This window comes from Chryseobacterium sp. CFS15 (assembly GCF_031118795.1).
Classification (GTDB): Bacteria; Bacteroidota; Bacteroidia; order Flavobacteriales; family Weeksellaceae; genus Chryseobacterium; species Chryseobacterium indoltheticum.
The window spans coordinates 115,343-173,013 of record NZ_JAVHYL010000003.1 but is presented as its reverse complement, the minus strand read 5'-3'; the positions used below and the strand labels follow the sequence as shown (position 1 = coordinate 173,013).

Here is a 57,671-nt window from a genome sequence, read left to right as displayed (position 1 = left end):
TCTGGAGTGAGAAAAATGCGTGGCGCAGTAGAAGACATCAAAACTGAGATCATGAAAGAAACAGATAATCCTGTTTCTGAGATAAAACGTGAGATCGAGAAAGTGAAAGATGCTGCAAAAGATTTTAATCCGATGAAGAATATCGAAGAAAATATTTTAAACGAACAATCTCCCGCAACGGAATTACCAAAAGTAAAACCTGCGGATGACGAAACTTACGAAGGACCGGTAAGCCGTTAAAATATGGAAGAAATTATTCAGGAAGATAAAAATCTTTTCCTTTATCTAAACAATTTGGGCGATACCCCATTTGATCAGTTTTGGATGATGATTTCTGCAACCTGGATCTGGGTTCCGCTGTATGTAATACTTTGTTATCTTCTCTACAAAAATTTCAAATTAAAATCTCTGCTTTATATTCTCCTTTTCATAGCAATTGGAGTCACTGTTTCAGATCAGGTTTCAGGGATTTTCAAATATGGCGTTGCCAGATTAAGACCTTGTCATGATCCTTCGATTCAAAATGCGATGCGCATTGTAAAATGTGGCGGACAGTATGGTTTTTACTCTGCACATGCTTCAAATACTTTCTTTTTAGCAAGCTATTTAAGTTTTTTATTGAAAGATAAAATTAAATGGTTTCCTTATGCTATATTTATCTGGGCTGCAGTAGTAGCTTACAGCCGTATATATTTAGGAGTACATTTCCCAATAGATATTTTGGTGGGGGCGTTTGTTGGAACTTTATTGGGAGGGCTTTTTGCTATGCTCGCAAAAAAAGTGATAAACAAACAAACTATAAAACCATGAAAAAACATTTACTCATTCTCACCTTACTCGTAACGTCTTTTAGTTTTTTGTCTGCTCAGGATAAAAAAATAGCTGAAGAATGTTTTAAAAAAGCCGATTACAAATGTGCTGAAGAGCAATATTCAAAGTTGGTGCTTTCAGAGCATATTCAGAAATATCAATCAGAATATTACGTTAATTTAGGAACAGCACAGAGAAGATTAGGTAAAACGACTTTGGCTTTTAAATCCTATGAATCTGCTTTAAAATCAAATCCTAAATCTATAGCTGTTTATGAAAATCTGGCTTCTTTGCACAATCAGAAAGGAAACCGCAACAAAGCTTTAGAATATGCCAATACAGGAATAATGCTCGAACCTGAAAACGCTGAAATTTATTTAATTCGATCCAAGATTTACAATAATTTAGGCAAAAAAGATCTGGCGATGGAAGATTTAAAACACATTCTCACTTTTGCTCCGGATAATATTTTTGCAAGAATAGGTTTGGCAAATCTTAAAAAAAATAACGGAGATCTTGAAGGTGCTTTAAAAGAATACAACCAATTACTCACTGAGAAGCCAGAGTCTTTATTGTATAACGGAAGAGCCGATATCTATCTGAAAATGAAAAAATCAAAAGAAGCTTTGGCAGACATCAATAAAGCGATTTCTATCGATCCTACATTTTCCCAGTCTTACGTCACAAAAGCAATAATTTTATTCGATTCAGCAAAAGATAAAGAAGCGTGTTCCAATTTAGATAAAGCTGTTGCTTTAGGCCATGAAAAAGGTTTATTAACAGAGTTTGAAGGAAAGTGTAAAAAATAATAGACCTATTAAAAGCATTTTTGAATAAATATAACTTTTTATTTCTTAGCTGAATGAAATGCCTTTGCGAACTTATAAACGCTTACAATTAAAAAAAACTTTGTGAGCTTTGCCTTAAAAATTAAGATTCAATTAAATTAAAAAAATTCATGTTAAATATTGTTCTTGTAGAACCTGAAATCCCAAATAATACCGGCAATATCGGTAGATTGTGCGTAGGAACTGAAAGCAGATTGCATCTGATACATCCGTTTGGATTTTTGATTGATGATAAAAACCTGAAACGTTCCGGTTTAGATTATTGGGTGCATCTTGATGTAACAGAATACGAAAATGTTGATGAATGGATAAAAAATATTCCCGATCTGTCTCGTGTTTTTCTGATGAGTTCACACGCTGTGAAATCTTATCTGGAAACCGATTTTCAGGATGGCGACTGGCTGGTTTTCGGAAAAGAAAGTGTAGGCCTGAGCAAAGATGTTTTAGACCGTTTTGAAAATCATTTGACCATTCCGATGTCTAAATTGATTCGAAGTTTTAATATCGCAAATTCTGTTGCATTTGTAGTAGGAGAGGCGAAACGGCAGATTACCTTAAAAAAATAGTTTTAAAAGTATTTTCTTTTTAAAATTTGTTACGAAAGAGCGATCTGATAATAATATTGAGTTGTAAGAAAGCTCTCATTTGTTTTTAAAAAAAGTAATGAACTTTGAATTTAATTAAAAGTCTTTTGTATATTTGAAAAATATCACTTAATAAAGATTTATTTAAATTATGAAAACACTTTCCAGACTTGTTTTATCAACAGCTTTTGTAATGGCTTTAGCAATTTCAAATACTGCTTTTGCTCAGGAAACTAAAAACGAACTTGCCATCCATACCAATTCATTATTAGGAAATACAGTTAAAAGGCATGAAGCTTCTCCTGAATTAAAAGCAACTACTTTGATTTTAATTGACAAAAATGAAAGCTCACTTGAGGACCTCAAAGAACTTAAAGGAGAACATGTAAAAGGCGTAAAAGTACTTTTAGATGATTCTGTAAAGAAAAAATTCAGACAAAAAGGGATCAAAGAAATTATTTCAGTTACTACAAAATAGTTAATCGTTGTGATAAGGTTTGCCCTGTAAAATCTGATCAGCTCTGTAAAGCTGTTCTACAATAAAAAGCCGGATCATCTGGTGTGTAAATGTCATTTTAGATAATGACATTTTTTCGTTGGCTCTGCTGTAGATTTCGTCAGAAAAACCATAGGCTCCGCCAATCAGGATATGAACTTTTTTCACAGAAGAATTCATCCACGAATCTATTTTCTGTGAAAATTCACGGCTTGTGAACTGTTTTCCTTTTTCGTCCAGAAGAATAACAAGATCATTTTTATCAATTTGATTTAAAAATAATTTGGATTCTTCTTTTTTGAGAAGATCGGAAGAAAGATTTTTGGCATTTTTCACATCTGGGATTTCTATAATCTCAAAATTCCAATGTTTTGGGAGCCGGGTAAGGTAATAACTGATCAAAGATGTAATTTCTTTGTCATCTGTTTTCCCAATACAAACTAAACTGATTCGCATTTCTTATATTTGCTGAGCACAAATATACTTTATGGCTATAAAAATTCCTAAATTTATCGTAAGATTTCAAGAGTTTCTAGACGACATCCATCTTCCTGTACTCGGAATATCGCTTTGGCAGATGTTTCAGATCTATATTTCGGGAATTTTCAAAGGTAATATAGGGCGAAAAGCTGCCAGTATTTCATGGAGTTTTACGTTAAGTTTATTTCCTTTTTTACTTTTCTTGCTTTCGGTAATCCCGTATATGCCGCATTATGATAAGCTTCAGTTCTACATTTTTGAAGTTTTGATGCATAATATTTTCCCATCCAATATTGAAGGCGATGTCCGAGGTTATATTGAAGACAGCATTATTCCCAATATGAAGGGAATTAGTAATTTAACGATTCTTATTGCGCTTGTTTTTGCGACGAACGGTACTTTTTCTTTGATTAACGGGTTTAATGAAAATTCAGAAGAAAAACTGACAGATGTAAAAGAATTTATTCTTTCTTTTTTTATCACAATAGGCTTTGTAAGTATTATCTTTTTATCACTTTTTGGCGTGTATTATGTGGAAGTTGTACTCAAACTCTTTACGCCGTCTTATGACGTCTCCTGGCTTGAGAGAAACTTATCAAAGATCATCGGTTTTGTGTCATTTCCTATATTTTACTTTATACTTCTGGCGATGTTTTATTGGTTGGGAACAGTAAAGATTATCAGATTCAGACAGGCGGTTCCGGGAGCAATTCTTACCACTGTTCTGTTTGTTGTGACAACGTATTTCTTTGCTCTTTATGTTAAGAATATTGCCCGGTACAACGTACTTTACGGTTCCATCGGAAGTATGATATTACTGATGGTTTGGGTGAATGTAAATGTTTATTTACTCCTTTTCGGTAATGAGCTGAATATGGCATTAAGAAAATTAAGAATAGAAAAGTTGCTTTCAGACGAGATCAAAAGAGAAACAAAAAATTATCATTCTGAAAATTCTGAGCCCAATCTTGAAAGTGATGACGAACACAAAAGACCTTATAATGATAAAAAAGAAAACTAGAATGAAAAAAAATATTGCAAAAGTGTTGATGATTGTATCTCTTGTAACTTTACAGTCGTGTACAGATATAGTTGATCAGATTTATGAAAATAAACAGGAGCAAAATACTTTCTCACCTTATCAGGGCAAGTATACCGGAACGTACACAGGAAATGCGAGCGGAGATTTAATTATTAATGTAAGTGAAAAAGGAACTATTGAAATAACAAGAATTACCCTTACCTCAAGCGAAACTTATATTACTGGTTTTATAAATGCATCTTTTAATACCACTAACAGAGCACCGTCGGGTTTTATGCTGATCGGGAATCTCAATTCGCAGTTGGGAACCTGGGAAATGGGTAATCTAAAAGGAAATTGGAGTGTTAAAAAGAACTAATTCTTCTTGTACTTCTTGGCTTTCTTTTTCTTCTTTTCTTTGAACTTAAATTTAAGATCACATATCCGGAAATTGCTGCAATAAATGAAGCAATCAAAATAGCAAATTTGGCTTCATCCTGAAAATCTACTTCATGTTTAAAGGATAATAATGCGATAAATATCGACATCGTGAATCCAATTCCTGCTAAAAGGCCGACGCCGAGCATTTGGCTCCATGACGAACGCTGCGGAAGTGCGCTGATTTTTAGCTTTACTGCAATCAGTGAAAAAAGATTAATTCCTATTAATTTTCCTAAAACAAGTCCACCAATTATTCCTAATCCTAAACTGTTGAATAACCCGTCAACCATACCGCTGTTAAACGTAATATTAGTATTGGTCAATGCAAAAATAGGCATGATGATAAAGCTTACCGGAAAGTGCAGGGTATGCTCGAGTTTCTCCAAAGGTGATATTTTTATTTTAGAGACATTAGTCGGGATACTTAAAGCAAGTAAAACGCCTGCAATCGTAGCATGAATTCCCGAATGATGTAGGAAATACCATAAAAATATGCCTGGAATAATATAGAAAATCAGTTTTGTAACCTTTAAAAAATTTAAGATAAATAAAACAGCGACGATCCCTACAGATAGCAAAAGGTAGATCCAATGTATTTGTTCTGTATAAAAGATGGCAATTACTAAAATGGCACCCAAGTCATCAACAATCGCTAATGCTGTAAGAAAAATCTTTAGTGAAGCCGGAACCTTCTTCCCCAACATCGAAATAATTGCCAAAGAAAAAGCAATATCCGTCGCCATCGGAATTCCCCATCCGTTGCTATACTCTGTCCCGGAATTGAAGATGCTGTAAATAACCGCAGGAACTACCATTCCGCCAACCGCAGCAAAAATAGGAAGTGAGGCATTTTTAAAAGATGAAAGCTCGCCTTCTACAAGTTCTCTTTTAATTTCTAATCCTACCAAAAGAAAAAAAACAGCCATCAAGCCATCATTAATCCAGATACTTAATGGATATTTCAGATCTACATTTTCAAAACCTAACTGATAATCTAGAATTTGTTGGAACCCGGTTCCTAATGATGAGTTTGCGATGATTAATGCAAAAAAAACACAGAATATCAGTAAAACTCCTGATGATTGATTGCTTTGAAAAAATTTGTTAAAGTATTGGTTCAGCTTCATTTTCTATTTTTAAATACGTCTAATTCTTGAGATTCCGTCGATTGCTTTTAATTTTTTAAATGTTTCTTCAAGCTGACCTTTATGTTTTACTTCTAAATTGATATTTCCTGTAAAAATACCATTATTAGATTCAATAGACATACTTTTCATATCCATTCCCATTGCACCGCTTATTACGGTGGTAATATCGTTGATCATTCCCATTCTGTCGAGGCCTTCGATCTCAATTTTAATACGGTTTTTGAAGCTTTCTTCATTTACCCATTTTGCAGGAATTACTCTGTAGTCGTACTGTGCACGGAGATTAATCGCATTCGGACAATTGTCACTGTGAACTTTTATTCCGTCTGAGATCGTAATGAAACCGAAGATTTTATCTCCCGGAATTACTGTACAGCACTTAGCGTAGCTGTAATTCAGTTTTTCTTCATCTTTCCCGAAAACGATCATATCGAGATTGATTTCTTTCGGCTCTTCGTAATGCTGGTTTTTATTTGAGCTTCTTTTAAACCTTGAAAACAAATTATTGAAAACATTTTTACTTTCAATATATTTTCTTAAGCTGCTCGCATCAAGTTCATTTGTCTGGAATTTTAAGAACAGTTCCTGAGAAGTCTTTAGGTTGAAAAACTTCTGAAGCTTGTTGATTTCCTCATCATTAAAATTAATTTTTGCATGACGAAGTTTTCTCTGCAGAATTTCTTTTCCTTCTTGTACGAATGAGTTTTTCTCAGAATTAAGGAAACTTTTTATTTTCGATTTAGCTTTTGATGTTACTACAAACTCAAGCCAGTCAAACTTCGGTTTTTGATTTTGAGATGAAAGAATATCTACCTGATCACCGTTTTGAAGAACATACGAAATAGGAACCAACTTTCCATTTATTTTTGCGCCTAAACATTTCATTCCCAAATCCGAATGTACCGAAAAAGCAAAATCTAAAGCGGTAGCATTGGTCGGAAGAATTTTAATTTCACCTTTTGGAGTAAATACAAAGACTTCTTTAGAATATAAATTAAGTTTGATGTTATCTAAAAGCTCAGAAGTTGTAAGATTCTGCTGCTGTTCGAGTACATCACGTATTTCGGTAACCCACTTTTCAAAATTTCTGTCATCATTGCTTTGTTTGTAACCTTCTTTGTATTTGTAATGGGCAGCAACACCTTTTTCGGCAATATCATCCATTCTTTCGGAACGGATCTGTACTTCAATCCACTTTTTATCGGGTCCAAGAACGGTTAAATGTAAACTTTCATAGCCTGTAGATCTTGGCTGAGTAATCCAGTCACGCATTCTGGAGGGATTACTGTGATAGACATCTGTTACGATAGAATATATTTTCCAGGCAAGGAATTTTTCATTCTTAGCATCAGATTTATAAATAATTCTGATGGCGTAATTGTCGAAAACTTCTTCAAAAGAAACGCCTTGTTTAAGCATTTTCCTGTAAATGGAAGAGATGGCTTTTGCTCGGCCTTTTATACTTACATTTAGACCTTCATCCTTTAATCTCTCAGAAACTTCCTTTGTAAACTCATCGATATAGCGAATTCGGCTTTCTTTTGCCAATTCCAATTTTTCGGTAATTTCATTGAAAATATCAGGATTATTATACTTTAACGACAAATCTTCAAGTTCAGATTTAATGTTGTATAATCCCAATCTGTGAGCCATTGGGGCATAGATATAGACCGTTTCGGAAGCAATTTTTTTCTGCTTATCGGGCGCCATGCTTTCCAGCGTTCTCATATTGTGTAGCCGGTCTGCAATTTTTATAAGAATTACACGGAAATCTTCAGAAAGGGTCAACAGTAATTTTCTGTAGTTTTCAGACTGTACAGAAATATTCTGATGATTCATGATCGAAATCTTCGTCAGCCCGTTAACGACTCCCGCAATTCTTTCGCCGAAAATCTTCTTCAGATCTTCATAAGTGTATTCGGAATCTTCTATAACGTCATGTAAAAGCGCACAGGCAATTGATGAGGCCCCTAAACCAATTTCTGTAGCAACAATTTTGGCAACAGCAATAGGATGATAAATGTAGGGCTCACCAGATTTTCTTCTTTGGTCTTTGTGTGCATCAAGAGCAATATCAAAAGCCTTTCGGATGAGTTTGTTATTCTCTTCATCCAAAGTTCTATATGTGTTAGAAATCAGGTCTTTATACCTCGCTGAGATTTCTTTATTTTCTTGTTCCAAGTCGTAACTCATCTGTGTAAAAGGCTTTATTTAGACGAAAATACGAAAAATATTATGATTAGTCAATGTATAAAACCAAAAATCCGCAGAAATAAATTCCACGGATTGGGTTATAAGTTTTTAGTTTAAATTTTAAGCTTTCACTTCAGAATTCATTCCGTCATGCTGTACTTTTATTCTTACATCGGGACTGCTGTGAATTTCTGCTTTGCTTCGTGCATCAATCAATCTTTTAAGATGAGTATATGATGCCTGATCAATGCTCATATTTTCAAATAAATAGATTTTGTGTGCGTGATTTTCATTAAAGATTTGCCTCACTTTGTCGGTTAGATCTTTATTTTTTATTTCGACACTCGCCAAGTATTGGGAGTTATGATGATCATCACTAAGGTACACAATGTACTCAGAATCTAAGAATCCTAAATCCTCAACTTCTAGCTCGAGTTTTTTGTAATCGCTCTGTGTCCCAAATAATCCTGCTAAGATGCTTGACATAGTAATATTGTTTAGTATTGGTTATCTAAAGATAGCAATATTTTTGGTATTGTTAGTGAAAATATAATAAAATTTACTATTTTTTATTTTATCTATAATATTTTAATATAAATTAATAAATTATCTATTTTAATGATGGTTGTTGCTTCAGTGTTTATTTCATTATTATACAACAAAAAACTCTGTAGTAATTACAGAGTTTAATACGTTTATAAATTTTTAATCTAAATTCTTTCATTTTTAATCTCTTCAACAATTTCAGGGTTTAATAGAGTAGAAGTATCTCCGAAATTACTGAAATCTCCTTCTGCAATTTTTCTTAAAATTCTACGCATAATTTTACCCGAACGTGTTTTTGGAAGCCCTGAAACAAACTGAATTTTATCCAGTTTTGCAATCGGACCGATTTGATCAGAAATTAATTGATTGATTTCTTTGACCAGATTTTCCTGCTTTCTGTCTGATCCTGAATCTTTTAAAATCACAAAACCGTATAAAGCACTTCCTTTGATGTCGTGTGGGAAACCAACAATCGCAGATTCTGCCACCGCTGGATGCTCGTTGATGCTGTCTTCAATCGGTGCAGTCCCTAAATTATGTCCGGAAACAATCACCACATCATCTACACGACCCGTAATTCTGTAATATCCTACTTCATCCCTCAAAGCGCCGTCACCAGTGAAATATTTTCCAGGAAAAGCTGAGAAATAGGTCTCTTTGTATCTTTGATGATCACCCCAGATTGTTCTCGCAATTCCCGGCCATGGAAAACGAATGCATAGATTTCCTGTCACCTGATTTCCCGTAATCTCATTGCGTTTATCATCCATCAAAACAGGTTGAATTCCCGGTAATGGAAGTGTTGCATAAGTTGGTTTTGTTGGCGTAACGAACGGGATAGGAGAGATCATGATTCCTCCGGTTTCAGTTTGCCACCAAGTATCGACAATCGGACATTTTTTTCTTCCGACATGATCGTTAAACCAATGCCAGGCTTCGTCATTAATAGGCTCTCCAACAGATCCAATTACCCGTAATGAGCTTAAATCATGTTTGTCAACCCATTCTGTGCTTTCTTTTGCTAAAGAACGAATGGCAGTGGGAGCGGTGTAAAACTGAGTTACTTTATGTTTTTCAATCACATCCCAGAATCTATCCGGCTCGGGATACGTTGGAACTCCTTCAAAAATAACGGTTGTAGCGCCGTTTAGTAGCGGTCCGTAAAGAATATAAGAGTGACCGGTAATCCAGCCAATATCTGCAGTACACCAGTAAATATCATTTTCCTGATAATTAAAAACATTTTTGAAGGTGTACGCCGAATATACCATGTAACCGGCAGAAGTGTGAAGCATCCCTTTCGGTTTTCCTGTAGAGCCTGAAGTATACAAAATAAATAAAGGATCTTCTGCATCCATAATTACCGTGACGAAATCTGCAGAGGATTTTTCATACAAATCTTCCATCCAGAAATCTCTGCCTTCTTTCATTTTAATTTCGTTGTGAGTACGCTTTACAACTAAAGTTTTCTCTACAGTCGGGCATTTTTCTAAAGCTTCATCAATAATTGATTTTAAATCTAAAACTTTGCTTCCTCTGTAGCTTCCGTCTGAAGTAATCAACATTTTTGCGCCACAGTCATTCACTCTCGAAACCACTGCAGATGCCGAAAATCCTGCAAAAATTACAGAATGAACTGCTCCTAATTTTGCGCAGGCCAACATCGTCACTGCCAGTTCAGGAATCATTGGAAGGTAAATGCAAACTCTGTCTCCCTTTTCAATGCCCATTTCACGCAGAATATTCGCGGTTTTATTGACTTTTGTATACAAGTCGTTGTAAGAAATATGTTGCGCCTCTTCTTTTGGATCATTCGGCTCCCAAATGATAGCAGTTTTTTCTCCCCTTACCGATAAATGTCTGTCGAGGCAATTTTTGGTGATATTTAATTTAGCATCTTTAAACCATGTGATTTTTGCCTCATTCATATCATATTTTACCACTTTGCTCCATCTTTGGTACCATACAAAATTTTGGTCAGCTACTTTATCCCAGAATTTTTTCGGATTTTTTATAGACTTTTTGTACTCTTCAAAATAATGCGGTAAATCTTCTATCACGTAATTTCTCATACTTTTTATTTTTAGAAATTATTTATTTAATTTTTTTGTTTGAATTTATATTTTTTGTTTTACGAAAGGTTCGCAAAGATTTTGTTTTAAAAAAAAATTTCGTTCTCAATGCGTTTTGCTCAGCAATGGTCGATTTAAGAAATTATAATTTCAGTTCCATAATAGGTAGAAATCTGTCTTTAATTGATGTTTCAATTTCTCCGATTTTTACAAACCCGAAACTTTCATAAAATTTCTGTGCATTCGGATCGGCGTCCAGAATTATTCTTTGGGCTTCACTTTTTTTTATTTTTAAAATGAAATCATTCATTAATAATTTACCATAACCTTTTCCTATATTTTCAGGTGACACAAACAGATTATCTAATCTCACGCTATTTTTTTCAATTTCAAAATAAGAATAATAAGCAACGATTGATTGGTTGATAATTAATTTATACACTTCATTATTTTGAATATATTCCTCAGTGATGGTTAGCAAATCTGACCACTTTCTCATCTGTTCATCAGAATATCCCCAATATGCCTTCGACTTTTTTGTAATATCAGTTAAAACTCTGTAGTCATGGGTATTTGCTTTAATAATTTCTATCATCACATTTCATTTTGATTACCTCTATATTGCTGAATTTTATCTTTCAATTCATCAATAATCTTTTCATCATCAATCGTCGACGGAATCTGAAATTCTTTTCCATCAATAATCGTTCTGATCAATTTTCTTAAAATTTTCCCGGATCTTGTTTTAGGAAGTCTTTTTACGACCATCACGCTTTTCAAAAAAGCAACAGCGCCTATTTTTTCTCTCACTTTCAGAATGATTTCCTTTTCAATATTTTCTTCTGAAATTTCTGAGCCGTTTTTTAAAACCACCGTTGCGAAAGGAACTTGTCCACGCAGATCATCATCAATTCCTACAACGGCGCATTCGGCAACATCGGGATGGGAAGAAACAATTTCCTCCATTTCGGAAGTGGAAAGTCGATGCCCTGCCACATTGATGACATCATCTACACGTCCTGTGATGAAAATATAACCGTCTTCATCTTTTATAGCACCGTCTCCCGAAAAATAATAACCTTTATATTGTGATAAATAGCTTTTTTCAAAACGTTCATAATCGTTCCAAACTCCTAAAAGAGCACCTGGAGGAAGTGGGAGTTTGATGACTAAATAACCTTCTTTATGCTCATCCAGTTCATAACCGTTTTCATCAAAAATTTTAATATCATATCCGGGAATTGGTTTTCCGGCAGCTGCTCTTTTAATTTTATGATCATCATTAAAAGTCATTAAACCCAACATCGGCCAGCCAGATTCAGTTTGCCACCAATGATCGATTGCGGGAACTCCGATATGTTTTTCGAACCAGTCTAAAGTGGCAACGTCGCATCTTTCTCCAGCCAGAAACTGTTTTTTGAAATGGCTTAAATCATACTTTTTAACTAATTCGCCGTTCGGATCTTCTTTTTTAATAGCTCTAAGTGCGGTTGGAGCTGTAAACATCGCAGAAACTTTATATTCTGAAATAATCCTCCAAAAAGTTCCCGCATCGGGAGTCATAATTGGTTTTCCTTCAAAAATAATTGTTGTGTTTCTATTAATTAAAGGTCCGTAAACACTGTAACTGTGACCAACTGCCCAACCAAAATCGGAAGCTGCCCAAAAAGCTTCTCCCGGTTCAATTCCATAAATATATTTCATTGAAAACTTCAAAGCGGTTGCGTAACCTCCGGTGTCTCTTGTAATTCCTTTTGGCTTTCCGGTTGTTCCTGAAGTGTATAATAAATACAAAGGATGATTGGATTCTACAGAAACACAATCTGAAGGTTCTGATACTGAAACCAATTCTTCATAATCGATAATTCCTTCGAACATTTCATCTGTATTGTCGACTAATTTTCTGTTGAAAACGATGATGTTTTCGACTTTATCCTGTGCCAATTCAATCGCTTTTTCTACTAAAGGTAAATAAGGAATTCTTTTGGCAATTTCAATTCCGGCGGTTGCGGTAATTAAGGCTTTTGGTTTACAATCATCAATTCTTACAACCAATTCGTGCGGCGCAAAACCTCCAAAAACAACATTGTGAATCACTCCGATTCTCGCACAGGCCAACATTGCAAAAAGTGTCTGCGGAATCATTGGCATGTAAATTACCGCTGTATCGCCTTTTTTTAAACCTAAAGAGATCAATCCACCCGCCAATTTCGAAATTTCTTCTTTAGCCTGATTGAAAGTATATTTTTTCTTTTGATTGGTCACCGGAGAATCATAAATAATCGCAATTTCTTCTCCGAAACCGTCTTCAATATGCTTATCAATACAGAGGTAAGACATGTTGAGTTTTCCATCTGCAAACCATTGAGTGTAGTTGTTTTCGTCTTTAGAAATAATTTGATTCGGAAACTCAAACCATGAAATTTCCTGCGCCTGTTCTTTCCAAAACTGCTCTTTATTTTCTATGCTTTGTCTAAAAAGTCTATCAATATCCATATTAATTTTTGTGTTTTAGATTATTGCTTCATCTGTCATTGCGAGAAGCGAAGCGACGAAGCAATCTCTTAATCATCTTAACTTCTTAACTCAATCTCGACGGTTTAAATTTAATTTAGATTCGTCCACTCAATTTCATTTCATTCAGAATGACAATTTTGCGTAATTTTTTGGTCTTTCATCTTTGTTCTTTCATCTAAAATCTATTCAAACATTTCCTCAATCTGCTGAATCAATTTTTTAATAGAATAAGGTTTTGTCACGTACGCATCAGCTCCCATTTCAATTCCTTTTTCTATATCTTTAGGATTGTTTTTTGCACTTAGAAAAAGAACTTTTGTATTGTTTAAAGCTTTATTTTTTTTAATTTCTTCTAAAGTGCTGTAGCCGTCAAGATTCGGCATCATGATATCCAATAAAATAACGTCAGGAACAAGTGTTTTCAAAAATTCTAAAACCTCAGTTCCGTCTCTGGCGATAAATACTTCGTAACCAATTTTGCGGAAACTGTATTCCAAAGACATTAATATTTTGTGTTCGTCATCTGCAATTAATATTTTCTTCATTTTTGTACTTCGTTAAGGTTCAACTTCATTGTTTTTTATATTTTTTGAGAACCCGAAGGGTTCAATCTTAATAGCCGTAGGTGAAAACCTATGGAATACAGATCGTAATTCGTATTAAACCAACCGATAAGGGTTGAATAAATTTATGTTCATTCGAATGATTCGATTCCATGGTCTAATAAAGCATTTTAAACTCATCTTCAAACGTTTCTGTTTTATGATGTTCCTTTTGATTTTTTATATAGTTTATAATTCTTTCCTTATCTCTTATTGAGCTGGTAAATGCTCCGTAACCTTCCTGCCATCCCGCAAATGCTGGAAACAAGCCTGATTCTTTCATCCATAAGTTTGTCGCAACTTTGATATCTCTTACCAAATTACTGAGATTTATGTTTGGATGGAGGTCACAAAAAATATGAATGTGGGTCTGGCATTCCATTAATTCTATATAATTTACATTTTTTATTGTTTAAAACACTCCAAATATATTTGTAAAGTTGTGTTTCGTTCTTTTCATTAATTGTTGGTTTTCTATATTTTGTTCCGAAAACAATATGATAGAATATTTGTCTGTATGTTCCCATTTGTGTTTGTTTTAAAATTGAACCCTGTCGGGTTCTGATTGTGTTGAATTTTCCATAGGTTTCACCTACGACTATTTTTGTTAAACCGTGTCGGGTTCATCATTTTGGATGTTATTCTGCTTTGTTAAAAGAATAGTAAAAGTCACCCCCAATCCGCTGTTTTCTGCTTTTATAGTTCCGTTATGGGCTTCGACAATTCTTTTAGATATTGCTAATCCGAGGCCGCTTCCGGTTGGTTTTATAATGTTCTGATTTTTAGACTGGTAAAATTTATCGAAAATGACCTCCAAATCTTCTTCCGGAATATTTTTTCCGGTATTAAATATTTTGATAGTTAAAAAATGATCTTTTTCTGAAAATTTAGTTTGAATAGTGCCTTGTTCATCAGTAAATTTCAAAGCATTTCCTAAGATATTCTGAAACAGTTGGATGAATCTTGGTTCATCATATTTAAAAAGATGATTCTTTAATAAATCAACTTCACTTACATGAATAAATTTCTGCTGAATTAAATGTAAAATCGGGTTTAAAGCTTTTTTGTAAGTATCAATAATAGTATTTTCCTGAATATGTAAAGCAATTTCTCCGTGCTGAAGTTTGTCTAGATAAAGAATATCATTGATAATTTCGCTTAAACGGTCAGATTCTGTGATGATATTGTTTAAAAATTCTTTTTTAATCTTTAAAGGAATATCGTCATCATCTGCTAAAATTTCTCCCGCTGAACGAATGGCTGTAATTGGCGTTCTCAATTCATGTGCGACAGAATCTAGAAAATCATCTTTCTGACGGTCTTTTACAATTAGATTTTCATTAGCTGCGCTCAGGTCGTTTGAAAGTTGTTTTAGTTCTTCAGATTTTTCAGTCAGTTTTTTATTTAATGTGATGTTTTCTTTGGATTCTTCCAGAATATTTAAAACTTCTTTCAAAGATATTTTATCTTCTTTCGTTACTCCTTCAATTAAAATTTTCGCAGAAGCTGTACCGATTCTGCCTGCCAAAAGGTTTTCAGAGAATTTAATGAATCTTGAATCGGCGGTTTCCGTCTGAGAATCGATATTGTATTTAATATTGAAAATCCGCATTGCTTGTTCGGTTTTCTTTTTGCCTAAAAAACGTTCCAGAATATTTTTGATATCAGAAACATAAGCGGTTCCTCTCCAGATAAAAGCATTTTCGTGATTTTGAATGTACTTATCGATGTCAACATATAATTCAGCAAAATTACGCTCACGGTAATTTCCTTTCATGCTTACAGAAAGTATTGTAAATAAACCTGTATTGACTAAAATAGACCAAAAGAAAATTTCAGGGATTCTACTTAAATAGGGAATGCTGAAGAAGTCGAAAACATCATACATGTCGCGTAAAACTCCTTTTATTTCTGAATTATAAGAAAAGTAATATTGTGGAATAATCAATCCGAAATAACAGATGATTAATCCGGCAAAAAGCCCAGTTATCGCACCTTTATAGCTTCCTCTTCGCCAAAATATTGCCCCGAAAAATGCAGGCGCCAGTTGTGCAATAATGACAAATGAAATTAAACCAACTGAATCTAACGAAGTTTTTAGAATGAAATATTTATAGAAAGCAAAAGCGACGATAATCAATCCGAAAATCGAAAATTTACGAATGTTGGTAATGTTTCTGGTGTTTTGAATTTCATTTTCAGCTTTAAATTTTCCTAATAAACCGTATGGAATAATTAAATTGTTTGAAAGCATGATCGACAAAGTAATCGCCGAGATAATGATCATCGAAATACACGAACTCAAACCTCCCAGGAACACCAAAACAGTAATTAAAGTATTATCAAAATGTTGCGGAATGAGGATAGAGTAGAACTCGGGATTTACGTTTTGATCTTGAAAAATCAATCTTCCGCCCCATGCGATTGGAAAGATGAAAATAGTAAATATCAAAAGATACAGCGGGAAAAACCAGATTGCTGTTTTGATATGTTTTTCCTGTCTATTTTCGACAATTGCAGTGTGAAATTGTCTGGGTAAAATACAAATTGCTGTTCCGGAAATCATACACAAAACCATCCAATTCATGGCGCCTTCAATTCCGTTAAACGTATTTTTAGCTTTAAAATCCGAGAATTTACTCGCTTTTTGATACAGGTCTGAAAATCCGTCAAACGCATAATAAATCACAAATAATCCTAAGATAATGATGAAAAATAATTTAAGAAAGCTTTCCAAAGCGATTGCGGAAATTATTCCTAAACGTTTTTCGGAAGCATCAACATATTTTGTTCCGTAATAGGATGAAAATACAGCGATTAGTACAACCACAAAAGTTCCGCTGTCTGTCAAAATGTTTTTAGAGATTGCTGTTTCTGTTACTAAATGAAACGTTTCAGAAATCGCTTTAATCTGCAGTCCAATATAAGGAATGATTGCAAAAAGACAAACTAAAGTGATAATGGCGCTGAAACTTCTGCTGTTTCCGTATCGCAAAGAAATAAAATCTGCAAGACTGCTTATCTTATTAACTCTTGAGATTCTTACAATTCTTGTGTTAATGTATATCCAGGCCGGAATCACCATGATTGGACCAATGTAAATGGGTAAATAATTAAGACCGCTTGTCGCTGCAACACCAATACTTCCATAATACGTCCATGCAGTGCAATACACTGCGAGAGACAATGCATATATGTAAGGGTTATTAATCCAAACTTTGCTCTTCTTCTTTTCTGCCAAATGAGCAACTAAGAATAAAAGTGCGAGGTAAATAAGAACAACGATAAATAATGCGAAACTACTCATCATATTTTTTTATGATTACAAAAGAAATAATGATGGAAATCATCCAGACTGCGAACAGGTAAACAAGAATCATCGGGTAACCGAAAATTTCCCTTTCGCTGTTAAAAAGCAATGAAACAGGAATACTGAAAGCGATAAGTAAACCTACGCTTAGAATAATCAGTTTTTGTTCGTGTCGCTTTTTCATAATTCATGAATGATAATTGATGAATGATTCGAATCTTTTAATATTATTGATTTCGAATGAGATTTAAATAAAAGTTTTCTTTTCCCCAGCCCTAAAGGGAGAAAAACCTCTATTTAGAATTGACTAAATTACTCCCTTTAGAGTCGGGGTACATAATTTTAGTCAATTTTTATTAAAAAACGATAATTGATGAATAGACCGGAATCATTCATCAATTATCAAATATTATTTATAATTTACTTCTCGTCAGAATATTCTCCTATCAAGGAATAATATCCGAAGATTGCCATTCCGCCTGTGACAATCGGTACCAACACAAAAAGTATGATGATTCCGAATACAAGGTCTTCCTGTTTTCCTGATGCGATTTTTGGGATGCCCATCACCGTTATTCCGAAGTAGGCAACGATTAAGGCAACCAAAATCCATACAATGCCTAATATTTTTTTTAATCCGTTCATTTTAGTAGATTTAAAATTAATAAATTTTTAAGTGATTATCCCTATTAATCGTGGATATTGTTGTTCTTATTTTTTAGATAAATCAATCCGATGACTAAACAGACTGCGGCAACGCCGATTGGATACCAAAGTCCTTCAAGATACCACGTTGCGTGTCCTGCATCTTTTCCGGAAGTTACGAGATATGTGGCCACTGCGGGAAGCAATCCTCCAAAAACCCCGTTACCAATGTGATATGGTAAAGACATCGAAGTGTAACGAATTCTAACAGGGAACATTTCAACTAAAAATGCTGCAATCGGACCGTAAACCATCGTTACGAAAATAACCTGAATAAACACCAAGAACACTAAATACCACCTTGTGTCGTCGTTCAAAGTAATTGCTGTGGAAACTTTCGGCTCTTCAGCTTTTCCATCTTTTATTACCGGACCTGCCGCAGACCAATGAACAATACTGTCTTTTTTGATTAAAGTTCCGTCCGTGAAAGCGGTTTCTTTGTGGAAAGTAATTACGCTGTCTGATGCAATAGTTTTATGAATCGCTGCAACTCTTGTTTCTTTAATACCATCACTTGCAACAGTTTTTGCTTCAATGTTTACACTTTTATACATGGCGTCGTAGATTGGTCTATACGCTAAAATCGCCACCAGCATTCCGGTCATCATAATTGCTTTTCGACCAATTTTATCTGAAAGCCAACCGAAAAATACAAAGAAAGGTGTTCCCATCAATAATGCTGTTGCCATTAGATAATCGACCTGCATCGAATTGATATTCATTACTTTTTGTAGGAAACTCATTGCATAGAATTGTCCGGTGTACCAGATTACACCTTGTCCCATCGCAGCTCCGAATAATGCCAATAACACAAATTTGAAGTTGAACTTATTTCCGAAACTTTCTTTTAAAGGGTTTTTTGAAGTTTTTCCTTCACTCTTAGCTTTTGCAAAAAGCGGAGATTCCTTCATATTCTTTCTGATGAAATAAGAAACTCCAACCATTAGAATCGAAATCCAGAACGGAACTCTCCATCCCCAAGAATCAAAGTCTTCAGCAGAAAGTGTATTTTTTGTAATCAAAATAACGATTAAAGAAATGAAAAGTCCTGCTGTCGCAGTGGTTTGAATCCAAGAGGTCCAGTAACCTCTTCTGTGTGGCTGTGAATATTCTGCAACATAGGTTGCTGCTCCGCCGTATTCTCCACCTAAAGCTAAACCTTGTAAAAGTCTTAAAATTAGAACTAAAACCGGTGCCAAATATCCTATGGTTTCATATCCTGGAATACATCCAATAAGAAATGTAGAGAATCCCATGATTAATAAAGTAACGAGAAAAGTGTACTTTCTTCCGATAATATCTCCCAATCTTCCGAAAAATAAAGCTCCGAAAGGTCTTACTACAAATCCTGCTGCAAAAGTTGCCAATGTAGATAAAAATGCTGCGGTAGGATTATCTGCCGGGAAGAATTTTGTCGCTAAAACGACAGCTAAGCTTCCGAAAATATAGAAATCATACCATTCTATCAAAGTTCCGAGAGACGATGCAGTGATGACGCTCCAGATGGTGCGGTTTTTCTGCTTATCTGTCATATTTTCGTAAGCATCGTGGTGTTGTTCGCTCATATCACTAGATTTTTTTTGTTTAAATAATTATAATGGAAATTAATTTTTATAGATAAATCTGAAGTTGTAAAATAAACTCTCCTTTAGATTTAGGGCTTTCTGTAGGGCTTGTGTAAACAGGTCTCGTTGAATATTGCGTTGTAATTTTTGCATGATGACCGTCTAAAAACCAGTTGGCTCCCACATCAAATTGCGAAGATGGTTTGTCGAATGCTTCAAAATCTTTGTAAGTATATGCTGCAAAAGGCTGAATTCTGACTTTTGGCTTCTCTGCCTGATTAGGTAATAATAAACCTGCCTGAGCATAAACTACATTTCCTGTTCCAATCATCGGTTGAAGATTTCCGGATCCAGCTAAAGCTCTTTGTCCGACAAAATTCGGATCGTTGGCTGCGATGTTCATTGTTCCTAAATTTCTAACGTAATTGGGTCCGAAATTATAATTGAAATATCCTGCATAAGCAGAAACTGCCATTTTGTTTTTTGCTTCACCTAAAGGAATATCCGCAAAAGCATCTACAGAAAGTAGAGTGATGTCATGTTTTTCAATGTTTGAATTGACTGAGGTTCTTGTTCCTTCGGCTTGATGATAAAAACCTGCACCAACATTGAAAACTTTTTTAGTTCCTAAATAAGAACCTACTTTGAAAGGAAGAAGATTAGATTCTGTATCTAAAAATTGGTATTCAAAATAACCCGCTTTAGACCAGTTCGGGTTTCCGTTGTTGTCAACTGCAACTTCATTTCCTGAAATTAAAGTATTTGGAGGAGTTAGATCTGTTGCGAATGGCTTGTTTAAACTCATTCGGTATTCAAATTTTCCATATTTACCTTTTGCGAAAACTCCCATTTGTCTCGCAAACTGATCAGAATTGTCAATCAAAGGCCAGCTGAAAATAGGTGAGTCGACCGTAAGGAAGTTTAATGTTGAAGCCATTGTCATGCGGGAAAGACCCATATAATAATGAAGTCCGCCACCCAAAGTTAAACTGAATTTTCCTGCTTCACCGGGCATTACGACTGCATATTCGTTCCATACATCGTGAAAGAAAAGTTGAGGTTTTTTACCATTTCCGTAGCCACCTGTTCCGGTTGTTCCGGTTGCACCGCCATTAATGAATGTCTGATTATTCATTCCGAAGTGCGCTAAAATCATATAACGCTTGGTTACTTGTGCGTAAGCCAAAATACGAGCTCTTCGGTTTCCTAAATTCCAGGTATTATCAGTAGGTTCATTTCCAACCATACTTCCGGGATTCATGTCTGTGTTCCTGATCCAGAACTGATCCCATAAAATAAATCGCACATACTTATCTCCTTCAGGATTTAAATTTATTTTTAAACCATTTCCATAATCAGGAGAACCTTGAGCGTATATAGAACTGCTAATTAAAGCTAATCCAATAAAACTTAATATTTTCTTCATAAATTATTAATTTTTTGGCTGTTATTTTGTGAAAGCCAAATTGTAATTAATAATTTAGTTATAAAAATTTAATATATATTTATGCTTAGTATATAGTTATAAGTTATAAATGGTGAATTATGAGTTTGAAATTCTTCTTTTTTTTTGAAATAAATTATTGATAATCAATAAATTGGTTTTTTTTAAAACTCATAACTTATAATTAATAACTCATCATTCAGAAAAATTATTTCTTAAATCGTTCCCATTTAATCAGCATGTATTTATCCGCAAATTGGGTAATAATTAAACCTGAATCTTTGATGTTTTCTTCTTTGGCAATATATTCAATCAATTCATTTTGTTTCAAAATCTTATAAACCGGATGGAAATCTGAATGAGGAGGCCTTGTAATATTATATTTCTTGATCCATGAACTTACTGTTACATGAGAAACTCCAATAATTCGCTCTATTTCACGGAAACTCAATCCTTCAAGGTAAAGCTGAAGAGCTTTTGTGACATAATAATCATCAATTTTTTTACCTAATTTTTTAACAGTGAAATAGTAATTGCAATGCTTGCAGTGAAATCTTTGCTTTTCATTAATGATTCCACTTTTTACGACTTTATCACTTTTACATTTTGGACATTGAGTTTCCATATATAGTATTTTAGCAAATATATAACAAGTTAGCAAATGTTTAAAATTAATTAAAGATAATTTTACCTGTGAATATTAATTAAACAATAAAATTATCTTTTTTATTTGGTTTTTAAAGTTATTATGTTTTAAATTTGCCAAAAAATTCAGATAAATAAATGGAAATAGAAATTTCCTCATGCGAACATTTAATGTATGTGAGTGAAATACAGCAGGAAATGTATGATTCTGCACAGCGACGAGGAACGGGGATCGCAAAACGTTCCATAGAATATTTAAGTAAAAAGATTTCAGAAGGTAACGCAGTTGTGGCTACTGAGAATGGGGAATGGGTAGGTTTCTGCTACATCGAAACTTGGTCGCATGGTCAGTTTGTGGCTAACTCAGGATTAATTGTTTCTCCAAAATTCAGGCATGGAGGGATTGCAACCTTAATCAAAGATAGAGTGTTTGCATTGTCAAGGGAGAAATTTCCCAATGCGAAAATATTTGGCTTGACAACAGGTCTTGCTGTGATGAAAATCAATAGTGATTTAGGATACAAGCCAGTAATTTATTCTGAATTGACACAAGATGAAGAATTCTGGAATGGTTGTAAGAACTGTGTGAATTATGAAATTTTAATGAAAAAAGAACGAAAAAACTGTCTTTGTACTGCAATGCTTTTCGTTCCTGAAAATAATAAAGTAAATGAGGTTGTAAATAATCAACCCGAAAATCAATATCAAAATGAGCAAGAAAGTAATCTTAGCGTTTAGCGGAGGTTTAGATACCTCTTACTGTGCCAAATATTTGAGTGAAACACTTGGATATGAAATATATGCAGTAACTGTAAATACCGGAGGTTTTTCTAAAGAAGAGGAAAAAGAATTGGAGAAAAAAGCCTTTAATCTTGGGGTGAAAGAATACAGGTGCGTTGATGCTCAGGAAGATTATTACAATTCTTGCGTAAAATATTTGATCTTTGGAAATGTCTTGAAAAACAATACGTATCCATTGTCTGTAAGTGCTGAACGTACGATTCAGGCACAGGAAATTGCAAAATTTGCTATTGAAGTTGGAGCTGATGCAATTGCTCACGGAAGCACAGGTGCAGGGAATGACCAGGTTCGTTTCGATTTGATTTTCCAGGTGATGTGTCCGAATGTAGAAATTATTACGCCAATTCGTGATATGTCTTTATCTCGTGAAGAAGAAATTGAGTTTTTGAAAAGCCACGGCTACGAAAAAGAGTTCCAAAAGGCGCAATATTCTGTGAATAAAGGACTTTGGGGAACTTCAGTCGGTGGAAAAGAAACCTTGACTTCAAGAAATTATCTTCCCGAAGATGCGTTTCCTTCTCAAATTAAAGAAACTCAGCCTTCAGAATTGGAAATTGAGTTCAAAAATGGTGAAGTTGTAGCCGTGAACGGAGAGAACTTTGAACACTCGGTGTATGCGATTCAAAAGATTGAAAAATTAGCTTCTGCGTACGGAATTGGTCGCGATATTCACGTTGGAGATACGATTGTCGGAATTAAAGGAAGAGTTGGTTTTGAAGCGGCGGCGGCGTCCGTGATTATTAAGGCGCACCATTTATTAGAAAAACATACGCTTTCAAAATACCAGCAGATGATGAAATCCCAACTATCAGATTGGTACGGAAACTGGCTTCACGAAGCGCTTTTCTTAGACCCTGTGATGAGAAATATCGAGTCTTTCTTAGATGATTCTCAGAAAACAGTTAGCGGAAAAGTTTTTGTAACGCTTCATCCATACAGATTTATCTTAAATGGAATTGAATCTAAGCATGATTTAATGTCTGATAAATTCGGAAGCTATGGCGAAGCAAACAGAGCTTGGACGGGTGAAGATGTGAAAGGCTACACGAAAATCGTAAGCAATTCTTTAAATATATATCATCAGATAAATAAATAGGATTTGGGCAGCTTTATCCGCCTGTAGTTTATCCTGAGCTTGTTGAAGGGCTCCCAATCTTTTGCTCGTCGTTCCTCCTCACAAAAGGATTTCCGCTCAAGTCGGGCTGCGTGCAATTCAATGTTTAAAAATGAACTCGATGGGTTCAATAATAATAGCCTCAGGTGCAACCTGTGGAAAAAAGAAAAATGAAAAAAAATATCGGAATAATCGGTGCCAACGGCTACACAGGAAGTGAATTGGTTCGTCTGCTGGCTTTTCATCCCAATGTGACTTTGAGTTTTTTATATAGTCGTTCAAATTCGGGGACAAAGATTTCAGATTTGTACCCGGATTTAGCGACGGTTTGTGAAATGGTTTTGACGGACAAGCCTGAAGATGTAGATATTTTGTTTTTGTGTCTTCCTCACAAAGAAAGTCAGAATTGGCTGACTCAAAATGACATAAAAGATGATACGTTAATAATCGATTTAGGAAATGATTTCCGTTTAGATGGAAATTTGGAAAACAGAACTTTTATCTACGGATTACCAGAAATCAACAAAAAACAACTTTTAGGAGCAAAAAGCATTGCAAATCCGGGATGTTTTGCAACGGCGATCCAACTGGCTTTGCTTCCATTGGCTCAAAAAGGATTGTTGAATGAGGTTTACACAACGGGAATTACAGGTTCAACTGGTGCGGGCCAGTCTTTACAGCCGACTACGCATTTCACTTGGAGAAATGATAATATTTCGGCTTATAAAACTTTGACACATCAGCATGTGGATGAGATTTTACAGCAGTTAATTTCTTTTAATACGAATGAAATCAGTCTAAATTTTGTTCCATGGAGAGGGGATTTTGCGAGAGGAATTTTTACGAGTTCCACGGTGAAAACAGATTTAGAGCTTTCAGATATCAATCAATTGTATCAGGATTTTTATGCAGGTGAGCCTTTTGTAAGGGTAAGCGAAAAAGCAATTGATTTAAAACAGGTTGTCAACACCAATCGCTGTGTGATTCATATAGAAAAGAGTGGAAATGTTGCAGTTATTCACTCAGCGATTGACAATTTGTTGAAAGGAGCTTCCGGACAGGCAGTTCAAAACATGAATATTGCAATGGGTTGGGAAGAAAATTCAGGATTGAATTTGAAACCTGTCGCGTTTTAAATATGAATTAAAAATGTGAATTGTCAATAAGTCAATTGTGAATTTTAAAACTCGAATCAAAACCGACCTAGGAAGCGGAGGCGTTAAGAAATTTTAAAGAAATTCCGTTAAAAAATTTCTCTTGTTTGAGTGGCGGGCAAAAACATCATTAAGTAACAAACTCTACTTTCCGCCCGAGTTTTAGAAATTTTAGGAAATTGTTTAAAATTTTAGCCGTAGTTTCCAGTCTTGAACTTTTGTTTCTTTTGTTTCAAGACAAAAGAAAAATATAAGAAAGATGAAATCATTTCATCAAACATCAATTATCATTTATAAATAGACATGAATTTATTCGACGTATATCCATTATTCAACATCAATCCGGTAAAAGCCCAAGGATCATTTCTTTGGGACGATAAAGGAGAAAAATATCTTGATTTTTACGGAGGTCACGCGGTAATTTCCATTGGGCACAACCATCCGCATTATCAAACTCAATTAAAAAACCAATTAGATAAAATATCTTTTTATTCAAACTCGGTTCAGAATGAATTGCAGACTGAACTGGCTGAGAAATTAGGAAAGTTTTCAGGTTTGGAAGATTACAATCTGTTCTTGTGTAATTCAGGAGCTGAAGCGAACGAAAATGCTTTAAAATTAGCTTCTTTCCACAACGGAAAAAGCAAAGTATTGTATTTCTCAGGTTCGTTTCACGGAAGAACTTCAGCAGCGGTTTCTGTGACTGATAATCCTAAAATTGTTGCTCCCGTAAACTATGACGAAAGATTCATCAAATCTGAATGGAATAATATCGAGCAGCTTGAAGCGATTTTTGAAAAGCAAGGAAGCGAAATTTCATCTGTAATTATTGAAGGAATTCAGGGGGTTGGAGGAATTATGATTCCAACACTTGAATTTTTAAATAAAATTAAAGGGTTATGTGAAAAGAATAATACGGTTTTGATTTTAGATGAAGTTCAGTCAGGTTATGGAAGAAGCGGATGCTTCTTTGCTCATCAGGAATTTGGAATTGAAGCAGATATCATCACAACAGCCAAAGGAATGGGGAATGGTTTCCCGATTGGCGGTGTTTTGATTCACCCGAAATTTCAGGCAAGCAACGGTTTGCTGGGAACAACTTTTGGTGGAAATCATTTAGCTTGTGTTGCTGCCATTGCGGTTTTGGATGTAATGAAAGATGAGAATCTCATCGAAAATGCTAAGGAAATGGGCGAGTATATTGAAAATGAAATTAAAGATTTTCCACATATTAAAACGATTCGAAGGAAAGGCTTGATGATTGGAATTGAACTCGACAGGGATTGCTCAGAAGTGAGGAACAGCCTGTTGTACAATCATCATATTTTCACAGGAAACTCCAATGATAAAGCTGTGTTGAGGATTCTTCCGGCACTTAACATTAAAAAAGAAGAAACCGATATTTTTATTGGTTCTCTGAAAACTGTATTAGAAAATCTTTAAAATTAAAAATCAAAATGAAAAAATTCACCTCTGTAAGCGATATCGAAAACTTACAGGAAATTATAAAAAAAGCTTTACAAATTAAAGAAAATCCTCTTTCGGAAACCGAGAAAGGAAAAGGAAAAACAATCGGACTTGTGTTTTTAAATTCAAGTTTGAGAACACGTTTAAGCAGCCAGATTGCAGCTCAAAATTTAGGTTTAAATGTTTTGACGTTAAACGCAGTACAGGAAGCATGGAACTTAGAATTCGCAGATGGAGCTGTAATGAATGGCGATACTGTTGAACACATCAAAGATGCCATTGAAGTGTTAAATCAATATTGTGACATCATTGCAGTTCGTTGTTTTGCAGGAATGAAAAGTAAGGAAGATGATGTTAACGAAAGTATTTTAAGCCAGTTCGAGCAACATGCGAAAGTTCCGGTTATTTCATTGGAATCTGCAACTCGTCACCCGTTGCAAAGTTTGGCAGATTGCATCACGATTACTGAAAATTGGAATGAAGAACGAAAACCAAAAGTGGTGTTGACTTGGGCGCCTCACATCAAACCGATTGCTCATGCAGTAGGAAATTCTTTCGCAGAATGGATGCAGGAAATGGATGTTGAGTTGGTAATCGCAAATCCTAAAGGTTATGATTTAGATAAAAACTTCACGAAAGATGTAAAAGTGATACACAATCAAGATGAAGCGTTAAAAGATGCTGATTTTATTTATGTGAAAAACTGGTCGTCTTTTGATGATTACGCGACAATGCCTGAAGTGAAAGAAAACTGGATGCTAACGAATGAAAAATTAGCTAATACCAATCAGGGGAAAGTAATGCACTGTCTTCCCGTTCGTCGTAATGTAGAACTGAGCGATGAAGTGATGGATGGTGAAAATTCGATAATTTATCAACAGGCAAAAAACCGAATTTTCTCTGCACAAGCTGTTTTCTCTGAAATCTTGGATGGATTGAATTCTAAATAACTAAACCTCATAGGTTTCAAAAACCTATGAGGTTTTCACTCGCAAACCTTGTCAAGGTTTAAAACCTTGACAAGGTTCTCAAAAAAGGTTTGCAATGAAAGAAAAATTATACATCATAAAAATCGGCGGAGCATTAATCGATGATAAAGAATTATTGAATGAATTTCTGAAGCAGTTTTCCGAAATCAAGGAAAAAAAGATTCTTGTTCATGGAGGAGGAAAACTAGCAACCACATTGGCTGATAAATTAGGCGTTGAACAAAAAATGATCAACGGACGACGAATTACAGATAAAGATACGTTGGATATTGTGGCGATGGTGTATGCGGGAGGAATCAACAAAAATATTGTGGCAAAACTTCAGCAGAAAAAATGTAAAGCAATAGGTTTTTCGGGAGCTGATGCCAATTTAATTAAGGCTACAAAAAGAGAACACGCAGAAATTGATTTTGGATTTGTGGGTGATATTACCGAGAAAAGCGTGAACAAGAAATTAATCTCAAAATTGATTAAACTTAAATTGGTTCCGGTATTTTCAGCAATCACTCACGACAAAAAAGGAAATCTTTTCAATACCAATGCTGATACGATTGCTTCGGTAATTGCTCAGGCGTTGTCTTCAAAATATGATGTTGAATTGTTGTATTGCTTTGATAAATCAGGGGTTTTGGAAGATATTGAAAATCCTGAATCTGTTATAAAAAATATTTCTGAACAAGAATTTTCTGTTTTAAAAAATGAAGGAAAACTTCACAAAGGAATTTTACCCAAACTTGAAAACGCTCTTGGAGCCATAAAAAACAATGTAAATAAGGTGTTCTTAATCAAAGAAACCGAGCTGAAAAACCATATAGAAAACCATCATGCAGGAACTGAAATCTGTTTATAGTAAAGAAGAGTTACTGAATAACGCAGTAGATTTGTTGAAAAAACTGATTGAAATTCCGTCGTTCAGCAAAGATGAATTTAATACGTCTGTGGAAATTGAAAATTTTTTCAATAAAAACAATATTCCGACAAAACGTTTTAAAAATAACATCTGGGCGGTGAACAAAAATTTTGATGTTTTCAAACCGTCAATTTTGCTGAATACGCATCATGATACGGTAAAACCGAATAAAGCGTATACTTTAGATCCGTTTTTAGCGATTGAAAAAGATGGAAAGTTATTTGGATTGGGAAGTAATGATGCAGGAGCTTCTTTGGTTTCGATGGCACAGGTTTTTTTATATTTTTATGATAAAGAAGATTTAAAATATAATTTAATTATTGCTTTGACGGCTGAGGAGGAGATTTCTGGTTTTGACGGAATTGAAGCTTTATTTCCCCAACTACCCAATATCGAGCTCGCCATTGTGGGAGAACCGACGCAGATGAATTTGGCGATTGCCGAAAAAGGATTATTGGTTATCGACGGGGAAATGAAGGGCACTCCTTCTCACGCTGCTCATCCGAACAACGATAATTCGATTGTGAAATGTATGGAAGATTTGCAGCAAATTTTAAGCTTTAAATTTCCAAAAGTTTCTGATTATTTAGGGGAAGTTAAAATTACCTTGTCGGGAATTCATGCTGGAGTTCAACATAATGTAGTTCCGGAATCTTGTGCTTTTACTTTAGATGTTAGGGTTACGGATGAATATTCCAATAAAGAAGCATTTGAGATCATTCAATCGCAGATGAAATCAACTTTGACAGCAAGGTCTTTTAGATTAAATTCTTCAAAAATCGAAATGGATCATCGTTTTGTACAGGCGGGTTTGGAAATTGGGAGGACAACTTACGGTTCGCCAACTTCATCAGATCAGGCAATTATTCCGTGTACATCGGTGAAACTCGGTCCGGGTGACAGCACACGTTCTCATACCGCGGATGAATTTATTTTCATCGAAGAAATTGCGGAGGGAATTGAAATTTATATTAAGATTTTGGAGAAAGTTTTATAGGCTGAAAGCTGGAAGAAGGATGATGGAAGTTTTTAAACCGACCTAGGAAACGGAGGCGTTAAGAAAATTTAAATTTAATCCGTTAAAAAATTCCCACTGTTTGAGCACGAGAAGAATTCTGAACCGAAGAACTCATGTTGATTCGTGCGAGTTTTGGGGATTTTAGGATTCAATTTAAATTTTTAGCCGGAGTTTCCAGTCTTGAATTTTTGTTTCTTTTGTTTCAAGACAAAAGAAAAATTAATGTTTTAAAGAAAAAATTATGAAAAAAATATGGCAAAAAGATGACAATGCCACCAACATATTAGTCAATAAATTTACAGTCGGGAAAGATCTTGATTTTGATGAACGTTTAGCAAAATATGATGTCAAAGGTTCAATGGCGCATTGTAAAATGTTGGCAGAAGTTGGAATCATTTCCAATGAAGAATCGAAGCACATGTTGTATGTTTTGGAAGAAATTTTAAATGATATCGAAAACGGAACTTTTGAAATCGATAAAAATGCGGAAGATATTCATTCGCAGATTGAATCTATTTTAATTGAAAAATTAGGCGATACAGGAAAGAAAATTCATACGGCAAGATCAAGAAATGATCAGGTTTTGGTGGATATAAAACTTTATTTGGTGGATGAAATCCGTGAGATTACAACTTTGACGGATGAATTCTTTCAAATATTAATTAAACTGGCAGATCAGCATAAAAATGTTCTTCTTCCCGGATATACGCATTTGCAAATCGCAATGCCTTCATCGTTTGGATTGTGGTTTGGAGCGTATGCAGAAGCATTGTTGGATGATGTTGAAATGCTTTTCTCGGTTAAAAATATCAGTAATAAAAATCCATTAGGTTCGGCGGCGGGTTATGGCTCATCTTTTCCGATTGATCGTGAAAGTACAACCTATAATTTAGGTTTTAAATCGATGAATTATAATTCAGTTTACGCTCAAATGACGCGTGGAAAATCAGAGAAAATGTTGTCGATGGCAATGGCAACTTTGGCGGGAACGCTTGGGAAATTTGCGTATGATGTTTGTTTATATTTAAGTCAAAACTTCGATTTTATAAGTTTTCCTAAAGAGTTTACGACAGGAAGCAGCATTATGCCACACAAGAAAAATCCCGATATTTTTGAGTTGGTTCGTGCACGTTGCAACAGAATTCAGTCATTACCGAATGAATTTATTTTGTTAACAAATAATCTTCCTTCAGGCTATCAACGAGATATGCAGTTGACGAAAGAAATTCTTTTCCCTGCAATCGATTCTTTGAAAGAATGCCTTGAAATTTTAAGTTATACATTACCAAATATTCAGGTGAAAGATGGTATTTTGGAAGATGAAAAGTACAAATATCTTTTCAGCGTAGAAAAAATCAATGAGGAAGTGAAAAACGGAAGCTCGTTCCGTGATGCGTATGTAAAAGTAGGACAGGAGATTGAAAAGAATGAGTTTGATTTTGAAATAGGAAATCTAAATCATAGTCATCAGGGAAGTATAGGAAATCTTTGTTTAGATAAAATAGAATATCAGTTTAATAAATTGAAAAATAAACTATTGGGTTGAAAATTAGTTTAAACCATTAACGTGAATTTAAGGATTAAGAATAGTTAAGATTCGCAGACGAATAATGACGCAATGCTTAAAAATTCTTTAGATTTTCTTAATTAACCTTAACTACTTCAAAAATCTTAATGGTTCAATTTTAAAAATTTTTAACCTAAATCAATCTTAAACTTAGTTGATTTTTTAACTTCGTGAAGAACAATCGAGCTGTGGTATTGCCCGATGTTTGGAATGTTTGATATGATGTTTACAGCAAATTCATTATAAGAATTAATATCCTTTGCAATGATTTTCAACATATAATCATATTCGCCGGAAAGGCTGATGATTTCCTGAACTTCATCGTGTTTTCCGATGTTTTTTTCGAATGTTTCAAGAACTTTTTGAGATTGTTCTTTTAGACGAACATTGCAATAGACAACAATATTTAAACCTAGCTTTTCACGGTTCAAAAGACCAACATATTTCTCAATAATCCCCTGTTTCTCCAATTGTTTGATACGTTCATACGTCGGAGTAAAGGTAAGACCGATCTTTTCTGCAATTTCTTTTACAGAATAAGTAGAGTCTTCCTGAATAATACTGAGAATCATTTTGTCTTTTAAATCCATATAATAGGGTTGAGTTTGAAACAAAAATAGGATTTAAATATGAAAATAAAAAAAGAATAGAGTTTTTTAATTTAATGGAATTTTGATTTTGTCAGTTCGTTGAAATGTTATATCTTTGCACCTAATGAATAACACAGTATTTATATCATTAGAATTACCGGGCGTAGACGCCCTTTACGATATTTATTTATTTTAAGCGAAGATATTTTCTTCGCTTTTTTTTTGTAAAAAATTAAGATATTATGTTTACGATTACAGAACTAAGCACCGAGAGAATCAATAGGATAGTAACAGAAGCATTGGCTTTTGCAAACGGAAAAACCGCCAAAATTGAAGGGGAAATTTTTTGTTCAAATCTTTTCTTCGAAGACAGTACGAGAACCAAAACAAGTTTTGATATTGCCGAAAGAAAACTAGGTTTACAGGTCGTTCCTTTTGATGCTTCAAACAGTTCTGTTAATAAAGGTGAAAGTTTATATGATACGGTAAAGACAATCGAAAGTTTGGGAGTAAACTTAGTCGTAATTAGAGATAAAAAAGATAGATATTTTGAAGAATTAAAAAATATCAATATTCCTATAATCAACGGAGGAGACGGTACAGGAAACCACCCTTCACAATGTATGCTGGATTTAATGACGATTTATCAGGAATTTGGAAAGTTCGAAGGTTTAAAAATAGGAATTGTAGGAGACGTAAAACACAGCAGGGTTGCCAACTCAAATGCAGAAGCTTTAAGAAGATTAGGTGCAAAAGTTTACTTCTCAGGACCAGAACAATGGTTTGACGAAGGAGCTTTAATTAACGGTACTTATCTTTCTGTTGATGAATTGATTAAAGAAGTTGATGTTTTGATGTTATTAAGAATTCAACACGAAAGGCACGATGCAAAAATGAGCTTTTCTGCGTCAGATTACCACAGAAAATATGGCTTAACGAAAGAAAGAGAAAAAGCAATGAAAAAAGAAGCGATCATCATGCATCCTGCGCCTATCAACAGAGGAGTTGAAATTGATACAGATTTGGTGGAATGCGACCGTTCGAGAATCTTCAAACAGATGCAGAACGGTGTTTTCGCAAGAATGGCAATTTTAAAAGAAGCTTTGGAAGGACAAGGATTTAGCTTTAAGTAGAGCCAAGGAAAAAGTATAAAGTTAAAAGCATCCACAAAATTCCACTCCTTTGGAGGGGTGGCGAAAATTCAAAGAATTTTTGACGGGGTGGTTAAAGAATTAAATAGAAAGTAAAAAAGAATAAAGAGATAAAGAAAATGAAGAAAAAATTAATACTGGAGTCCGGTGAAGTGTTTCATGGAGAAGGTTTCGGAGCAGAATTGGAAACTGCAGGCGAAGTAGTTTTCAATACCGGAATGACAGGGTATCAGGAACTGATTTCTGACCCGTCTTATTGCGGTCAGATTGTTTGTATGACCTATCCGCTTATCGGAAACTATGGGATTAATAGAGATGATTATGAGAGTATAGAGCCGGCTATCAAAGGTCTTATTGTAAAAGAGCTTTGTGATTTGCCTTCGAATTTCCGTACTCAGATTACTTTAGATGAATTATTTAAAAAGAAAAACCTTTCAGGAATTTCAGGAATTGATACCAGAAGACTGACAAGAATTCTTCGTAACTCTGGAGTGGTAAAAGGAAAAATTGTAAACGCTGATGCTGAAAATGATACAATCGTTTCAGAATTAAAATCAACGACTTTCCCAACCAATCAGGTGGAGCAGGTTTCTACAAAAACGCCTTATGCAAACCCAGGAAGAGGGTTTAAAGTAGTACTTGTAGATTTTGGTTCTAAATTAGGAATTATCAGAGAGTTATCTCAAAGAAATTGTGATATTATCGTAGTTTCACATGATACAACAGCTGAAGACATTTTATTAATGAATCCTGACGGAATCATGCTTTCAAACGGTCCCGGAGATCCTGAAGATAACCCGAAAGCATTAGAAATGATTCGTGGATTATTAGGAAAAGTTCCAATCTTCGGAATCTGTTTAGGACACCAATTAATAGGTTTAGCTTGTGGAGCAAAGACTTTCAAATTAAAATTCGGTCACAGAGGAGGAAATCATCCGGTTTTAGATTTAGAGAAAAATAAAGTGGCCATCACTTCTCAAAATCACGGGTATGCAGTTGATCAGGAAAGCCTTAAAGAAACAGATTTAATAGAAACGCATATCGCATTGAACGACAGAACAAATGAAGGTCTGAAACATAAAATTCACCCTTGCTTCTCAGTTCAGTATCACCCGGAAGCGAGCCCAGGCCCTGAAGATGCAAACTACTTATTTGATGATTTCATTAATTTAATGGAAGATTTTAAGAATAAGAAGAGTCAGTAAGAAGTTAGTTGTCATTCAGAACTAAGCGAAAGCACAGTGAAGAATCTCTACAAAGAAAATTTAGATTCCTACGGAATGACAAAAGACCGAAATAAATCAGATAAAAAGTAAAAAATATAAAGTTTAGAATCTTGGCTCTTTGCTCTTGATTCTTTAATCTAAAATATAAAATGGCAAAACGTACAGATATAAAAACAATTTTAGTAATCGGTTCAGGACCTATCATCATTGGTCAGGCAGCGGAATTTGATTACGCAGGAACGCAGGCTTGTCTGTCTTTGAGAGAAGAAGGCTACAAAGTGATTTTGATTAATTCAAACCCTGCAACGATCATGACAGATGTTGAAATCGCTGATAAAGTATACATCGAGCCGATTTCACTTCAGTTTGTAAGTCACATCATCAGAAAAGAGCGTCCAGATGCACTTTTACCTACTCTTGGTGGACAAACAGGTTTGAACATGGCGGTAGAATTGGAAAAATCAGGAATTCTTGAAGAATGTAAAGTGGAAGTTCTTGGAACTACCCTTTCAGCAATCAACAGAGCGGAAGACAGAGATCTTTTCCGTGAATTGATGAGAGAATTGAACGAACCCGTTCCTGAATCTGATATCGTAAATACGGTGGAAGGAGCAATCAATTTTGCTAATGAAATTGGGTATCCGGTAATTGTTCGTCCTGCCTTCACAATGGGCGGAACAGGTGGTGGAATCGCTGCTACTGAAGCCGAATTAAAAGAAATTGCAGAATTAGGATTAAAATATAGTCCGGTTACTCAATGTTTGATTGAAAGATCAATTGCAGGTTTCAAAGAAATTGAATACGAAGTAATGCGTGATGCAAACGACAACGCGATTGTGGTTTGTAACATGGAAAATATAGATCCGGTTGGGGTTCACACTGGTGACTCAATCGTTGTGGCACCTTCTCAAACACTTTCTGACAGAGAATATCAACTGTTGAGAAACGCTTCGTTAAAAATCATCAGAGCTTTAGGAATTGAGGGTGGTTGTAACGTACAGTTGGCTTTAGACCCACATTCATTCGAATATTATATCATCGAGGTGAATCCGAGAGTTTCTCGTTCATCGGCTTTGGCAAGTAAAGCAACTGGTTATCCAATTGCTAAAATTGCTGCAAAAATTGCGGTAGGATTGACTTTAGATGAAATCATGAATCCGGTTACCGGAACATCTTACGCTTGTTTTGAGCCGGCTTTAGATTATGTGGTAACTAAATTCCCAAGATTCCCATTCGATAAATTCGAAACAGCAGACAGAAGATTATCAACTCAGATGAAAGCGACGGGTGAAGTAATGGCTATCGGAAGAAATTTCGAAGAATCTTTACAAAAAGCAATCCGTTCTCTTGAAACTGGAATTAAACATATTGGTTTAAAAACAAAACAGGCAGAAGCACTTACTGCAGAAGAAATCGAAAGAAGAATCAGAGTTTGTGATGACGAAAGATTATTTATCATCGGTGATGCTTTAAGAAGAGGCTACGACTGGGAACAGATCGTGGAATGGAGTAAAATAGACAAATTCTTTATCTGGAAAATCAAGAAATTAATTGATTTCGAAAAAGTTATTGCTGATAATAAATTTGATTTAGAAACTTTAATTCAGGCTAAAAAATTAGGTTTCGCAGATGTAAATATCGCTGTTCTTTGGGATGTAAAAGAACGTGAAATCTTCAATTTCAGAAAAGAAAACGGAGTAATGCCGGTTTACAAAATGGTAGATACTTGTGCTGCTGAATTTGAATCTGAAACTCCATATTTCTACGGAACTTACGAAGAGGAAAACGAAAGTGTAGCTTCAGACAAAGAAAAAATCATCGTTTTGGGTTCTGGACCAATCAGAATCGGACAAGGGGTTGAGTTTGATTACGCAACAGTTCATTCGGTTTGGGCAATCAAAGAAATGGGTTATGAAGCGATTATCATCAACAACAATCCTGAAACAGTTTCTACAGACTTCTCAATTTCAGATAAATTATACTTCGAACCTTTAACGGAAGAAGATGTAATGAATATCATCGAGCTTGAAAAACCAAAAGGTGTTGTGGTACAGTTTGGTGGACAAACAGCAATTAATTTAGCTGATAAATTGGCAGCTCACGGAGTTCAGATCTTGGGAACTTCTTTGGAAGACCTTGACAGAGCTGAAAACAGAGATAAATTTGAAAAAGCCCTTCAGGAAATGGGAATTCCTCAGCCTTTAGGAAAAACTTCAACATCAAAAGAAGAAGCGATAAAAATCGCTAATGAGATTGGCTATCCGGTATTGGTTCGTCCAAGCTACGTTTTGGGAGGTAGAGCAATGGAAATTGTTTACACTGAAGCAGAACTTTCTCATTATATGGAATTTGCGGTAGATGCAAGTCCGGAACACCCTGTTTTGGTCGACAGATATATGGTTGGGAAAGAAATTGAAGTAGATGCGATTTGCGACGGTGAAACGGTAATTATTCCAGGAATTATGGAGCATATCGAAAGAGCGGGAGTTCACTCCGGAGACTCGATTGCAGTTTATCCTCCACAGAATATTTCACAAAGCGAAGTTGATACTTTGGTAGATTACACACAAAGATTGGCTAAAGGTTTGAAAGTGATTGGGTTAATGAATATTCAATACGTTCTTTTTGAAGGAAATGTATATGTAATTGAAGTGAATCCACGTTCATCTAGAACAGTTCCTTTCTTATCTAAAATCACGGAAGTTCCAATGGCAAACTTAGCTACAAAAGCGATTTTAGGACAAAAACTAACAGATTTAGGATACAAAAACGGATTGGTTCCAAATAAAGAGGGTGTTTTTGTAAAAGTTCCGGTATTCTCTTTCTCAAAATTAACGAAAGTTGACATCTCTTTAGGCCCAGAAATGAAGTCTACAGGAGAGGTAATGGGGAAAGATACCACTTTAGAAAAAGCGCTTTACAAAGGATTGGTTGCTGCAGGAAGAAAAGTACCGATGCACGGTTCAATCCTATTTACAGTTGCTGATAAACATAAGCAAGAAGCGGCAGATCTGGCAGCAAGATTCCATGAAGTTGGTTTCAGAATCTGGGCAACGGAAGGAACTGCAAAATTTTTCGGAGAACAAGGGATTCCTTGTAAAATAGGATACAAAATAGGAGAGGAAAGCGTCAACTTAATCGATTTGATTCAAAAAGGAAAAGTTCAATACGTTGTCAACACCATGACGAAAGGAAAACAGTCTGAAAGAGACGGTTTCCAGATCAGAAGAATGAGTGTGGAAAATGGTGTTCCTTGTTTAACATCGATGGATACAGTTGAAGCAATCTTGAAAGTGATTGAAAGCATGAGCTTTAAGATGGAAACGATGTAGTTTTCAGATTGAGATAAATTGAAAGCGGGAGAACAATCTTCCGCTTTTTTTATGGATATTTTTCAGGATTTTGCGAGGTGTGAAAAACTCTTGAAATAACAATGACTTTAGCATTTTTATTTATTGTGTAAAATATCAGAAAGGGATATTTCTTCATTAATTTTCCATGAAAATCCTCAAACCAAATTTTAAAATAAGGATTTCTAGAAATTGTGTTTAAACTTGATTTAAAATCTTTGAAAAAATTATCTGCAACTTTTTTATTGACTTTAGTTCTGTAGTAAAGATAAGCATGTTCTACATCTGCTTTTGCTTCGTCAGATACGATCAACTTAAATTTCATATTTTGAACTCATTTCATTAAGAAAAGTATCAATGTCAGTATGCTGCTCGTACGACCTTTTCTTTATTTCCTGAAGACTTTCTTTTTGTTCATCAGAAAGTTTAAAATTATTGTCTTCGTCTTCCAAAAGACCTTCTATATACCCCAAAATTCTTTCCAAAACATTTTCTGGTGCGTCTTTAAGAATTTTATTGATGTTTTTTAATGTAGCAGATTCCATCCTTTTTGTTTTAAACAAATTTATAAATTTATTTGAATTTAATAAAATTACACTTGTCATTACCCCAAACTCCTGTCCAAATGCACATATCCACCATCCACATGAATCAGTTGCCCCGTTGTATGAGAAGATTTTTCTGATAGGAGAAACGCAGCCATATTAGCAATTTCTTCCGAAGTTGTCATTCGTTTTTCAAATGGTATTTTTGAAGTAATACTTTTCAGTTTTTCTTCGGGATTTTCAAATGTAGAAATCCACGATTCGTAAAGCGGTGTCCATGCTTCAGCAACAATGATCGCATTTACACGAATGCTGTAAGGTAAAAGCTCTACTGCCCATTCTCTTGTTAAAGCATTTCTTGCGCCATTTGCAGCGGCATAGCCTGACGTTCCGCCTTGTCCGGTTTCTGCTGTCTTGCTGCCGATATTTACAATGGAACCTTTGCTTTCTTTAAGATAGGGAAGTGCATGATGCACCAAAAGATAATAATGCACTACATTTTTGTGATATGATGCAAGAAACCCTTCATACGAACCGTTTTCCAGACCAATACCATCGTTGACACCAGCATTATTGACAATTCCATCTATTTTGCCATATTTTTTTACAACTTCATCGATTGCTTTTTTGCATTCATCGGGTTGGCAAAGTTCAGCGGTAACAAAATCAGCTTTTCCTCCAAGATTCTGGATTTCCTGAATAGCTTTTTTGTTGTCGTCTTCGTTTCTGCCAATGATTATTGGTAACGCATTTTCTTCGGCTAAGATTTTTGCAATGGCGTTTCCTATGCCTTTTGCACCGCCGCTTACGATGATTATTTTATGGTCAAGATGTAAGTTCATAATTTGAATTTAATTTTATTAAAGCGTTTTTTAAACGCAAAGGGCGCAAAGATTTTTTTTAACTACTAATTGTTTTTAAGTTCGCAAAGGCGTTCTACTTAGCAAAGACCACAAAGTTTTTATGTATAAAATTTTCAAAATATAAATCGAAGATTTTTAAAACTTATATTTTCTTTTTAACATTTAAATGATAAACTTAAAATAATTAATGTGTTAATCTTTTGTCACTTTTGCGGTAATAAAAAATTATAATTTGTAAAACTTCATTGCATTTCCAGAGAAAAAAAGCTGTTGTTCTTCTTTTGAAAACTGACTCACATATTTTGAAATCAATTCCAGCCACAAAGCATAATTTCCTCCTAATAACATGACAGGCCAATCGCTTCCGAAAACTGTACGCGTAATTCCGAATTTTAAAAAAATAAAATCCAAAATTTCAAAAATTGATTTCTCATCAATCATATTCCAGTTTCCTTGTGTTAAAAGTCCCGAAATTTTACAATAGATATTTGGGTTTTGAGCCAATTCTGAAATGTTAGATTTCCAGTCTTTTAAATAATTTGATTTAAGATCTGGTTTCCCGCAATGATCTAAAATAAAAGGTTGGTCTGGTAATTTTTCTGAAAGTTTCGCTGCATCCGAAAGCTGATCCTGTCTCAACAAAATATCGAAAGTAAAGCCATTTTGATGAAGTGCAGCGATTCCGTTGAGTACATTTTTTTGAAGTAAAAAATCAAGTTTTTCTCCTTCAGCGATATGTCTGAAACCTTTAATGAGTTTTTCAGATTGATAGTTTTGAAGCGATTCTTCAAGTTTTTCAGAAGTTAAATCAATCCACCCGACAATACCTTTAATAAAAGAATTTTCTTTAGCTAAATTGACCAAAAAAGCCGTTTCTTCATCGCTTTGATCCGCCTGAACCGCAATGCAACCATCAATGCTATTTTCATTTAAATATAAAGAAAAATCTTCCGGCAGAAAGTCCTTTCGGATTACAGCCATATCTTTCGTAATCCATGCATCCCGAACCGGATTAAATTTCCAAAAATGTACGTGAGAATCAATAATCATATTTAATTATTTTTTTCTGAAATGAAATTTATAATGAAAATATTTTATCCATCAACTGCCATTTTTCTTCTGGTTTAGAATTAGGTAATTGCTGTTGAAATTTCCACATCAATTCTTCCCATTCCTGAACTTTTGCGTTTTTTTCATCCGCTTCATTTTTAGCTTCGAAAGAAAAATTTTCATCAGCCTCAACAATCATAAACAATCTGTTTTGAACACGATAAATTTCCATATTTACAATTCCGGAATTCAAAATACTTTGTTTGATGTCAGTCCAAACATTTTGATGATATTTTTCGTATTCCGCAATTAATTCAGGATCATCAATCAAATCTAAGGCAAGACAGAATTTTTTCATTCTCCGTACGCTTTTACTTTTTGTGTGCTACTTCCCAAACCGTCAATTCCCAATTCTACCACATCACCCGATTTCAGGTACCAAGGCTCAGGTTTTTGTCCCAAACCGACACCGGCAGGCGTTCCTGTACTGATAACATCCCCGGGAAGCAAAGTCATAAACTGACTGATATAGCTTATCATAAATGGCACATCAAAAATTAGATTGGAAGTATTTCCGTCTTGCAGAATTTGTCCATTAACTTTCAACCACAAACGTAAATTATGAACATCTTCAATTTCGTCCGGCGTCGCAATGAAAGGCCCAATTGGCGCAAAAGTATCGCAGCTTTTTCCCTTTACCCATTGTCCGTTTCTTTCCAGCTGAAATGCTCTTTCGCTATAATCATTATGCAAAACATATCCTGCAACGTGTTCAAGCGCATTTTCCTCAGAAACATAGCTTGCTTTTTTTCCAATTACAATGCCCAACTCAACTTCCCAGTCGGTTTTTGTACTGGTTTTAGGAATGATCAAATCATCGTTTGGACCAACGATTGCCGTCGTAGCCTTAAAAAATAAAATAGGTTCCTCCGGAATCGGAGCGTTGGTTTCTGCAGCGTGATCTTTATAATTCAGTCCGACACAGATGATTTTGGAAGGTCTGGCTAAAGGTGCACCCAATCTTTCATCGGGAGAAATTTCGGGTAAATTTTGAGTATTTATTTCAGATTTTAAATTTTCTATAGCATCACCTGAGAAAAAGTTTTCATCATAATCTTTTATCAAATGAGAAACATCGTATCTTTTATCGTCAATAATTACTCCCGGTTTTTCTTGTCCAGGTTTTCCGAATTTTATTAATTTCATATTATTTTACATTTTATTGATTTCTGAGGAGCTTTTTCCCGCTATCCACTATATCTTTTTTGAGATCGTCTCCGCTTTGCTCCGTCAATCCCAAAAAAGGATGCCGTTTCTATCAGGGCTAGGATTGCAGTCAAATATTTAAACTTTGTGAAAATTCACAAAGTTTAAACAGATTTTAATTATTCAAAGTGGTAAAACCACCATCAATAGGATAATCTACACCAGTGATAAATGAAGCTTCATCACTGCAAAGGTAAAGTGCTAAAGAGGCAACTTCCTCAGGTTGAGCCATTCTTCCAATTGGTTGAGTTTTCGACAGCTTTTCAAACATTTCTTCGATTTTATCAGGATAATTATTCTTTAAAAATCCATCCACGAAAGGCGTATGTACACGCGCCGGAGAAATAGAATTACAACGAATATTTTCATTAATATAATCTTTTGCAACACTCATCGTCATTGCTTTTACAGCACCTTTAGCCGTGCTGTACGCAAAACGGTCAGGAATTCCGACCAATGCGGCAATGGAAGCCATATTGATAATCACACCACCTCCTGATTTTCTCATCTGTGGAATGGCAGCAAACAAACAATTGTAGACACCTTTGATATTGACATTATAAATTTTGTCAAAATCTTCTTCTGAAGTTGTATCTGCTTTTCCGATGTGCGCAATTCCGGCATTATTAACTAGAATATTGATCGCTCCAATTTGATCGAAAACGGCTAAAACATCTTTCTGCTTTGAAACATCACAAGCGTAAATCGTAGCATTTCCTCCGGAGGATTTTATTTTTTCCAACGTTTCCTGTCCGTTTTGTTCTGTTATTTCGAGAATGTGAATTTCTGCACCATTGGCTGCAAGCTGAACCGCGATTGCTTGCCCAATTCCGCTTCCGCCGCCCGTTACTACGGCTTTTTTATTTTTTAATGAAAACATTTTTATAATTGTTGTTTAAATTTTATTTTATAACGTCTAATTTTAACGCAAAGATTTTATTTTGATGATGCTGACTTTAAGGAACAAAGAATAATCAATAAAATTGATTTTAAGCTAAAGCAAAATTTTGTCTAGCTTAATTCGAATTGTTAGATACTCTCTGTCTCTTCAATGTTCATTTTAATAATCAAACTTTCTGTTAAATGGTACATATTTAAATTTTATAGGCTTATGTAAATTTAAATTAAATTCAGTCTCTTTTTTCAAGCTTAATCGACGTGGTCGATATTCTTTGCTCCTTAAATTTTCATTGTTAAAATGAAATCTTTGCGTTAAAAATTTAAGTTACACATCATTACATCATTAAAGACTCACCCCTCTTTTCCAAGGAATAAAATCATCCTGATTCAACGCCACGGCTTTAGGAATAATAATTCCGCTGGCAACATCGATACAGAAATCTAAAATATCTTCTCCCATTTCCTGAATGGTTTTTTCACCACGCACAACTGCACCTGTATCGATATCAATAATATCCGACATTTTCGTTGCCAATACTGTATTGGTGGCCACCTTAATAACCGGACAAACTGGATTTCCTGTCGGTGTACCAAGACCTGTCGTGAACAGAATTAAAGTAGCTCCTGAAGCAGCTTTTCCCGTGGTCGCTTCCACATCATTTCCAGGAGTACAAACCAAACTCAATCCAGGTTTTGTTGCAGGTTCAGTATAATCCAAAACATCTACAACAGGGGCAGAACCTCCTTTTTTTGCTGCACCTGCAGATTTTATAGCATCTGTGATTAGTCCGTCCTTGATATTTCCCGGTGATGGATTCATATAAAATCCTGAACCGACTGCATGAGCTAGTTCATCATATTCTGTCATCAGCCTAATGAATTTTTCTGCGGTTGGCTTGTCTACCGCACGATCTATTAATTCCTGTTCGACACCACACAATTCCGGGAACTCAGCAAGCAAAACTTTAGCGCCCAAAACCGAAAGAATATCGGCAAGATGTCCTACAGCCGGATTGGCTGAAATACCACTGAAACCATCACTTCCGCCACATTTTACACCAACACAAAGTTTGCTTATCGGTGCATCTTCACGTTCAATTTTATTAATTTCTAAAAGTCCTTTCAGGGTTTCAAAAATGGCATTTTTGATCATGGTTTCTTCACTTACCGCTTTTTGTTGTTCAAAAACAAGTAAAGGTTTATCAAAATCAGGATTTCTGTTGTATAAATCTTTTTTAAAATTATCGATCTGAAGATGTTGACAACCCAAACTTAGCAAAGTGATTCCGCCAACATTGGGATGATCTGCATAAGACGCCAACAGTTTACTGAGCGTATCCGCATCCTGTCTTGTTCCGCCGCAACCACCGGTATGATTGAGAAATTTAATTCCGTCTACATTTTTAAAAACTCTTTCTTTTGCAGGAATATTTGAAGGTGAAAAATTAATATCATCAATGTTTTCGCCTTTAGAAATGGCTTCAACTAATTGATGCGTGTAGTCTTTGTATTTTGCATCCACCGCATACCCTAAATTGTCATAAAGAGATTCTTTAATAATATCAAGATTACGGTTTTCACAGAATACAGTGGGAATAAACAGCCAGTAATTTGCCGTACCAACATCGCCATTGGAACGGTGGTACCCTTTAAAAGTTTTATGTAAAAATCTTGACACATCAGGTTTTGTCCAGTGATAATCAACATCACGATAGTAATAAGGTTCGGCTGCATGTTTCGTGTTGTCAGTCGTCATTCGGGTTCCCGCTGCGAGATCGTACTGTACTTTACCGACCAAAACGCCATACATAAAGATTTCATCGCCTTGCTTCATGTCATTCATAAAGAATTTATGTTTGGCAGGGATTGCTTCTAAAGTTGTATAAGTAGCTCCTTCGAAAATGATTTCAGTTTCTGCCGGAATATCCTGCAAAGCGACTAAAACATTATCTTTATGATTTATTTTTAAAATTAAATTGCTCATTTTAATCTGTTTTTTTAACGCAAAGTGCGCAAAGATTCTTTTTAATATTGTTCTGCATATTTTTCGTTCGCAAAGGCGCTGCTCAAGGAAGATCACAAATGTTCTTAATAGTAATTTTAATCATAATTATATTGAAGATTTTTTATTTTTAAATCTTAATGAAAACAGAAATACAATGATAAAACAGAGTAAAGGAACAATATATGAGAAATGAATATTTCCCGAAATATCTGTGATTTTACTTGCAATCGGTGGTATAATGGCACCTCCTACAATTGACATAATTAATAAACTGGATGCAGATTTTGTTTCCGCACCGGCTCCTTCTATTCCCAAAGCAAAAATCGTCGGAAACATGATGGACATGAAGAAAGTGAGTACTACCAATGCATACAATGTCGAGATTCCTGATCCGAAAATAACCCAAATCGTAAGAGCAATGCTGATGACACTGTAGATTTTCAATAATTTTTGGGGTGAAATATACTTCATGAAAAAAGTTCCTGCAAAACGACCGATCATAAATAAAAATCCTGCTATACCTGCATAATATTTTGCTTCCTGACCTTTCATATTAATTGCGTCTTCCGCAAAAACCAAAAGAAAACTAAAGATATAAATTTGTGCTCCAATATAGAAAAACTGTGCAAGAACGCCCCATCCTACATTTTTAACCCCTAAAACCTGCAGAAAATTCTTTGTTGATTTTTCCTTGCTCTCCGTTACTTCCGGTAGTTTTACGAATAAAAATAAAAACATAACCAGCAAAATGATCAACCCCAATATGATGTAAGGTCCTTTTACGAGTGAAGTTTCAGCATGAATATAAGCTAGTTTTGCTGCCTGATCGAGTCCGGAAAGTTCTTGCTGTGATTTTGGTTCTTCGCTTAGAATAAAAATTCCACCAACGATAGGAGCAATAGAAGCTGCTAAACCATTAAAAGACTGTGCAAAGTTTAATCTTTGGGTTGCTTTTTCGGGTGCACCTAAAACGGTAATGTACGGGTTTGCGGCGGTTTCCAGAACTGCAAGACCACATGACAATACAAAAAGAGCTCCCAGAAAAAACGGATAGCTGACTGTGTTGGCAGCCGGAACAAACATAAAACATCCAGCCGCGAAAAAGAATAAACCTACCAGAATTCCGGTTTTGTAACCATATTTCTGAATAATCATTCCCGCAGGAATTGCCAGTAAAAAGTACGCTGCAAAAACAGATGAATCGACTAATGAAGCTTGGAAATGATTGAGTTGGAAAGCACTTCGCAAGTGTTTAATCAAGATCGGATCAAGATTATGAATAAAACCCCAAAAGAAAAACAAACTCGTGATAAGAATAAGCGGAAAACCGTAATTTCTTTTTTTTGATAATGAAGAAAATGTATCTTCAGGATTATTGGTGTTCATTGATCTGGTCTTGTTTTAATTTTTTGCAGTTTATAAATGTGTGAGCAATCGGTTGCACAAGTGATTATAAACTTTTGATTTTTCGAAATTGAAATGGTAATCTTTTTCGACTTTTTAAAAGTATAATAATTTTTCGAATAAAAAATGAATAGGGCAGGATAGTACAAGATAGTTTGAGATGATGCAGATTTATTATTGATCTGTCAATTGTTTATGTTTTAAACTAAATTATTACTATTTAATACCAGAAAAAATGTATCTTCAAGATTCATAAAAACACAAATATGGAATATCTGGCTATCGCAGAAAAATACACCGATTTTAAAATAACAAAAGACGGAAAGCAAATCGCAACGTTGAATTATAAAAACTGGTTTAAATTCAATGCTGAAATTGAAATTTCAAATTCTAAATATCTGGTTGAACCAATAGGTTTTTGGGGAACAACTGTTGAAGTTCTTGATGGGAAAAAAGTTCTTCTCAAATTTACGATCAATTGGGGCAGCAATATTATTATAGAAACATATTTTGATGATGAGAAAAGTTACATTTTCAAACATCGAGTTTTTTTCAACGAATCATTTGTGCTTACCGACCAAAAAGGAAGTGAACTTTTGATGATGAAGCCTAATTTTAAATGGAATAATTTGAATTACGGATATAAAATTACAACCACTTCTATATTTGAAAGCTTAAACAATAAAAATATTTTGCTGTTGAATTCTCTACATTGCGCCAATTATTATATGTCGATTATGGCCGGAATGGGTTAATTAATCTTATAATAAGGCTCGTCAAAATACGTATTTGGTTTTATGTAAACCATCTTTCTGTCTTTGTCAAAAATCCAGTTGAATCTGCGCATCACATCGGCTGCAAAATAATTTGCGTGCTGTGTTTTGAGGTCTCCTGTGAAAAATCCTGCGCTAATATTCTTTAATATAATATTTCCGACTTTTAGAAAGGGTAAAACTCCTTGCTTCGTTGTGATAATTTGTCCGGCAGAATTTTTCATTGATTTTTCGCCTGTAATTTTCAGCTTTTCATTCAAATTATTGGCTTCTGCAAACTCGTTACTGTACAGCAACCCGCCTGAATACCCTGACTGAAGAAGAAAATAAGCCTCCTGTTGTTTATTTTCAACCACGTTATCTGCAATAATGTAGAACTGCCCGTTTTTCACGTACAGATTCATCGGTTGATAATCCTTTAAATCGGGCTCTTCCTCATAAGTAACAAACTCTTTATTATCGTAATCGATTTTAAAATATTTGTCTTTGAAAATTCCGGTTCCTATTTTTCCGTCGGCTTCGTGACCGGTAAATTCATTGTCGAAAAACCTTATATCTTCATACTTTTTGTTACCAATTTTTATTGTATTTCCATAACTTATTTCATCCTTAAATTTAATATGATCTGCTTTTCTGATTCTTTCGGGAGAAATTGAAGCATCTTCCATCGCAATCTGAAACATCAGGTGAAGCGAATCTTTATCATTAACCAAAGTTTTTACAATGATATTGTTGTGTTTAGTTAATCTGAATGGAATTTTTTCCTGAGCTTTGAAAGGATTCAAACTCAATAAAACAATGGCTAAACAGCTAAACTTCTTAAACATTTTTTGATTCTTAAAAATATCCCCAAATATAGAATAATTTTTTCTCGGCATTTAGATATAACTTGTCTTAAAAATAATTATCTTCGGTTAAATTAAATAAACCAAATGACGAAACATCAGCAAAGAGTCGCCGAAGTCTACCATTTTTTTGATAATAAAGATACCGTTTTGGGGTTCAGAAAACTGTTAGATTGCGCGATCGACACTCAGGATATGTCGATTTATAAAGAAGCGATTAATTTGACAGACTGGAAAGAAACTCACAATCACGCTATCGATGAATTGATTGAAAAATCGAAAAATCTTCTCGCCAAAATTGAAAAAGTTCAGGTAAAAGAGCATGTTTCCGAACACTCTGTTTTGAAAGCAAAAGATATTGTAAAATCTTACGGCAGCAACCGTTTTTCGCTCGGTCCGGTTTCTGTGGAAATCAATAAAGGACAGGTTTATGGTTTGGTAGGAGAAAATGGAAATGGTAAAACGACCTTGCTGAGAATTTTGGCGAATGAAATTTCATTTAATGATGGAAGTTTAAACTATTCTTTCAATGAAAAATCAAAAAATGATTACGATCTTAGAACAAAGTTAGTTTATATTCCGCAACGAACTGAAAAATGGTACGGAAGTCTAAAAGATAATCTGAAATTTGTGCTTTCAAATCATGGTGTTTCTGCTGAAGAAAACGAAACCAGAACGTTGATGATGATTGCTCGTCTCGGGTTGTGGAATTACAAACATCTGAAATGGAGCGAACTTTCATCAGGTTACAAAATGCGATTTGAATTAGCGAGAATACTTCTAAGAAAACCCGAAATTCTTTTATTGGATGAGCCTTTAGCGAACCTTGATGTTTTGGCGCAGCAGGTAATTCTGGAAGATCTAAAATCGATTGCCAATTCGGTAAATCATCCGATTGCTTTGATTTTAAGTTCTCAACAATTATACGAAGTTGAAAAGATTTCAGATAAAGTAATTTTTCTGAAAAATGGAAAATATAAAGACAATTCTGATGCGAATGGCGAAGAAGAAAGCCAATTAATCATAGAAATTGATACTAATGAAAGTCGCGATAAACTGCTCGAAGTTTTTAAAGATTTCAAACTGGAAAAACTGAACTTCAATGGTGGTGTCTACGTCGCTTATTTCTCCACTGAAACTCAGTTTTATGAAGTGATTTCAGCTTTAGGAAATGCAAAAGCAGAAATTATTTACATCAGAAATATCTCGTCTTCTACGAGAAGGTTTTTCGTTAATTAATCTTTTTTAATTCAAATTAAAATGCAAAAACTCAATAAATTCAACCAATATTTGCTCGAAAGATATCCTACAATCTGGAATACTAAAATTGTATGGATGCTTTTGGCAGCTTTCGTTTTTCATATCGTCTTTTTTATCATCGGTTATCTGTCGCATATTGATCCTGTTTCGCTGCAAAAGTATTCTGTAAAAGATGATTATTTCAGAAACGGTGTTATTTTCGTTCATCTTATTATTTCTATTTTACTGATTGTAGGATGGCTTTTGATGATGCTTAAAAATAATGCGTTTAAGAATTTTTATCCTACTTCCAAAGGAAAACTGTTTGGTCAGTTTGTGCAGTATTTTATCATCATTTTCTCGTGTACCACATTTTATTTCTCGTATATGAATGGGTTTAGGATGTTTATCAATAATAAATATCCTGATCAGGAAATGGCAAAAAACGTTGATATCATCAACCGAACTGCACCTTTTCTTTCTCAAAATATAGAGTCTTATACTTTAGAGAACAGATTGTTTCCAAAGCCTTTCTTCGATTTGTACTGTGAAAATAATATTGAGAAAATAGACCGAAACAAAAAGTTTTTTGTTTACTACAACAGAGTTTATCAGTATTATTCATTGTATTCAAAGAAATCTCATCAAAAAGATAAGCGAGGGAATTTTATTCCTCCAAATCCTGAATATTCTAAAAAAATACAGCCCGCTTATTCTGACGAACAAGAGAAATTTGAAACTTTTTATTACAAAAAAGACGTTGTAGATCTTTCATCATCTATTAAAACAACTCAGCCAAGTTTCTACAATTTTTCCGAAGTTTTTTATGACTATGATTTTAAAGATTTTGATAATGGAGTAGGAGCTACAGAAGTTGTTTACTATGATAAAGATTCGCCTGATTATATTCTTAAAAATAAAAAAGCGAATATTAATCAAAAAACGGCAACACTTTTAAATTCAAAAAATTCTGCAGAATTAGAAAAACTTTTTGATGATTTTCTTTCTATTTCTAAAACGTACAGCGTTAGGAATAATTTGAATGCTAAAAAATGGGTTTCTATGATCTACTCAAAAGATAACCCAAATTTTGAAGTCCGTTATTTCATCAAAGATTATGATGGAAAAACAAGATATGATGAAGATGAGTATTATGAAGAAACAGTGGATGTAGATTCTGCTGTGGCAACCACTGATAATGCTAAGGACAGTATAAAAATCAGAGAATTTAATCCTGAAATCAATCAACAGATTGCTCCGGATAAATATGTAAAAAACAATATGACAGAGTATTATTATCTGTCTGAAAACATGAAAGATCTGCTTAAAAATGTAGATTCTGTGAAGAAAGATGATTTCTTTTCAGATAACGTACATATTTACATCTGGATTGCATTTTTCCTTTCTACTTTTATTTTCGGATTCAGAATTACCGGGCTTCGTTCATTGCTTTTCAGTGTGATTAGTGCAGGCGTTTTAACCTTGTCTATTACGTTGATTACTGTGTTTTACGGACTTACTTTCAGAGGCCGGGAAGAGTTTTTTGTTGCCTATTTTGTTTTGTTTATCGGTCTCGTCATTCTATTGATTCCGTTATTGAAAATGAATTTGACCAGCAAAATGGTATCATCTGTTTTGATTAATATTTCTCTGAACGGTTTTGTACTGTTGGTGCTTTTAATTTTTGCAATTATCAGTATTCATCAGAAAGCAGCATGTCAATTACCGGTTACCCATATAGATTACGATTATACTTATCAAAACTGTCCGAACATTTTTGAAGATTTAGGCTTTATGATAAGTTATATCATTCTGATAATAGGTTTTGTTTTCATGTATTTTTATACTGCTATTCTGCAGAAATGGAAAGCAATGCCGGAATAAATTTTTCTCATATATTTTAAAACCTCATATTTTTATGAGGTTTTTGTTTCATTAAATTTAAGAATTGTTGCTACTTCTATTATTAATTGCGATCTTGCTCATCAATTTAATTTAACAAAATTTAGCAATCCCAAAAAGTGATTTTTGAACTCGATTTTGTAATTTTAGACAAAATTTTAAAAGTGAAAAAATTATTATTTGCAGTTTGTATATCTGCTTCGGCTTTAAGCTTCGCACAAGATTATTCGGTACCTGCAGCTAGTCCGCGTCAGAAAGTAGAACAGCAGTTTTCAATGTCAAAAATCTCTGTAGATTACGGCAGACCTGGAGTGAAAGGAAGAAAAATATTCGGAGAATTGGTTCCTTACGGACAAGTTTGGAGAGCAGGCGCAAACTCTTCTACAAAAATCACATTCGGACAGTCTGTTAATTTTGGTGGAAAAACTGTTCCAGCAGGAACTTATGGTTTGTTTATCGTACCAACAGAAAAAGATTGGAAAGTTATTTTAAATAAAGATTTTCAACAGTGGGGAGCTTATACTTATGACCCAAAACAGGACGTTGTGGACGTAACGGTTCCCGTTAATAAATTAGCTGATAAACAAGAGTGGTTTGAAATTACTTTAAACCCAACAGATGAAAATTCAGGAAATCTTGTTATTAAATGGGATATGGCTCAAGCTGAAGTAGCTTTAAAACCTGCAAAACCTGAAGCAGTAACCAAAATTGCTGAAAAATTAAAAGAAATTAAAAAAATAGAATCTGACGCTGCAAAAGCAAAAAGCTAAGATTCAAATTTATAAAAAATGAATTTTTCTATTCAACCTGTTTTAGAAAACGAAAAATATCAATTAATCCCCTTACAAAAAGGGGATTTTGAGTTATTGTACGAAGTGGCTTCAGATCCTAAAGTCTGGGAACAACATCCGAATAAAGACCGCTACAAAAGAGAGGTTTTTGAAAACTTTTTTAAAGGAGCAATGGAAAGTCAGGGCGCTTTTAAAATCGTTGAAAAGTCTACCGGAAATTTTTTAGGAAGTACCCGTTTTTATGATTTTGACGAATCTGAAAATCGTATTTTCATTGGCTATACTTTTTATGGAGCAAATTCGTGGGGAAAAGGCATTAATCCGCAAGTTAAAAAGCTGATGCTGGATTATATTTTCCAATTTGTAGACAAAGTTCACTTCCACATTGGAAAAGAAAATTTCCGTTCTCAAATTGCATTAGAAAGATTAGGCGGAAAGAAGATTGCGGAAGAAGAAGTAGCTTATTTCGGAGAGCCGACAAGAACGAATTTTGTGTACGAAATCACAAAAGAAAATCATTTTAAAGTTGATAAAACTTAAATGAATTTTCTCGCAGATTATGCTGATTTTGCAGATTTTAATTCCTAAAATTAATCAGCTAAATCCGGTGAAGATTAAATTATAACTTGCACGTAACTATAAAAATTTTGTTAGCTTTTATAAGTGAAACGGCTTTGTGTAACTTAGAAGAAGGCAGAATTAAATAAATCTTTGCGAATTTTGCGTTAAAATAATAATAGTATAATGAAAAAATATAAAATTCAGAAATCTCCATTTGTAGTTCCTACAACCGATGGGAAATTAATTGAAGAACATTGGGGAAATTCAACCCAAAATCCAAACATATCAATTGCGCATATGGTTGCTCCGCCAGATTGGAGTGAGCCTCATCAAACTCCCGAATTTGATGAATTCACCATCATTATTTCCGGTAAAAAACAATTTGAAATTGATGGAGAAAATGTCATTTTGGAAAAAGGACAAAGTATTTTGATTGAAAAAGGAGCAAGAATCCGTTACAGCAATCCGTTTTCAGAACCTTGCGAATATATTGCGATTTGTCTTCCGGCATTTTCGATGGATTTGGTGAATAGAGAAGAAGAAAAGAAATAATTAAATATGGCGTTACAAATTTGCCCAAAGTGTAAAGAAAATTCCTTCACTTGGTTTATCAACGGAAAAACTCATTTGACGAGTTGGAGTTGTTTTAATTGCGACTACGAAGCAAAAGAAAACGAGAATGATGAATGTGTCTGTGAAAATTGTGAAGAGAAAACAAAAACAAAATTAAAAGATAAAGAATCAGAATACTGGTGGTGTTCAAATTGTAATACAATCAGTGATTTATAAACAGAAACAACCTCGATTACTGAGGTTGTTTTTAATTTATTGTTGCTTAATTACTTCAAAATTTCTTTCAAAAATAGTAGCGTATGATTCCATGCTCTTTTTGCCATTACAGGATTATAGTCTGCAGATTTTGGGTCAGTGAAAGTATGTTTTGAATTGGCGTATGTAATAATTTGCCAATCTGCTTTACCTTCATTCATTTCTTTAACCAGATTATTGTAATCTTCCGGCGTTACACTTTTATCTTCTGCAGGATTTTCTACTAAAATTTTAGTTGAAATAGTTTCATTCGGTCTCGATTGGTCTTTTCCGATGCTTCCGTGAATGGAAACAACACCAACAACAGGCAGTTTTCCTCTCGCAGATTCTAAAGCTCCGGTTCCGCCAAAGCAATAACCGATTACTGCAATTTTATCTGAAACCGCTCCGTTTTTCTTCAATTGTTCCAAAGCCAGGGAAATTCTTTTTTGATAAGCTGCATAGTCTTTTTTATAAAATCCGGCAGTTTTTGCCGCTGAAGTATTATCAGTTGGAATGTTTCCTTCGCCGTAAATATCGGCAATAAATGCGATATAACCCTGCTTTTCTAAATCTGCCGCTGCAGTTTTTGCTTCGTCATCAATTCCTTTCCAGGCTGGAAGAATTAAAACCCCCGGAAGTTTTTTTCCGGCATTGGATGTTACCAAACCATTCAGTTTTTGTGAACCGTCCTGATAAGACACTGTTTTTAAATTCTGACTGAAAATAGTTCCTGAACTCATAAGAAATGCGGATAATAATATTGAACGTATCATATTTTGTAATTTATTTTTGAAGCTTTTTCCTGCTTTTCGTTGCAATCTTTTTTTTCAAAAAAAGGATTTTCACTACAATCAGGGCTAGGTATTGGTCAGATTTACAATTTTTTTACAACATAGTTGACAGATCTTTGTGCTCCTGAAAGGATTTTTACAATGCAATAAAAATGATTGCTATAAAAACTCTTTAATCGTTTGAATTCTTTCAGAATAACAAAATAATTGGTTTATTTGTTGAAACCAATAATCCTCATCTAAATTAATAAAATTACTTATTATCAAGATTAACAAAATGTTATAAAGCTGTAGTTATTCAAATTTTACGCCTAATTTATTTAGTTCAGCCTCCAAATCAGTTTCCAGTAAAATATGAATGGTTTTAAAACCTAAAGTTTTCGCCATTTCAATATTTTTAAAATTATCATCAATGAAAACCGATTCACCAGCTTCCAATTGATATCTTTCCAATAAAACATGCCAGATTTTAGGGTCTGGTTTTATTAATTTTTCTGTTCCGGAAACCACAATTTTTCCCTCAAATAACTGAAAAAAATCATAGTTTTCTAAAGCGTAAGGAAAAGTTTCTTCAGACCAGTTTGTTAATCCGTATAGTTGGTAGGAAGTATTTGCGAGCTTTCTCAGAACTTCCACATTATGAGAAATGTCGCTTTTTAGCATGACCGGCCAGTTATCATAATAGGCTCTTAGTTCTCTTTCCCAATCCGGAAATTTTTTAATCTGAATTTCGGTGCCTTCTGCCAAAGTTCTTCCTCTGTCTTGCTCGATATTCCATTCGTCCTGGGCAATGTTTTCAAGAAAATATTCCATTTTCTCATCATCATTAAAGTAGGTTTTGAAAAAATACCTCGGATTCCAATCCATCAAAACACCTCCAAAATCGAATATTATATTTTTGATTTCCATACTTTTTTTAAGGTTAAGGTTAAGGTTAAGGTTAAGGTTAAGGTTAAGGTTGGCGCAAGGTCTAGACGTCAATCTTAATCTCAATATTATTTATAAAACTGGTATTGTTCGTTTTCGTAATACGCATTTATATGCTGCAGACCATTCGTCAAAATGATTTCAGAAGCACCGATTACAGAATTGTATCGTGCAGTCTGTTCGAATGTTTTTTCGGTTAATTTGATTTGTGGTGCTTTACATTCAATCAGAATTTTTGGCTGAGCTTTTTCTGTGATTAAAAGATCAATACGCTTTGTTAAACCATTCAAAACAATCTTTTTTTCGGTAATTAAAGCAGATGCAGAATAGGATTTTACGGTGAGATAATAATGAACCCAATGCTGCCGAACCCACTCTTCGGGAGTGAGCAAAAGGTAAGTTTTACGGACCAAGTCATAAATAAAAAACTTATCTTTGTCTTTCTTGAATTTAAAATCAAAAGTTTCCTGAAAGTTCAGTTTTGGAAGTTCCATTTATATGATGAAAGAATTAGATTTAATCCTCAAAAATATTAAAAATAAAGAAGTTTTACCGATTTATTTTTTCCACGGAGAAGAACCTTACTTTATTGATGTTGCTGTAAAAGCTCTTGAACACGACTTTCTTGAGGAAGACGAAAAAGCTTTTAACCAAACAGTCACGTACGGGAAAGATACCACATATCAGGAAATTCTTTCTTTGGCGCGACAGTTTCCGATGATGGGTGATAAGCAGGTGATTATCGTAAAAGAAGCACAGGATCTTAAATTTAATGAAGAAGAAAGTAAAGCATTAGATGCGTATGCAGAAAATCCGGTGCCGTCAACGGTTTTGGTTTTTGCCCATAAACATAAGAAGTTAGACAGCCGAAAAAAAGTTACCAAAACTTTAACAAAGATAAACGCTCTTTTCCTGAGTGAATCTTTAAAAGATCACACGCTTCCAAAATGGATTGCTGATGAATGTCTAAGACTAAAGATAAAAACAGCCCCGAATATTTCTCACCTTTTGGCAGAATATCTTGGCAACGACCTTTCCAGAATTTCAAATGAGCTGGGAAAACTTAAAATAATCTTAAAAGATGATCAGGTTTTAGACGGTACCATCGTTGAAAACCATATCGGAATAAGCAAAGAATTCAATGTCTTTGAACTTCAAAAAGCGTTAGGAGCGAAAAATGCAAACTCTGCATTCAAAATTGCTTATTTCATGGGCAAAAATCCTAAGAATAATCCTTTTGTAATGCTACTTTCGAGTCTTTATAATTACTTTTCGAATGTAATTATTTACAATACGATGATTGGGCAGCCACAACAGGTAATTGCTTCGCAAATGGGCGTTAATCCTTATTTTATTAAAGATTACGCAGAAGCTGCGAGGTTGTATCCTTTGAAACATTCAACCCGTGTTATCTCTATTTTGAGGGAATTTGACATGAAAGGAAAAGGATTAGGCGCAGTAAATATGGATGATGCGGAACTGATTAAAGAATTGGTTTACAAAATCATTAATGTCGACAAGATTAAAATGAAGGTGTAAAAGTGATTGACTAATTTGCTTTGCGCATTAATTTTATTTTGGCGACAATTTCCGCCCTCCGTTCCCGCTTTTTTGTTGAACAAAAAGAGCTCCACTCAGGTCGGGTCGCAAAGCGGTATGAAAATTAAAATTTTGTCATTGAGATTTGACATATTAAATATTGACAAGTATCATTAATTTTACTTTAATTAAACATTAAAAATTACGAAATTAGCATCCTTGAAATTGATAAATAAATTATGGAAGAAAATATTTTAGATTGTGTAATCGTTGGATCGGGACCTTCTGGTTTTACAGCGGCAATTTATGCAGCAAGAGCAGATTTAAAACCTGAATTATACACAGGTCTGGAGCCAGGCGGACAATTAACGACAACAACAGAAGTCGATAATTTCCCGGGATACCCTGCAGGAATCACCGGCCCTGAAATGATGATGGATCTACAAAAGCAAGCTGAAAGATTCGATACCAAAGTGCATTACGAAATGATTACCAAAGCTGAATTTTCTAAAGAAGTGGGTGGTATTCACAAATTATATGCAGGAAATAAAGAAATTTTGGCTAAATCTGTGATTATTTCTACAGGAGCTACTGCAAAGTATCTGGGTCTTGATGATGAGAAAAAATATAATGGAGGAGGGGTTTCTGCATGTGCAACGTGTGACGGGTTTTTCTACAGAGGAAAAGACGTTGTGGTTGTAGGAGCAGGAGATACTGCAGCTGAAGAAGCTACCTATCTTTCAAAGTTGGTGAATAAAGTAACCATGTTGGTAAGAAAAGACGAGTTCAGAGCGTCAAAAGCAATGATTCACAGAGTAGAAAATACGCCGAATATTGAAGTGAAGTTCCACCATGAATTAATTGGTATTGAGGGTGAAAACAATCTTGTGGAAAGAGCGGTTGTTATTAATAACCAGACTCAGGAGAAATCTACAGTAGATGTTCACGGAATATTTATCGCGATCGGACACAAACCGAATACTGATATTTTCGTTGGTCAAATAGATCTAGATGAAAACGGATATATTGTTACTGAAAACGGTTCGTCAAGAACAAATCTTCCCGGAGTTTTTGCGGCCGGAGATGTTCAGGATCATATTTACAGACAAGCGATTACAGCAGCAGGAAGCGGTTGTATGGCAGCAATGGATGCAGAAAAATATCTTGCAGAATTACATTAATACAATCTTTTTATATATAAAGCATCTCGGAAGAGGTGCTTTTTTTATTATAATAATGTTAGATTTTGTTTTTGAACTACGATTGATAAAAATAATTTCATTGATTTCTAGTTGGTTATTAATTTTTGTTAAAATTTAATTTCAAAATATTTTGTAGTAATTTAAAAACGTTTTATATTTGCACCACTGAAAACAACGATACAATCGGAGTTTTTGGAGAGATGGCAGAGTGGTCGATTGCGATAGTCTTGAAAACTATTGACTGTAACAGGTCCGGGGGTTCGAATCCCTCTCTCTCCGCAGAGTATGAAAAGTAAATTTTTCAAAAACACTCAAAAATGTATTAAAAAGCTGTAATTTAATTAATTACAGCTTTTTTTATGTTTTTATATGCGCATAATTTTTAAAATTGCTTAAAATTATTCTGGCAGAATCGTGGCAGTTTTAGGACGGCCAAAAAACTGCCACAGAATTGGTCTTAAATAGTTATAGATGAACTGGTTAAGTTGATTAACTACTTGACTTGATGGTAATTTAATTCGAATTTTAATAATCCAAAATTTTCGAATTATGTTAGAAAAAAGTTTAGGCGTTTCTTTTTTTTTAAAGACGCCTTGGAAAAAAGGCGATAGCTTCCGATTTGTGTATCTAAGAGTTACAGTTGATGGAATACCAAAAGAAATCTCGACAAAAAGAAAGTGGGATAACCATCGATGGAATCAGAATGTTGAGAGAGCAATAGGTAATAAGGAAGATGCAAGATCTTTAAATCAATATTTAGATTCTATAATTTTAAGGATCAGTAATTTTAGAACAGAATTGATAACTAATGGAAAGTCCATTACTACAAAGGCTATTATTGATTTTATTCAGGGAAATACAATAGCTAAGACAACTGTACTGCAAGAATTTCAAAAACATAATGACGAAATGTTAGCTTTAGTTGAAGTTGGTGACTATGCTAAAGGAACACATGATCGTTATGTAACGGCAAGATCTCATGTGAAAGATTATATTTTTGATTATTATAAATGTGAAGATATTGAATTCCGAGAATTAAACTATAGTTTTATCATCAATTATGAATTTTACCTTAAAACAAAAAGAAAGTGTTCTAATAATACAACACTGAAATATATTGCAAATTTTAAAAAAATAGTTTTGCGTGCTATAGCCAAGGAAATTATAACGAAAGATCCTTTCAAGTTGTTTAAATCTCAAAAAACAAAACTTGATAAAAAACCTTTAACTAGTAAAGAGTTAAGCACAATTGAGAATAAAGTTTTTTCAACAGACAGATTAAATACTATTAGAGATATTTTCGTATTTCAATGCTATACCGGTCTTGCATATATAGATGTAAAACAACTTAGGAAAACTGATATTAAAGATGGAATTGATGGATCGATGTGGATTATTTCTAAACGTCAAAAAACTAAATCTCGAACAGATATCCCGTTACTTGAAAAAGCAGTTTCACTGATTAATATGTACAGTAGACATCCTTTGTGTGTA

The 57,671-nt window shown here is 34.4% G+C and carries 57 protein-coding genes and 1 tRNA gene (2 of these 58 running past the window's edge); 28 read left to right on the top strand and 30 right to left on the bottom strand.

Features of this window, described 5'->3' with window-relative positions; all coding sequences use genetic code 11:
- The 5 genes from OH814_RS05970 to OH814_RS05950 all read left to right on the top strand — a co-directional run.
- Positions 1-240 carry the 3' portion of a twin-arginine translocase TatA/TatE family subunit gene (locus OH814_RS05970; protein WP_076558939.1) on the top strand. 96 nt of this gene lie to the left of the window's left edge, so 240 of the gene's 336 nt are visible here — the last part of the coding sequence; its start codon lies beyond the left edge, outside the window; its stop codon occupies positions 238-240.
- Between the two features lie 3 nt (positions 241-243).
- On the top strand, positions 244-810 hold the full coding sequence (locus OH814_RS05965) for a phosphatase PAP2 family protein (protein ID WP_279195309.1): 567 nt from the start codon (positions 244-246) through the stop codon (positions 808-810).
- Positions 807-1,619, top strand: coding sequence for a tetratricopeptide repeat protein (locus tag OH814_RS05960; RefSeq protein ID WP_308827512.1), 813 nt, complete (start codon positions 807-809; stop codon positions 1,617-1,619). The genes OH814_RS05965 and OH814_RS05960 overlap by 4 nt, the downstream gene beginning before the upstream one ends.
- A 149-nt stretch (positions 1,620-1,768) precedes the next feature.
- Positions 1,769-2,224 carry a tRNA (cytidine(34)-2'-O)-methyltransferase gene (locus OH814_RS05955; protein ID WP_308827511.1) on the top strand — a complete coding sequence of 152 codons (456 nt, stop codon included), beginning with the start codon at positions 1,769-1,771 and terminating at the stop codon, positions 2,222-2,224.
- Positions 2,225-2,393: 169 nt separating this feature from the next.
- Positions 2,394-2,720 carry a hypothetical protein gene (locus OH814_RS05950; protein ID WP_123885328.1) on the top strand — a complete coding sequence of 109 codons (327 nt, stop codon included), beginning with the start codon at positions 2,394-2,396 and terminating at the stop codon, positions 2,718-2,720.
- On the opposite strand, the gene OH814_RS05945 is transcribed toward OH814_RS05950, so the two are convergent.
- On the bottom strand, positions 2,721-3,194 hold the full coding sequence (locus OH814_RS05945; RefSeq protein ID WP_076558932.1) for a 23S rRNA (pseudouridine(1915)-N(3))-methyltransferase RlmH: 474 nt from the start codon (positions 3,192-3,194) through the stop codon (positions 2,721-2,723). It lies immediately after the preceding gene.
- Positions 3,195-3,225: 31 nt separating this feature from the next.
- Between OH814_RS05945 and OH814_RS05940 the strand changes: the two genes are divergently transcribed.
- Entirely contained in the window at positions 3,226-4,239 is a 1,014-nt protein-coding gene (locus tag OH814_RS05940; protein ID WP_115619400.1) for a YihY/virulence factor BrkB family protein, read from the top strand.
- Between the two features lies 1 nt (position 4,240).
- The gene (locus tag OH814_RS05935; RefSeq protein ID WP_308827510.1) at positions 4,241-4,618 is read left to right on the top strand and encodes a hypothetical protein; all 378 of its coding nucleotides are present in this window, start codon (positions 4,241-4,243) and stop codon (positions 4,616-4,618) included.
- On the opposite strand, the gene nhaA is transcribed toward OH814_RS05935, so the two are convergent.
- From nhaA to OH814_RS05865, 15 genes are all read right to left on the bottom strand, one after another.
- Positions 4,605-5,807 (bottom strand): Na+/H+ antiporter NhaA, encoded by a 1,203-nt coding sequence (gene nhaA / locus OH814_RS05930; RefSeq protein ID WP_308827509.1) that lies wholly within the window; start codon positions 5,805-5,807, stop codon positions 4,605-4,607. The genes OH814_RS05935 and nhaA overlap by 14 nt on opposite strands.
- Before the next feature lie 9 nt (positions 5,808-5,816).
- On the bottom strand, positions 5,817-8,021 hold the full coding sequence (locus OH814_RS05925) for a RelA/SpoT family protein (protein ID WP_308827508.1): 2,205 nt from the start codon (positions 8,019-8,021) through the stop codon (positions 5,817-5,819).
- Between the two features lie 120 nt (positions 8,022-8,141).
- A complete protein-coding gene (locus OH814_RS05920; RefSeq protein WP_308827507.1) occupies positions 8,142-8,507 on the bottom strand; it encodes a hypothetical protein in 366 nt (121 codons plus the stop codon).
- A 224-nt stretch (positions 8,508-8,731) separates the two neighbouring features.
- Positions 8,732-10,639, bottom strand: coding sequence for an acetate--CoA ligase (gene acs / locus OH814_RS05915; protein WP_308827506.1), 1,908 nt, complete (start codon positions 10,637-10,639; stop codon positions 8,732-8,734).
- A 142-nt stretch (positions 10,640-10,781) separates the two neighbouring features.
- Positions 10,782-11,234, bottom strand: coding sequence for a GNAT family N-acetyltransferase (locus OH814_RS05910; protein WP_201134666.1), 453 nt, complete (start codon positions 11,232-11,234; stop codon positions 10,782-10,784).
- Positions 11,234-13,135, bottom strand: a complete 1,902-nt coding sequence (locus OH814_RS05905) for an AMP-binding protein (protein WP_308827505.1) — start codon at positions 13,133-13,135, stop codon at positions 11,234-11,236. Before OH814_RS05905 ends, OH814_RS05910 begins: the two co-directional genes overlap by 1 nt.
- A gap of 203 nt (positions 13,136-13,338) precedes the next feature.
- Positions 13,339-13,701: a response regulator transcription factor gene (locus tag OH814_RS05900; RefSeq protein WP_201134664.1), complete on the bottom strand. Its 363-nt coding sequence runs from the start codon at positions 13,699-13,701 to the stop codon at positions 13,339-13,341.
- Positions 13,702-13,876: 175 nt separating this feature from the next.
- Entirely contained in the window at positions 13,877-14,140 is a 264-nt protein-coding gene (locus OH814_RS05895) for a transposase (RefSeq protein ID WP_374990557.1), read from the bottom strand.
- Positions 14,106-14,285 (bottom strand): transposase, encoded by a 180-nt coding sequence (locus tag OH814_RS20620; protein WP_374990556.1) that lies wholly within the window; start codon positions 14,283-14,285, stop codon positions 14,106-14,108. The genes OH814_RS05895 and OH814_RS20620 overlap by 35 nt, the downstream gene beginning before the upstream one ends.
- An 80-nt stretch (positions 14,286-14,365) precedes the next feature.
- Complete coding sequence (locus OH814_RS05890; RefSeq protein WP_374990561.1) at positions 14,366-17,065, bottom strand: ATP-binding protein; 2,700 nt, start codon at positions 17,063-17,065, stop codon at positions 14,366-14,368.
- Complete coding sequence (locus OH814_RS05885) at positions 17,058-17,252, bottom strand: hypothetical protein (protein WP_123885316.1); 195 nt, start codon at positions 17,250-17,252, stop codon at positions 17,058-17,060. The genes OH814_RS05890 and OH814_RS05885 overlap by 8 nt, the downstream gene beginning before the upstream one ends.
- A gap of 236 nt (positions 17,253-17,488) precedes the next feature.
- The gene (locus OH814_RS05880) at positions 17,489-17,713 is read right to left on the bottom strand and encodes a DUF6814 family protein (protein ID WP_201134663.1); all 225 of its coding nucleotides are present in this window, start codon (positions 17,711-17,713) and stop codon (positions 17,489-17,491) included.
- Between the two features lie 44 nt (positions 17,714-17,757).
- Positions 17,758-19,338 (bottom strand): MFS transporter, encoded by a 1,581-nt coding sequence (locus tag OH814_RS05875; protein WP_308827503.1) that lies wholly within the window; start codon positions 19,336-19,338, stop codon positions 17,758-17,760.
- A gap of 46 nt (positions 19,339-19,384) precedes the next feature.
- The gene (locus OH814_RS05870; RefSeq protein ID WP_308827502.1) at positions 19,385-20,764 is read right to left on the bottom strand and encodes a porin; all 1,380 of its coding nucleotides are present in this window, start codon (positions 20,762-20,764) and stop codon (positions 19,385-19,387) included.
- Positions 20,765-20,990: 226 nt separating this feature from the next.
- Complete coding sequence (locus OH814_RS05865) at positions 20,991-21,407, bottom strand: helix-turn-helix domain-containing protein (RefSeq protein WP_123885312.1); 417 nt, start codon at positions 21,405-21,407, stop codon at positions 20,991-20,993.
- Between the two features lie 158 nt (positions 21,408-21,565).
- On the opposite strand from OH814_RS05865, the gene OH814_RS05860 reads away from it, so the two are divergent.
- The 8 genes from OH814_RS05860 to argH all read left to right on the top strand — a co-directional run bounded on the left by OH814_RS05860 (position 21,566) and on the right by argH (position 30,426).
- Positions 21,566-22,165, top strand: coding sequence for a GNAT family N-acetyltransferase (locus OH814_RS05860; protein ID WP_308827501.1), 600 nt, complete (start codon positions 21,566-21,568; stop codon positions 22,163-22,165).
- Complete coding sequence (argG, locus tag OH814_RS05855) at positions 22,137-23,324, top strand: argininosuccinate synthase (RefSeq protein ID WP_308827500.1); 1,188 nt, start codon at positions 22,137-22,139, stop codon at positions 23,322-23,324. The genes OH814_RS05860 and argG overlap by 29 nt, the downstream gene beginning before the upstream one ends.
- A gap of 188 nt (positions 23,325-23,512) precedes the next feature.
- Positions 23,513-24,478, top strand: a complete 966-nt coding sequence (gene argC, locus OH814_RS05850) for an N-acetyl-gamma-glutamyl-phosphate reductase (RefSeq protein ID WP_308827499.1) — start codon at positions 23,513-23,515, stop codon at positions 24,476-24,478.
- Between the two features lie 321 nt (positions 24,479-24,799).
- Positions 24,800-25,939, top strand: a complete 1,140-nt coding sequence (locus tag OH814_RS05845) for an aminotransferase class III-fold pyridoxal phosphate-dependent enzyme (protein ID WP_308827498.1) — start codon at positions 24,800-24,802, stop codon at positions 25,937-25,939.
- Positions 25,940-25,953: 14 nt separating this feature from the next.
- On the top strand, positions 25,954-26,913 hold the full coding sequence (locus tag OH814_RS05840) for an N-acetylornithine carbamoyltransferase (RefSeq protein ID WP_308827497.1): 960 nt from the start codon (positions 25,954-25,956) through the stop codon (positions 26,911-26,913).
- Between the two features lie 94 nt (positions 26,914-27,007).
- Complete coding sequence (argB, locus tag OH814_RS05835; protein WP_308827496.1) at positions 27,008-27,802, top strand: acetylglutamate kinase; 795 nt, start codon at positions 27,008-27,010, stop codon at positions 27,800-27,802.
- The gene (locus OH814_RS05830) at positions 27,777-28,859 is read left to right on the top strand and encodes a M20 family metallo-hydrolase (RefSeq protein WP_308827495.1); all 1,083 of its coding nucleotides are present in this window, start codon (positions 27,777-27,779) and stop codon (positions 28,857-28,859) included. The genes argB and OH814_RS05830 overlap by 26 nt, the downstream gene beginning before the upstream one ends.
- Positions 28,860-29,121: 262 nt before the next feature.
- Positions 29,122-30,426 (top strand): argininosuccinate lyase, encoded by a 1,305-nt coding sequence (gene argH / locus OH814_RS05825; RefSeq protein WP_308827494.1) that lies wholly within the window; start codon positions 29,122-29,124, stop codon positions 30,424-30,426.
- Positions 30,427-30,575: 149 nt separating this feature from the next.
- Here the strand turns inward: argH and OH814_RS05820 are convergent, their stop codons facing one another.
- Positions 30,576-31,037, bottom strand: a complete 462-nt coding sequence (locus tag OH814_RS05820; RefSeq protein WP_076558886.1) for an Lrp/AsnC family transcriptional regulator — start codon at positions 31,035-31,037, stop codon at positions 30,576-30,578.
- 242 nt (positions 31,038-31,279) lie between these two features.
- Between OH814_RS05820 and OH814_RS05815 the strand changes: the two genes are divergently transcribed.
- From OH814_RS05815 to carB, 3 genes are all read left to right on the top strand, one after another.
- Positions 31,280-32,170, top strand: a complete 891-nt coding sequence (locus OH814_RS05815) for an aspartate carbamoyltransferase catalytic subunit (RefSeq protein WP_308827493.1) — start codon at positions 31,280-31,282, stop codon at positions 32,168-32,170.
- 137 nt (positions 32,171-32,307) lie between these two features.
- Positions 32,308-33,393, top strand: a complete 1,086-nt coding sequence (locus tag OH814_RS05810; RefSeq protein ID WP_076558882.1) for a carbamoyl phosphate synthase small subunit — start codon at positions 32,308-32,310, stop codon at positions 33,391-33,393.
- 170 nt (positions 33,394-33,563) lie between these two features.
- Positions 33,564-36,746, top strand: coding sequence for a carbamoyl-phosphate synthase large subunit (gene carB, locus OH814_RS05805; protein WP_201134653.1), 3,183 nt, complete (start codon positions 33,564-33,566; stop codon positions 36,744-36,746).
- A 49-nt stretch (positions 36,747-36,795) separates the two neighbouring features.
- On the opposite strand, the gene OH814_RS05800 is transcribed toward carB, so the two are convergent.
- From OH814_RS05800 to fucP, 9 genes are all read right to left on the bottom strand, one after another.
- Positions 36,796-37,089 (bottom strand): type II toxin-antitoxin system RelE/ParE family toxin, encoded by a 294-nt coding sequence (locus tag OH814_RS05800; protein ID WP_308827492.1) that lies wholly within the window; start codon positions 37,087-37,089, stop codon positions 36,796-36,798.
- Positions 37,079-37,309, bottom strand: a complete 231-nt coding sequence (locus tag OH814_RS05795) for a hypothetical protein (RefSeq protein ID WP_279195271.1) — start codon at positions 37,307-37,309, stop codon at positions 37,079-37,081. The genes OH814_RS05800 and OH814_RS05795 overlap by 11 nt, the downstream gene beginning before the upstream one ends.
- Before the next feature lie 59 nt (positions 37,310-37,368).
- On the bottom strand, positions 37,369-38,151 hold the full coding sequence (locus OH814_RS05790) for an SDR family oxidoreductase (protein ID WP_308827491.1): 783 nt from the start codon (positions 38,149-38,151) through the stop codon (positions 37,369-37,371).
- 246 nt (positions 38,152-38,397) lie between these two features.
- A complete protein-coding gene (locus OH814_RS05785) occupies positions 38,398-39,222 on the bottom strand; it encodes an amidohydrolase family protein (protein WP_308827490.1) in 825 nt (274 codons plus the stop codon).
- Between the two features lie 28 nt (positions 39,223-39,250).
- Positions 39,251-39,580, bottom strand: coding sequence for an L-rhamnose mutarotase (locus tag OH814_RS05780; RefSeq protein WP_115619373.1), 330 nt, complete (start codon positions 39,578-39,580; stop codon positions 39,251-39,253).
- Positions 39,577-40,428, bottom strand: coding sequence for a fumarylacetoacetate hydrolase family protein (locus OH814_RS05775; RefSeq protein ID WP_308827489.1), 852 nt, complete (start codon positions 40,426-40,428; stop codon positions 39,577-39,579). Before OH814_RS05775 ends, OH814_RS05780 begins: the two co-directional genes overlap by 4 nt.
- Before the next feature lie 175 nt (positions 40,429-40,603).
- Complete coding sequence (locus tag OH814_RS05770; RefSeq protein WP_308827488.1) at positions 40,604-41,368, bottom strand: glucose 1-dehydrogenase; 765 nt, start codon at positions 41,366-41,368, stop codon at positions 40,604-40,606.
- Positions 41,369-41,731: 363 nt separating this feature from the next.
- Complete coding sequence (locus OH814_RS05765; RefSeq protein ID WP_308827487.1) at positions 41,732-43,372, bottom strand: altronate dehydratase family protein; 1,641 nt, start codon at positions 43,370-43,372, stop codon at positions 41,732-41,734.
- A gap of 126 nt (positions 43,373-43,498) precedes the next feature.
- A complete protein-coding gene (gene fucP, locus OH814_RS05760) occupies positions 43,499-44,779 on the bottom strand; it encodes an L-fucose:H+ symporter permease (protein WP_308827486.1) in 1,281 nt (426 codons plus the stop codon).
- A gap of 284 nt (positions 44,780-45,063) precedes the next feature.
- Between fucP and OH814_RS05755 the strand changes: the two genes are divergently transcribed.
- The gene (locus OH814_RS05755) at positions 45,064-45,552 is read left to right on the top strand and encodes a hypothetical protein (RefSeq protein ID WP_308827485.1); all 489 of its coding nucleotides are present in this window, start codon (positions 45,064-45,066) and stop codon (positions 45,550-45,552) included.
- On the opposite strand, the gene OH814_RS05750 is transcribed toward OH814_RS05755, so the two are convergent.
- Positions 45,549-46,397 (bottom strand): hypothetical protein, encoded by an 849-nt coding sequence (locus tag OH814_RS05750; RefSeq protein WP_308827484.1) that lies wholly within the window; start codon positions 46,395-46,397, stop codon positions 45,549-45,551. The genes OH814_RS05755 and OH814_RS05750 overlap by 4 nt on opposite strands.
- A 105-nt stretch (positions 46,398-46,502) precedes the next feature.
- On the opposite strand from OH814_RS05750, the gene OH814_RS05745 reads away from it, so the two are divergent.
- From OH814_RS05745 to OH814_RS05725, 5 genes are all read left to right on the top strand, one after another.
- Entirely contained in the window at positions 46,503-47,654 is a 1,152-nt protein-coding gene (locus OH814_RS05745) for an ABC transporter ATP-binding protein (RefSeq protein WP_308827483.1), read from the top strand.
- A 21-nt stretch (positions 47,655-47,675) separates the two neighbouring features.
- A complete protein-coding gene (locus tag OH814_RS05740; RefSeq protein WP_308827482.1) occupies positions 47,676-49,538 on the top strand; it encodes a hypothetical protein in 1,863 nt (620 codons plus the stop codon).
- Between the two features lie 182 nt (positions 49,539-49,720).
- A complete protein-coding gene (locus tag OH814_RS05735; protein WP_076559383.1) occupies positions 49,721-50,326 on the top strand; it encodes a DUF2911 domain-containing protein in 606 nt (201 codons plus the stop codon).
- A gap of 18 nt (positions 50,327-50,344) precedes the next feature.
- Complete coding sequence (locus OH814_RS05730; RefSeq protein ID WP_308827481.1) at positions 50,345-50,887, top strand: GNAT family N-acetyltransferase; 543 nt, start codon at positions 50,345-50,347, stop codon at positions 50,885-50,887.
- 204 nt (positions 50,888-51,091) lie between these two features.
- Entirely contained in the window at positions 51,092-51,460 is a 369-nt protein-coding gene (locus tag OH814_RS05725; protein WP_201134638.1) for a cupin domain-containing protein, read from the top strand.
- A gap of 287 nt (positions 51,461-51,747) precedes the next feature.
- On the opposite strand, the gene OH814_RS05720 is transcribed toward OH814_RS05725, so the two are convergent.
- From OH814_RS05720 to OH814_RS05710, 3 genes are all read right to left on the bottom strand, one after another.
- Complete coding sequence (locus OH814_RS05720; RefSeq protein ID WP_308827480.1) at positions 51,748-52,491, bottom strand: dienelactone hydrolase family protein; 744 nt, start codon at positions 52,489-52,491, stop codon at positions 51,748-51,750.
- A gap of 312 nt (positions 52,492-52,803) precedes the next feature.
- Positions 52,804-53,418, bottom strand: coding sequence for an HAD family phosphatase (locus OH814_RS05715; protein ID WP_308827479.1), 615 nt, complete (start codon positions 53,416-53,418; stop codon positions 52,804-52,806).
- Positions 53,419-53,504: 86 nt separating this feature from the next.
- The gene (locus tag OH814_RS05710; protein ID WP_115619361.1) at positions 53,505-53,930 is read right to left on the bottom strand and encodes a type I restriction enzyme HsdR N-terminal domain-containing protein; all 426 of its coding nucleotides are present in this window, start codon (positions 53,928-53,930) and stop codon (positions 53,505-53,507) included.
- A gap of 7 nt (positions 53,931-53,937) precedes the next feature.
- On the opposite strand from OH814_RS05710, the gene holA reads away from it, so the two are divergent.
- From holA to OH814_RS05690, 4 genes are all read left to right on the top strand, one after another.
- A complete protein-coding gene (holA, locus tag OH814_RS05705) occupies positions 53,938-54,975 on the top strand; it encodes a DNA polymerase III subunit delta (RefSeq protein ID WP_308827693.1) in 1,038 nt (345 codons plus the stop codon).
- Between the two features lie 239 nt (positions 54,976-55,214).
- Positions 55,215-56,156: a thioredoxin-disulfide reductase gene (gene trxB / locus OH814_RS05700; protein WP_308827478.1), complete on the top strand. Its 942-nt coding sequence runs from the start codon at positions 55,215-55,217 to the stop codon at positions 56,154-56,156.
- Between the two features lie 215 nt (positions 56,157-56,371).
- Positions 56,372-56,456 (top strand) — tRNA-Ser (locus OH814_RS05695).
- Between the two features lie 270 nt (positions 56,457-56,726).
- Positions 56,727-57,671: the 5' portion of a site-specific integrase gene (locus OH814_RS05690; RefSeq protein WP_308827477.1), read on the top strand. 309 nt of this gene lie beyond the right edge of the window; 945 of the gene's 1,254 nt are visible here — the first part of the coding sequence; the start codon lies at positions 56,727-56,729; the stop codon falls past the right edge of the window.

Excerpts from the sequence above, each read along its gene's own strand:
- OH814_RS05910 (WP_201134666.1), bottom strand. The coding sequence starts at position 11,234 with ATGATAGAAATTATTAAAGCAAATACCCATGACTACAGAGTTTTAACT.
- OH814_RS05905 (WP_308827505.1), bottom strand. The coding sequence starts at position 13,135 with ATGGATATTGATAGACTTTTTAGACAAAGCATAGAAAATAAAGAGCAG.
- OH814_RS05730 (WP_308827481.1), top strand. The coding sequence starts at position 50,345 with ATGAATTTTTCTATTCAACCTGTTTTAGAAAACGAAAAATATCAATTA.
- OH814_RS05950 (WP_123885328.1), top strand. The coding sequence starts at position 2,394 with ATGAAAACACTTTCCAGACTTGTTTTATCAACAGCTTTTGTAATGGCT.
- OH814_RS05765 (WP_308827487.1), bottom strand. The coding sequence starts at position 43,372 with ATGAGCAATTTAATTTTAAAAATAAATCATAAAGATAATGTTTTAGTC.
- OH814_RS05755 (WP_308827485.1), top strand. The coding sequence starts at position 45,064 with ATGGAATATCTGGCTATCGCAGAAAAATACACCGATTTTAAAATAACA.
- OH814_RS05965 (WP_279195309.1), top strand. The coding sequence starts at position 244 with ATGGAAGAAATTATTCAGGAAGATAAAAATCTTTTCCTTTATCTAAAC.
- OH814_RS05865 (WP_123885312.1), bottom strand. The coding sequence starts at position 21,407 with ATGGAAACTCAATGTCCAAAATGTAAAAGTGATAAAGTCGTAAAAAGT.
- OH814_RS05860 (WP_308827501.1), top strand. The coding sequence starts at position 21,566 with ATGGAAATAGAAATTTCCTCATGCGAACATTTAATGTATGTGAGTGAA.
- fucP (WP_308827486.1), bottom strand. The coding sequence starts at position 44,779 with ATGAACACCAATAATCCTGAAGATACATTTTCTTCATTATCAAAAAAA.
- OH814_RS05785 (WP_308827490.1), bottom strand. The coding sequence starts at position 39,222 with ATGATTATTGATTCTCACGTACATTTTTGGAAATTTAATCCGGTTCGG.
- OH814_RS20620 (WP_374990556.1), bottom strand. The coding sequence starts at position 14,285 with ATGGGAACATACAGACAAATATTCTATCATATTGTTTTCGGAACAAAA.
- OH814_RS05940 (WP_115619400.1), top strand. The coding sequence starts at position 3,226 with ATGGCTATAAAAATTCCTAAATTTATCGTAAGATTTCAAGAGTTTCTA.
- argB (WP_308827496.1), top strand. The coding sequence starts at position 27,008 with ATGAAAGAAAAATTATACATCATAAAAATCGGCGGAGCATTAATCGAT.
- OH814_RS05810 (WP_076558882.1), top strand. The coding sequence starts at position 32,308 with ATGAAGAAAAAATTAATACTGGAGTCCGGTGAAGTGTTTCATGGAGAA.
- acs (WP_308827506.1), bottom strand. The coding sequence starts at position 10,639 with ATGAGAAATTACGTGATAGAAGATTTACCGCATTATTTTGAAGAGTAC.
- OH814_RS05880 (WP_201134663.1), bottom strand. The coding sequence starts at position 17,713 with ATGAACGGATTAAAAAAAATATTAGGCATTGTATGGATTTTGGTTGCC.
- carB (WP_201134653.1), top strand. The coding sequence starts at position 33,564 with ATGGCAAAACGTACAGATATAAAAACAATTTTAGTAATCGGTTCAGGA.
- nhaA (WP_308827509.1), bottom strand. The coding sequence starts at position 5,807 with ATGAAGCTGAACCAATACTTTAACAAATTTTTTCAAAGCAATCAATCA.
- OH814_RS05795 (WP_279195271.1), bottom strand. The coding sequence starts at position 37,309 with ATGGAATCTGCTACATTAAAAAACATCAATAAAATTCTTAAAGACGCA.
- OH814_RS05790 (WP_308827491.1), bottom strand. The coding sequence starts at position 38,151 with ATGAACTTACATCTTGACCATAAAATAATCATCGTAAGCGGCGGTGCA.
- argH (WP_308827494.1), top strand. The coding sequence starts at position 29,122 with ATGAAAAAAATATGGCAAAAAGATGACAATGCCACCAACATATTAGTC.
- OH814_RS05745 (WP_308827483.1), top strand. The coding sequence starts at position 46,503 with ATGACGAAACATCAGCAAAGAGTCGCCGAAGTCTACCATTTTTTTGAT.
- OH814_RS05840 (WP_308827497.1), top strand. The coding sequence starts at position 25,954 with ATGAAAAAATTCACCTCTGTAAGCGATATCGAAAACTTACAGGAAATT.
- OH814_RS05895 (WP_374990557.1), bottom strand. The coding sequence starts at position 14,140 with ATGGAATGCCAGACCCACATTCATATTTTTTGTGACCTCCATCCAAAC.
- OH814_RS05945 (WP_076558932.1), bottom strand. The coding sequence starts at position 3,194 with ATGCGAATCAGTTTAGTTTGTATTGGGAAAACAGATGACAAAGAAATT.
- OH814_RS05820 (WP_076558886.1), bottom strand. The coding sequence starts at position 31,037 with ATGGATTTAAAAGACAAAATGATTCTCAGTATTATTCAGGAAGACTCT.
- OH814_RS05815 (WP_308827493.1), top strand. The coding sequence starts at position 31,280 with ATGTTTACGATTACAGAACTAAGCACCGAGAGAATCAATAGGATAGTA.
- OH814_RS05875 (WP_308827503.1), bottom strand. The coding sequence starts at position 19,338 with ATGAGCGAACAACACCACGATGCTTACGAAAATATGACAGATAAGCAG.
- holA (WP_308827693.1), top strand. The coding sequence starts at position 53,938 with ATGAAAGAATTAGATTTAATCCTCAAAAATATTAAAAATAAAGAAGTT.
- argG (WP_308827500.1), top strand. The coding sequence starts at position 22,137 with ATGAGCAAGAAAGTAATCTTAGCGTTTAGCGGAGGTTTAGATACCTCT.
- OH814_RS05920 (WP_308827507.1), bottom strand. The coding sequence starts at position 8,507 with ATGTCAAGCATCTTAGCAGGATTATTTGGGACACAGAGCGATTACAAA.
- OH814_RS05845 (WP_308827498.1), top strand. The coding sequence starts at position 24,800 with ATGAATTTATTCGACGTATATCCATTATTCAACATCAATCCGGTAAAA.
- OH814_RS05885 (WP_123885316.1), bottom strand. The coding sequence starts at position 17,252 with ATGAAAAAGCGACACGAACAAAAACTGATTATTCTAAGCGTAGGTTTA.
- OH814_RS05800 (WP_308827492.1), bottom strand. The coding sequence starts at position 37,089 with ATGAAATTTAAGTTGATCGTATCTGACGAAGCAAAAGCAGATGTAGAA.
- OH814_RS05740 (WP_308827482.1), top strand. The coding sequence starts at position 47,676 with ATGCAAAAACTCAATAAATTCAACCAATATTTGCTCGAAAGATATCCT.
- OH814_RS05890 (WP_374990561.1), bottom strand. The coding sequence starts at position 17,065 with ATGAGTAGTTTCGCATTATTTATCGTTGTTCTTATTTACCTCGCACTT.
- OH814_RS05750 (WP_308827484.1), bottom strand. The coding sequence starts at position 46,397 with ATGTTTAAGAAGTTTAGCTGTTTAGCCATTGTTTTATTGAGTTTGAAT.
- OH814_RS05925 (WP_308827508.1), bottom strand. The coding sequence starts at position 8,021 with ATGAGTTACGACTTGGAACAAGAAAATAAAGAAATCTCAGCGAGGTAT.
- OH814_RS05780 (WP_115619373.1), bottom strand. The coding sequence starts at position 39,580 with ATGAAAAAATTCTGTCTTGCCTTAGATTTGATTGATGATCCTGAATTA.
- trxB (WP_308827478.1), top strand. The coding sequence starts at position 55,215 with ATGGAAGAAAATATTTTAGATTGTGTAATCGTTGGATCGGGACCTTCT.
- OH814_RS05955 (WP_308827511.1), top strand. The coding sequence starts at position 1,769 with ATGTTAAATATTGTTCTTGTAGAACCTGAAATCCCAAATAATACCGGC.
- OH814_RS05725 (WP_201134638.1), top strand. The coding sequence starts at position 51,092 with ATGAAAAAATATAAAATTCAGAAATCTCCATTTGTAGTTCCTACAACC.
- argC (WP_308827499.1), top strand. The coding sequence starts at position 23,513 with ATGAAAAAAAATATCGGAATAATCGGTGCCAACGGCTACACAGGAAGT.
- OH814_RS05935 (WP_308827510.1), top strand. The coding sequence starts at position 4,241 with ATGAAAAAAAATATTGCAAAAGTGTTGATGATTGTATCTCTTGTAACT.
- OH814_RS05960 (WP_308827512.1), top strand. The coding sequence starts at position 807 with ATGAAAAAACATTTACTCATTCTCACCTTACTCGTAACGTCTTTTAGT.
- OH814_RS05870 (WP_308827502.1), bottom strand. The coding sequence starts at position 20,764 with ATGAAGAAAATATTAAGTTTTATTGGATTAGCTTTAATTAGCAGTTCT.
- OH814_RS05900 (WP_201134664.1), bottom strand. The coding sequence starts at position 13,701 with ATGAAGAAAATATTAATTGCAGATGACGAACACAAAATATTAATGTCT.
- OH814_RS05770 (WP_308827488.1), bottom strand. The coding sequence starts at position 41,368 with ATGTTTTCATTAAAAAATAAAAAAGCCGTAGTAACGGGCGGCGGAAGC.
- OH814_RS05715 (WP_308827479.1), bottom strand. The coding sequence starts at position 53,418 with ATGGAAATCAAAAATATAATATTCGATTTTGGAGGTGTTTTGATGGAT.
- OH814_RS05775 (WP_308827489.1), bottom strand. The coding sequence starts at position 40,428 with ATGAAATTAATAAAATTCGGAAAACCTGGACAAGAAAAACCGGGAGTA.
- OH814_RS05830 (WP_308827495.1), top strand. The coding sequence starts at position 27,777 with ATGCAGGAACTGAAATCTGTTTATAGTAAAGAAGAGTTACTGAATAAC.
- OH814_RS05710 (WP_115619361.1), bottom strand. The coding sequence starts at position 53,930 with ATGGAACTTCCAAAACTGAACTTTCAGGAAACTTTTGATTTTAAATTC.
- OH814_RS05720 (WP_308827480.1), bottom strand. The coding sequence starts at position 52,491 with ATGATACGTTCAATATTATTATCCGCATTTCTTATGAGTTCAGGAACT.